Genomic DNA, 56,668 nt, shown 5'->3' on the forward strand with positions numbered 1-56,668 from the left:
CGACTTATTTTAAGGTCAAAGCGGAAAGGGTTAATCTTTACCTTCCGATAGTGGAGCGCGAATTAAGAAATGCCGGTGTGCCAACCGATTTCAAATACCTGGTCATTCAGGAAAGCAGTCTTATTGCCGACGCCGTTTCTACATCCAATGCAGTCGGTTTTTGGCAATTCAAGCAAGGAACTGCAGAAGAAGTTGCGCTTAGGGTAGATGGACAAATCGACGAAAGGAAAAACATAGTCGCATCTACTCAGGGTGCCGCAAGGTATCTTAAAAAAAACAATGCCCCTTTTGATAATTGGATGTGCGCTTTGGTCGCCTATCAAATGGGTCTTGGAGGTGCAAGGTCTTATTTTGGGACAACATACAACGGAAAGAAAACTGTAGAAGTAGACAGAAATTTTCATTGGTATTTCAAAAAATTTTTAGCCCACAAAATCGCATTCGAAGCCCCGACTGTCATGTTGGCAAGCAATAACGGTATTCTGGAAGAAGTACAGGTACAGGGACCAACATCCTTAAAAGCCTTGGCACCTCGGCTTGGTGTGACCGAGGATCACCTCAAAGAATATAACAAATGGACTGCAAAAGGAAATATCCCGGATGACAGACCTTATTCTGTGCTGTATATTAGAGAAAACACCCCAAGACCACGTCAGGCAGTTGCGCAAAGTCAACCGACGAATTTGCCTTCTATTCCCGTATCAACAGCTGAGGTTAAAAAATCCGACTTCCCGAAAATCACTGGGGATGCTCAAAAGGCCACCCAACCTAATCAAATCAAGGTAAATAATATTGATGGTATAAAAGCAGCTTCAACTACAACTTTGGATAATTTCAGTGAAAAAGTCGGGATCAAAGAAGCAAAGCTAAGACGTCTCAATGATTTGGATAAAACAGACAAAATAGAAGCAGGGCAGTACTATTATACGAAACCAAAAAAGACCAAAGCCGATGCTGAAACCCATATAGTCCTTCCCGGAGAAACCCTTTGGTCCATTTCACAAATGTACGGAATCAAACTTTCGGCATTAAAATCCAAAAACAGAATCAATGATGAAAGAGAACTGAAAGCTGGGATGATCCTAAATCTCCGTGATTTCCGGCCTAGAGGTGAAGCTATTCCAACAGTCCCGGCGACTGAATACAGAAAAATCATTGCTAACCAGGGAAATAATTCAGTTCCTTCTAATTCCAATTCACAACAGCAAAACAGGTTTGAAAATAATCCTCCTGTTTCTTCGCCTTCCAGTTCCCAACCTAACAAGAAAGTTACACACACTGTTCAAGCAGGTGAGAATCTATTTAGAATAGGACAAAAGTATGGAGTCACCGTAGAAGAAATCAAGAAATGGAATAAGCTCCCAGATAATAATATTAAAGTTGGCCAAAAGCTTATTATCGATAAGCCTTAAAGCCTTTACTTAAGTATTTTGACCCATGGTGAAAAAATTTTCGATATTCTTTTTGTTATACTGCTGTTCAATTTGGGGGTTAAAAGCCCAAGATAGACTTCAGCTAGCAGATACCCTGCTGATAGACGGAGACACAATTATCATGTTGGGCGACTCCATTATTTTCAAACAGGAGGTCAAGCCTGTTTATTGGGAAAAAGGGGGGAACTTCAACCTGAGTATTCAGCAGGTCAGCCTTTCTAACTGGAATGCGGGGGGATCGAGCAATCTTGCTTGGAATACGGCTTTGGTTTTGTTTGGGAATTATAAAAAAGACAAGATCATTTGGGATACCAAGCTGAATATCAATGTGGGCTTTAATAGGCAGGCGGGAAGAAGCTATCCTTCACGCAAAACAAATGATAATTTTATTTTCATAACCAAATACGGTCGGGAACTGACTGAATCCTGGTTTTTGTCAACCCAGCTTGATGCCAGGACACAATTGCTTGAGGGCTTTAGATATTTTAGGCCATCAGGTGCAGAGTTGGATTCAAGGTCAAAACTATCGGACTTTCTAGCACCTGCATATATCCAATCCTCCACAGGTTTGAACTATAGGAGAGAATTCAAAAACAAAGACAGGATTTCCCTGATTGCCTCACCTTTTACAGGAAGATTTACTATCGTCATGGATGACTCATTGAGTAATGCCGGGGCTTTTGGAGTGGTTCCGGGAGAGTTGGTATTGCCTGAAGCAGGGCTGTCTTTTGGTTCTACCACAGACATTCAACTTTATGAAAATATTCGCTGGAGAGCAGATTTAAACCTTTTTACCAATTTCGAAAGTTTGGGAAATTTCGTAGTCAACCTCAATTCTGTTGTCTCCATGCGAGTGAATAAATTTATTACCACAAGGATAGAAACAATTCTGATTTATGATGAAAAGGTTTTTATCCAGCAGGATTCCGGACCTCCCAAGCAAGCGATTCAGCTCCAGAATATGTTCAATTTTGGAATAGGACTGGATTTCTAAAAGTCTGTTTCCAAACCAAATCTTTGCTTCAAATCCTTCAATGCAGGCGATTTTTCAAGCAAATAGTTCAGCTTGTCTGTACTTGTATAGAGTTTCCTTTTACCATCATTTTCCTCCTCTTTGATAATCGCATCTAAATGAATGCTATAATTATTCAGCTTTCTCCTCAAGATTTGAAGAATATCAGGTTTGATTTTTTGAAAAATTCCTTCTTGAATTTCTCCATTGAGTTGAAAAATGATTGTTTCATTTTCTAACACCACAGGCTGCTTCAGAACTGTCATTTCAAGACTACGGTGTTGTGATTTGTAATCCTCAATGATTTCATTGATTTCAGATTTTAACTTGGCAAGGTCAAAAATCTCAGCGAGTTGTTCTGATGGTTTGGTTGGCTTTTCTTCTACATCTACTGTTACCATGGCCACTACTGTCGATTTTTGCTCAATAGCTACTTTGGCAGAACCAATACTCGTGGGAATGGATAGGGTTTTTTGGACAGGAGTTTTCTTCGCTGCAAAAGTATTTGTTTCTTTAAAAAGTGGTGTTGCTGAATTTTTTAAGTTTTCCTGAGGGACCTCAATCAGCCTTTTTTTTTTGAATCCTCCTGTGCCAAAGCCGCCAAAGTAAGTGCTTGAGGCAATTTTGACATTTTCATCAATGCCAATTCAACATGCAACCTTTGATTCTTGCTCGCCTTATATTGAATATCGCATTGATTACAGATGTTTAACGCAGACAACAAGAATGAAACGCTTGCCTGCTGGGATTGCATCAAGTACCTGTCTCTTGCTGATTCGGAAACCTGAATGAGATCAACCGTCGCAGGATCCTTGCATACCATAAGGTCCCTCAAATGCTCCGAAAGACCCACAATGAAATTGTTCCCGTCAAATCCTTTTTTCAAAATCTCATCGAAAATCAGGAGCACATTTGATATACTTCCTGCAAGCAATGAATCTACAACCTTAAAATAATAATCGTAATCAAGAATATGGAGGTTGCTGATGGTTTCCAGATAAGTCAATCTGTTGCCTGATGAATAAGTCACAATCAAATCAAACATTGAAAGTGCATCCCTCAATGCCCCATCCGCTTTGGTTGCAATAAGTCTCAACGCCTCATCTTCAGCATCAATTTTTTCTTGCTCCGCGATATATTTGAGATGCAAAGCAATATCGTTGATAAGGATTCTGTTGAAGTCAAAAATCTGACATCGCGATAATATCGTAGGGATTACTTTGTGTTTTTCTGTAGTGGCTAGAATGAAAATAGCATACTTGGGTGGCTCTTCAAGTGTCTTCAGAAATGCATTGAACGCTGCATTGGAGAGCATGTGCACTTCATCTATGATATAAACCTTATATAATCCTTGCTGTGGGGCGTAGCGGACTTGTTCAACCAGGTTTCGGATATCATCTACAGAGTTGTTGGAGGCAGCATCCAGTTCATGGACGTTAAATGATGCATTGTTATTAAAGGCTAGGCAGGAATCACATTGATTACAGGCTTCGAAATCTGAAGTCCTGTGTTGACAATTGATGGTTTTGGCAAGTATCCTTGCGCAGGTTGTCTTTCCTACACCTCTAGGTCCACAAAATAGAAAAGCCTGGGCCAGATGGTTGTTTTTGATCGCATTTTTTAGCGTAGTCGTAATGTGCTGCTGTCCTACTACACTATTAAAATCGGAAGGCCTGTATTTTCTGGCTGATACTACAAAATTTTCCATCGCCGCAAGATATAAAATAATTGGAATTCAGAGCTTGACTGCCGAATTGTTATTTGAGGTTTTTTTTATAAAATATTCATTTTGTAGGGGTTAATTTTAGAATTGGAAAATTGAAAAATTACAAATTCCATTTTAGGCAGCTTTCTAGTTAATATTTACTTCTTATTCCAATCACTAGGCCCAAATATCCTGAAGATCATTGTCATAGTTCTCGTTTCTTGATACCTTGTACTTAAAAAATTCCCTCCGTGGAACCATTTTTACACTATATTTGTCTCCCATTACAGAAAAATGGGGCTGACCGGTTTTGACAGTAGGTGTAAGGACTGGGCTCGCATGCAGGCCGGAGTATGTACGGCCTTGAATAATTCATACGAACATAACTGGCGAAACTTCTTACGCCATGGCTGCATAATCTAACCCTTCGGGGACAAGATAACGCTTAAAGGGTTGAGCCTCGATAGATGCTCCCCGGCCACATCCCGCAACCCCCCGTCCTTTCGGGGTTGAATCTGGGGTGTCGAAATGATCGGACTAGTATCGGCAATGCTACTAAGCCGGTGCGAAATCTAAGTAGCTAAGCAGTGGATAGGTGTGTCATCCAGCAGTATACTGACGAAAACCCAACAGATGACTAAGCATGTAGACGGTACGGTGTTTCCCTATCTGGACGCGGGTTCGAATCCCGCCAGCTCCACAAAAAATGAAGCCTTCCTCTGACCTCTTGTAAGGGTTCGAGGAAGGCTTTTTGGATTATTCTCTGAACAACAAAGAAAATGAAAGTTTAAAAAATCACCCACTAAGGCTTATATTTTTAGAATAACAAGGCGCTTTTGATGCCCTGTGCCAATTTTGTGCTAAAGGAACTATAAAGTTCCTTTTTCTGATCTTTTTGTATCGAAAGAAAAGAAGTCCTGTTGCGGATGACTTCCCAAGCATTGTCTTTTGCTTCTCTTTCACTGCCTGCCAAGGTCTGGATTTGGAACTCAATACCATTGATTTCCAATTTGATTACATACTTTACCATTTTTTCCAAATTTTAATTTAAAACCTAAAAACTTTTAATTCTTAATGACAGTCTTATGACTGTACCTTCAACTTGCGATTGATCTTGTAAAGCGTTATTGTTTATACAAATTACATTTTTATATATTTAAAAAACAAATTTTTGCTAAAAAATATTTAAATAAAAACGAAAAACCTGAAAAATAGCAGGATGTAACCTTATACCTAACCAAAAGAATGTCCCATAAAAGCCAAAAAAAAAGGTTTGAGAAAGGGAAATTCCCTGTCTCAAACCCGAATCTCAAGCTCAATCTAATCTTATACTCCGAAGTAGGTGTTTAATTCCTCCGACATGAGTGCTTTCTCATTGAGATCTTTGATTACTTTCCCTTTTTCCAACAAAACAATCCTGTCGCAGATTTCAGTCACATGGTTCAAATCATGGCTCGAAATCAAAAAAGTAATTTTTGAATTTTCCTTGGACTGAAGAATCAGTTTCTTTAGTCTGTTTTGTGAACTTGGATCCAGATTTTCAAAAGGTTCATCGAGAAGTACAGCCTCAGGATGGCCCATCATTGCCGCAGCTATTCCTACTTTCTTAAGATTGCCTTTGGAAAGGTCTCTGATATATTTCTTTTTTCCCAATATCTCGTCATTGAAAAGCTCTTTAAAGTTTTCAAGATGAAGCTTCAAATCTTCTTCGGACAGCCTGTAAATCTTCCGCAAAGTCTCAAAATATTCATCCGGAGTCAGGTAAGACAACAACATGTGTTCATCAAGATAGGCACCAACTCTGCTTTTCCAATCCTCGCTTTTGCTTACATCGTTGCCTTCAAAGGTTACTTTTCCGGCTGATGCACGGACAAGGTCAAGCATAATTCGAAAAAGTGTTGTTTTGCCTGCACCATTGTTTCCAACCAACCCAAAACATTCTGATTTGGGAATTTCCAATGCTTCAACATCAAGCACTACTGCTTCTTTGTATTGTTTTTTAAGTCCTTCTACCTTGATCATAATTCTTGTCTGAATGAAGATGATATTTCGTATCTGTTTTGTAAAACTTTATCAATTGAAATCTTGGATAAATATGGAAATGCCAAAATCCCGGCTATTCCAACTATCCCTAATGCCAATAAGCCCGCATATTGACTGACCAAAAGCGCAAAGGGAAGGTAAATGACATAAGGAGCACCAATCATCGGGATGATCATCAGGAATTGGGCAATGCCAACGCCTTCATAATTGAACATCGCACCTTTATTGAGGTCCATTGGTTTTGGTTTCCAAAGCGACAGGTAAATCACCAAATGCATGATGACTCCCATATTGAAAAGGAATGTGGCCACATGAATCAACAAAATGTCCCAACCAAAATAAACATATGGCACAGAAGCCAATAGGCAAAGGCAGGAGGTCACAGCAAACAAAAGATATTTGCCTTTAACAAGTGCCTCAACTCCTGTTCTTTTTTGGAGGAAAAAATCAAAATTGGCTGAATTCCAACTTAGGAATAGCTGCCCATACTGAAGCATAAAGATCCCTGTGATAAATGAACCTACAAATACAAACATGTGGCTAAAACCCGTCTCGGATTTGTATGCAGGATTGGTATAGAAAATCAGCCCGTAAAGCAGAAAAAATCCCGCCAACATCAGGTAAGTCCGGCTTTTTTTATGTCTGATGATCAGCTTCCACTCGAGGTTTGCCAATTCGCCGGCAAGTCCAAATCTTGAAAATATTCCTAAATCCTGATTGACAAAGCGGACATTCTCCTCTTGGGTGAGATCTTCTAAATAGGCATTGTTGTAATAATATTTGTATGCAAGCCAATAGGTGGCTAAAAAAAGCAACCCTAAAACAACCACAGGCAAGGGGCTTGTCAATGACAAATCGAAGATCGGTTTGACCAAGCTGCCGAGATTAAACCAACCATAATAAGTAGATCCAGCCCCGATAAGCAATAAAGCAAAAATAACCCCGATTCCTATAAGGCTATCCTCGAACCTCTGCTTGAACCACAACATCAGCCAATGCAGCGACCAACTTGTAAACAGGATACAAAACAGCCAAGACCAAGCTGCACCAGCCCCAAACCTCGGAGCAACTTCCTGAATTGCAAAAGGAGTAAATAACAAAGGTGTGATCAAAGTCAGCGGTGACACGAATGACCTTCCCAAGAGGAAATGGATAATGTTACTCTTCTTGATTGGGAGATGAAGAAACCGTTCCAATTCAATGACAGGTAGCTTTTGTACAAAGTACCTGTACATAAATTCGAAAAGGAAAAAGTAAACCAACGCTCCACTCAATGTCGCATATGCATCGGAACTTTCGAAACCTTTCTCTATGATCGGCTTCAGGAATAGCCCGAGCATTACTACATAGGAAAGAAGCAAAAGAGCCATAAATGCCAAAAATATAGCCACCAAGGCACTTTTGGCAAATGACGTGGACCGGATGGTTTTCAATAACTCCAAACGGATCAGTTCTAAAACCATAATGGATTGAATAAGGGTTAAAAGATAAATAAATGTAATTTTGGTTTTGAATATAGGTAAAAGTAACCAAGCCTATAAACCAACCAAAATTTAATTGACCAAATGAGGGAAAATATACAGGAAATAGGATTTTTCGATATAGTACAAGGAAGAAGGTCAGTCAGGATTTTTGACCAAGTGACACTTTTTGACCACCAAATTGTACAGAAATGCCTTGAAGCAGCCACACTTGCACCCAACAGTTCCAATATGCAGCTGTGGGAATTTTATAGAATTCCTGAAACTTCCATGCTCAAAGATCCCATTTCCCGACTCTGCATGAATCAAAAAGCGGCTACTACAGCGCGAGAACTAGTAGTCATCGTAACCCGAAGAGACAAATGGAAAAGCAGGGCTGCGGCCAACCTTTCTTACATTAGGGAAACTTATAAAAACTCCCCCGGCAAAAAACAAAAGCAGGCCGAAGCCTATTATGGGAATCTCATCCCAAAGTTATACTCAAAATACCCTTTGTGGTCGCTGACCAAACAAATCATCGCTTGGTTTATGTCATTGAAAAGACCCATGGTCAGGGAAGTAACCGAATCAGATGTACGGGTGTCTGTGCACAAAAGTGCAGCCTTGGCTGCCATGACATTCATGTACGCTATGAAGGCTGAAGGCTATGACACTTGTCCTATGGAAGGCTTCGATTCGGTGCGGGTCAAAAAACTTTTGGATTTACCTAAATCAGCTGAAATAAATATGATCATAGGCTGTGGTAAAGGATTACCTGAAGGGGTTTATGGAAAGAGATTCAGGGTGGCAAATGATGAAGTGATTTTTGAAAAGTAAGCCAATTCTTTTCAATACCCATACTTACCCTTCCACTTCTCTTTCAGGTATTTTCTCAATTCATTTTCCCGGGCATTGTTTCCAGGATCATAAAGCTTGAGGTTTTTGATTTCATCTGGTAAAAATTCCTGCGTCACAAAATTCCCTTCATAGTCGTGTGAGTACTTGTATTCTTTGCCATAATTAAGATCCTTCATCAGTTTGGTAGGCGCATTGCGGAGATGTAGCGGAACAGACAGGTCCCCTTTTTCCCTGACCAAAGCTTGGGCCTGATTGATGGCAAGGTACGCGGCATTGCTTTTTGGCGAGCTTGCCAGATAAGTGACACATTGGGAAAGGATAATCCTTGCCTCGGGGTATCCTATGATTTTGACAGCTTCAAAGCAATTAGTAGCCAAAAGAAGTGCATTTGGATTAGCATTGCCGATATCTTCTGAAGCCAAAATCACCAACCTCCTGGCAATAAACTTTACATCTTCGCCACCTTCGATCATTCTCGCCAACCAATACACAGCCGCATTTGGATCCGAACCGCGAATAGACTTGATAAAGGCCGATATTATATCATAATGCTGTTCTCCTGATTTGTCATAGAGCGCTACTTTCTGCTGAGCTATCTCGGTGACAATGTCATTGGTTATGACACAGGGATCCTGGTTGATCCCATCTATGACTATTTCGAGTAAGTTCAAAAGCTTACGGCCATCACCTCCCGAAAGCCTGAGTAGTGCTTCTGTTTCTTGCAGTTCAACTTTTTTCTTTTTGAGGTCAATATCCTTATCCAAAGCCTGCTTGACCATTGCTTCCAACTCGGATCTTCCGAGGGGATTGAGGGTAAAAACCTGACACCTTGACAAAAGGGCAGCATTGACCTCGAATGAAGGGTTTTCAGTGGTAGCTCCAATCAGTCTGATCGTTCCCTTTTCGACAGCCCCCAAAAGAGCATCCTGTTGGGACTTGTTGAACCTGTGGATTTCGTCAATAAAAAGCACAACACCAAGTTGAAATTTTGCTTTTTCGATAACCTCACGGATGTCCTTTACTCCCGAACTCACAGCGCTCAGCGTATAAAAAGGGGCTTTGATTTCATTGGCAATGATATTGGCGATGGTGGTTTTGCCCACCCCCGGGGGTCCCCACAAAATCAGAGAAGGCACATTGCCGCATTTGATCGCTTTATGCAAAAAAGAACTAGGCGAAGAAAGGTGCTCCTGACCGATCAGGTCTTCCAACCTGTGGGGGCGCATTCGTTCGGCTAATGGGATTTGATTCATTTAATTTTTCAAAAGCTGTAAACAGAAAGCAAAATGTCTAAATCTCATTGACGAGCTTTTTCATTTTCTCTAACCCTGTTTTGGCTACGGTCAGAGCATCTTGTTTCCAATAATCCTGGTTGAAAAGCTCAAGCGAAAGTACCTTATTTCCACCCATATTTTTCAGATCTCTCAGTATCTCTTTCATTGGGGCAGCCCCATCTCCGGGATAAACACGGTCTTTGTCTGCCTGATCTTCCCTTGGAATGGACGCTACAAAATCATTCATATGGAAGATTTCGATGGCCGATCCGTTAAGCATTTTCAATCCATCATACCCCGATCCTCCCCTAAAGAGATGATACACATCGGGCAGAATCCTTGTATCGGGATCATTGGCTACCGCTGCCACCATCAAAACCTGGCCCAAATGGTGAAAAAATGGAAATGCTCCCCAGAACTCCAATTGAGGCATAACTCCTGTTTTCCTACCCAAATCCAATAAAGCTTTGTACCGTCCTCCTGCCTTAAAAAGGTCCAAAGGGGCTGACACGCCGGCTGCAGGTGCTGCCACCCTTGTACATCCTAAGGAAGCCAAAAGCTCCATTTCCTGTTCCATTTGAATCATCCCGGCTTTTCTCTTTTCCTCATCATCTACCATCCAAGGTGCAAATCCAATGGCGTTTTCAAATTTCAATCCTGAGTCAGAAATATATTTTTTCAAACCAGCCGCTGAATTTCCTGCTGATATATATTCCTGAATATCCCTGATCCATAATTCTACACCATCATATCCAGATTTAGCAGCGATATCCAAATACCCAATCAATCCAGGTTTTTGACCCATGATGGTACTTGTATTCAAACAAAAACTGAATTGGCTTTCTTTTTTCTTTTTTTGATTTGCTTCCAAAATGCCAGCGGTTGCAAACAAACCTGTTGTCAATCCGAGGGTCTTAAGAGCGGTTCTTCTTGTAGTCATATAGGCAAACGATTGATTGGATTATTTCAAGAATTTTAAAATTCAGCAATTATGCTTAAAAATAATGTACCATATCTATAAAAATTTACCTTTTGTATAAATCCTAAATACTTCTGTTTTCACCGTGTTTTTTTTATATATATTGATTTCCAATTATCATTACTCCCAATAAAAACCTATGAAATCCATTTTTTTTCTTCTCGCTTTCTGCGCTTGTCTTGTCTCAAATCTCAAAGCACAGTCGTCTCAAGAATTAGAAGATGCCTACAAGGCAAATATCCCACTCCACCAGGAAATAGTAAGCGGCGGATACTATGTAGATCCGCCCCAAACCATAGAAGGATACCCTTATTTTAAATCGAAAAATTTTGAATACGGGAGCCTCACTATCAATGGACTGACTTATGAAAATGTCCCTTTGCTCTATAATACATTTACAGACGAAGTGATTACTTTTCATCCTGTCCATAAACAAAAAACATTGATCAAGACCGACAAGATAGATGGCTTTACCCTACCTGATAAATTCAAATTTATTCGGATTCGGGATAATCCTGAGTATAGTCACCACGGAAAGGGATTTTATGAATTGGTCGAGGAAGGAAATAAAGCTAATCTGTTGTGCAAATTCTTCAAAACAACCAAAGCCAAAAGAGAAATGAGTCAATACAGCAGTATTTTTTTAGAAAAGTCAGATTTTTTGATCCAACATGGAGAAAAGATTTATCACATAAAAAGTAAGGGACAAGCCATCTCTGTATTGGGGCTAAACAAAAAAGAAATTAATCGCAGTGCCAAAGAAAAAAGCATGAATTATCGGAATGACCGCCGGAGCTACTTGTCTTTTTTGGTAGCATCATATAACCAATCTGCACATGAATAAGCTTTTGGCATTGCTCGTTTTTTGTGTGATTTGTTCCATTCCAAGAACCTCGGCTCAGGAGATCAAACAAAGTGAGGAAAGGATTTCTGGGTTATTTCCAGGTTTAAGTTTTGAGCGATTTACGCAGCAAATAGAATCCCAAACTTCTTATAAGTTTTATTATTCCAAAGAAGATGTGGCTGATTTGGTCATCAATATCAGTGCAAAGGACAACACCATCGAGCAGGTTCTGTCAGGAGTATTTGAAGGAACTGAACTGAAATATCATGTGGATGAAAATCATCGGGTTTTTATCAGCAAAGGAACCGCACTGGACACTTCATTACCCAAGGATTTTTTTTCCAGGGTATCCGAACAGGAAAAGGACAGTCTTTTGAGACAGTCAGACATTGACAGGGCTTTTTCCAGAAATAAGCTTTATGTCGTAGGCAAGCCAGATAATTCAGGAAAAACAGAAGCGGTATTGCGGGGAAAGGTTACAGGATTGGAAACCGGAAACCCTGTTTTTGGTGCGGTGATTTTTGAAAAAATCAATTATACCCGCGCCATTGCCAATCAGGACGGTCAATTTGAAATCAAGCTTCCATTAGGAAGACATACTATTTTCATCCAAAATCTTGGTGGGTTTGTGGAACAAAGGCAGATTAGTCTTCAGGGGGACGGCGTTTTGGATGTAGCCATCGAGGAGAATATCATCTCCCTCTCAGAGGTTACCATTTCTTCAGAAAAAATGACCAATATCTCCCGTCCGGAGATGGGCGTTCAAAAACTGAACATGGAAACCATGAGGCAGATTCCCGCCATATTGGGAGAGGTAGACATCATCAGGAGCATTTTGACCCTTCCGGGTGTGCAGACCGTCGGGGAGGCTAGCGTTGGATTCAACGTCCGAGGAGGCGCTGCCGACCAAAACCTGATTCTGTTCAATCACGCCACGATTTACAATCCTTCACACTTATTTGGTCTGTTTTCCGCCTTCAATCCTGACTTGGTGGAATCTGTAGACCTCTACAAAGCAGGTATTCCTGTCCAATATGGTGGAAGGCTCTCCTCAGTTTTGGATGTGCATGCCAAATACGGCAATGATGAAAAAATTACCGTTCGGGGAGGAATCGGATTGCTGACAGGCAGGATTTCGGTGGAAGGCCCTGTTGGGGAAAAAACGACTTTTGCACTTGGGGCAAGGTCTACGTACTCTGATTGGCTTTTGGATATTTTGGAAGAAAACACCGATTTCAAAGATGGTAGGGCAAATTTCTATGACTTAAACCTCAATGTTTCCCATAAGCTGAATGACAAAAACATCATCAGGTTAAACACCTACGGGAGTAGTGACAGATTTGCATTTGACCGGGATACTACCTTTATGTATCAAAACCGAAGCATCAATTTGGGTTGGACCCATTACTTCAGTGACCGGTTGGAAGGCGAATTTGTAGCGGGTAGAGACCATTACCAATTTGGTATTGAAGGCAGAGACAATCCGTCCAATGGATACAATTTCGGATTTGGCATCAAACAGGATTTTTTCAAAGCCAATTTCTCCTATGAATATGACTTGAGACATACTTTTACTTTTGGACTCAATACCATCAGATACCGACTAAATCCGGGATTCATCGAACCTGCAGGTGCAGAATCCATTGTCGTTCCCGAGGAAGTAAATCCCGAACAGGCCCTTGAGACTTCCATCTATATCGGAGACAATTTCGAAGTGACAGATGAATTTTCCATCAATTTCGGGATGCGTTACGCTGTTTACAACTATCTCGGACCCAATACTATCCGGGAATATAAACCGGGTTTGCCAATATCACCACCCAACTTAGTCGGTGAAACGACTTTCAACGGAGGGCAAACCATCAAAACTTACAGCGGTCCCGAGTTCAGAATCTCTGCTAGGTATAGCCTCAACAATATTTCCTCCATCAAAGCAGGATACAATACCAACAGGCAGTTTATCCATTTGCTGACCAATAATGCAGCCATTGCACCGACTGACATTTGGAAACTGAGTGATCCAAATATCCGCCCACAGTGGGGAGATCAGGTTTCTATCGGATACTATAGAAATATCAAAGTAGATAAATTTGAGTTCTCGGTGGAAGCTTATCATAGGTCAATGAAAAACCTCATCGATTTCCGGTCAGGCGCATCCCTGATTTTGAATAATGCCATTGAGCAAAGTGTCCTCAGGACAGAAGGACGGGCATATGGTGCGGAATTTTTGTTAAGAAAAAACACCGGAAAGCTCAATGGGTGGATAAGCTATACTTACTCTCGGTCTTTGTTGAGAACTGCTCAGGATGAAATGGCCGAGAAAATCAATGGAGGAGAATGGTATCCTAACAACTTTGATCAACCTCACAATGCTGTCTTGGTGGGTAATTATGCTTTGAGCAAGCGCTTCAGCACTTCCATTAATGCCAACTACAGCACCGGAAGACCTATCACATTGCCAGTTGCCAAGTTCAATTATGGGGGTTCGGAGCGGGTTTATTTCTCAGATAGAAATGCGTACAGGATTCCGGATTACTTCAGAATTGATTTCTCCATCAACATTGAGGGGAACCATAAAGTCAGAAAACTCGCCCATTCATCCTGGTCAATCGGAGTATACAATCTTCTTGGAAGAAGGAATCCTTACTCGGTATATTTCACTCCTGTCAACGGAATTTTACAAGGGTATCAATTATCCATTTTTGCTGAACCGATTCCATTCATTACTTATAATTTCCGAATCTGATGGGAAAGAGGTTATCCTATGTTGTAGCAGTTTTGTTGCTTTTTTTGTGGGGAAGCTGCCGTGACCCCTTTGAACCTGAAGTGACCAATGCAGATATTGCAATCCTTGTAGTAGAGGGATACATAGAAACAAATGGAGAAGAATCCACCATCTATTTGAGCAGAACCAACCCGATAAGAAGTGATTCTGTTGCACTACCAGTGATCGATGCTTCTGTATTTCTGATTTCCAGTACAGGGGAATCGTGGTCTTTCAGTGAAACTGATTCCGGAACCTATTCCTATTCAGGTTTCTTTGATACTGACAATACTTACCAATTGGGGATCAATCTTCCCAATGGCAAACAGTATCTTTCCGACCCCATAAAGCCTATTGTCACTCCTGAGATAAATGAGCTGAATTTCTTGAGAGATGAAGCGGGTGTCGAAATATTCATCAGTACCAAAGGCACGGATGAAGCCCAATACTTCCTTTGGGATTATGAGGAACATTGGATTTTCAGACCTGGGGTGATTTCATTCCTCAAATTTGAAGGAGGGCAGGTTGTCAGAAGAGAACCTGATGAAAGAATTGACCTCTGTTGGAACAGTAACATTTTCCCAAAAATCATTCTACAGAATTCAGCCCGTTTTGAAGACAATACCATCATCCAACGTGAACTTGTCAGAATACCAAACGAGTCTGAAAAATTGACCCAAAGGTATAGCATCAAGGTCAGGCAAAGAGCCATAGACCAGGCTACTTATGATTTTTGGGAAATTTTGAGAAAGAACTCTGATGATATCGGGGGCATTTTCAGTCCCCTGCCCTCGCTGATTGGGGGTAACATCAAAGCTGTCAACCCAGGTGATGAGGATGCCATTGGATATGTAAGCATGGGCCAATCTGCCAGCCAAAGGATTTATATTGATTATGAAGATGTACAGCCTTGGAGAGTTTTTATACCAGAATATGAATTCTGCTTTGTACTTCCTGATACCATTCCGCCCAATGAAGCGGTGACAGCATTTAACAATATTGACAGGGTACCGGCAAGGGAGGTCTTTGACGGGATGTTCTTTCTTGGATATCGTGCATCTACCAAACAATGTACAGATTGCACGCTGCGTGGAAACAATAAAGCGCCTGATTTTTGGGAAGATTGACAGTCCTTAAATAAATAATTAAAGAGGTTTTAAGTGAACAGAAATATTAAACATGTTATCAAAAGCCTAGCTTTGGCAATCCTATTTTTATCAGGATGTAGAGATCCCTTTGACCCTGAGGTGACTGACCAAGACCTTGCTGTCCTAGTGGTAGAGGGATTTATTGAAACAGGCGGGGAAATTTCAGAAATCACATTAAGCAGGACTAATCCAATCCGTAGCGGCGAAAGCTTCAGGCCTGAGTCAGGTGCAGCGGTATTTCTTAGATCAGAATCAGGTGAAGAGTGGTCTTTTCAGGAGACCCAAACAGGAGTTTATACTTTTTCAGGATTTTTTGATCAGGAATTAAATTACCAATTGGGGATCAACCTACTTAATGGCAAAAGATATCTTTCAGACCCGATGAGCCCAATCATCACTCCTGAGATTGAAGAACTTGGGTTTTTGAATGACCAAGAAGGAGTAGAAATATTCGTCAGTACAAAAGGCAATGAGGAAGCCCAATATTTCCTTTGGGATTATCAAGAAGACTGGATTTTCAGACCCGGAGTCAGAAGTCAGTTTTTTTTCAATCCGGCAACAAAAGATGTAGAATTTAGAAAAGCTGACCAGAAAATAGACCTCTGCTGGAAGTCAAATTTATTTCCGAAAATCATCTTACAGAACGCCTCCCGATTTGCAAATAATACCATTCTTCAGAGGGAGTTGGTCAGGATACCAAAAAGGTCGGAAAAATTGACCGAACGCTTAAGTATCAATGTACGTCAAAGAGCAGTAAACCAGGAGACTTACGACTTTTGGGAGATTTTGAGAAAAAATTCTGATGATATCGGCGGGATTTTCAGTCCATTACCCTCACTTATCAGGGGTAACATCAAATCTGTTGATCCCAATGGGGACAATGTAATCGGAATAGTCAGTATGGGGACATCGACGTCCAAAAGAATCTATATCAATGCAGCAGATGTGGCACCTTGGCCATATTTTATAGAGGAATATGAATTTTGCAGACTAGACCAAGACACTGTTCTTATTTCAGATTATGAAAGGGAGTTCGCATCCGGTGCAAGAATACCTGTCATTCCGGTTGTGGTGGTGACCACTACCATCGGATTCAGGGCTGCAACAAAAGAATGTACTGACTGTACTTTGAGAGGAACCAACATCAAGCCTGATTTTTGGGAAGATTAATATTCAAAAAATGACACCAAAGAAATTGATTGCCCTTCTGTTCTTTATTTTCACAGTGATGCCCAAGATAAGTTGGGGCCAAACCAAGGTGGAAGAATCTGTATTTGCCCATATTTCCAAAAATATAGCGGTCACGGGTGAAACGATTTGGTTTTCTATGTCCGCCATGGATATTGATCAAAATTTTTACTCGAAAATCGGCTATGCTGAATTGGTGGACAGAAACGGGATAGCTGTACATCAAATAGTTTACCCCATGCAAAACGGTAAGTCTGACGGATATCTTGAAATACCCAAAGACCTGGAATCAGACCATTACATTTTGCGATTCTATACACGAATCAGCCCAAAGATGAGCCAAAACGGTGTTTTCAACCAATTTGTCACTGTCATCAATCCAAAAAAACCAACCAAGTCCAAGGCTTTGGTACAAATAGGAGGAATTTACCCATCCATAAAGCCTTCAACTTTGGGTCAAGAAGAGATGGTTTCTTTTCCAAAAAAATCAAGTACTCGGCTTGATCTTTCCAATTCAAATTTGGGGAAAGTGTCTTCGATTTCTATATCTATATCAAATCCATTCTTGCCAGAAACCCATTCAGGCTATTACCAAGGTGAGATTTACCAGGAAATCGACAAAACCTTGGAACTCATTCCTGAACCCTATGGGCATATTGTCCACGGAAAAAATTTGAACTCAGAGATTGATACTACAGAAACTTTTTTCCTATCGACCCATGGCGTTCAATCATTTTTGAGTTCCGCCAAACCCAAGGAAAACGGAGATCTTTATTTTGAAATCGGGGCATTGAAGGCCTACAAATACCTGATAGCACAATCTTCAGACATAGAAAAGCAGCTCAATTTCTCTCCTGAATTGCCTTTTTTGCCTTTGGTCTTCAAAAAGGATTTTGTATTTCCAGAACTGAAACTAGAAGAAAAAGATAGGGATTTTATTTCTGATTTGATCACTGCAGGACAGGTTAGCACCTATTATTACTCCAAAGACTCTGTGGAGTTTGCTCCTATTGTGATCGGATTTGATGCTGACAAAACCTATTTACTGGACGATTATACCCGGTTTGAAAACCTTGAAGTCACACTCCGGGAGTATGTGCCGGAAGTATTGGTGAGGAAGCAGGACAAAAAAACCTTATTTAAAGTACTAAACAGCCCTTTGGGTTCTGTTTTTCAAGAAAATCCGTTGATCATGATAGATGCCATGCCGGTTTTTGATACCGATGCACTGGCAGCTTTCAATCCTGTGAACCTCAAGAAATTGGAGGTAATGACCCGTGAATTTTCTTTCAATCAGGATAAATATTCCGGCGTGATGAGTTTCACCTCTTTCAAGAATGATTTTGGGAGTTTTCAATTGCCTTCCAATGCATTATATCTCAACTACCCTGAAATCCAAAAAATAAAAAAACCCAAGTCAATCCATTTAAATCAAAACCCGACTGAGTCAAGTTTTCCGGATTTCAGGAGCACTTTGTATTGGGAAACTTCATTGAATTTGAAGGATTCTATTCAAATCTTTAGCTCAGAAATATCAGGGGATTTTGAAATCATCGTAGCCACCCTAGAAGAGAATGGCAAGATGAACTTTTTAAAAAACAGACTCAAAATTCAAAATTAGGTTTCCTTTTTTGTCAGTTCCTTATCCAAAAATTCCTGTAACCGGGCTTTATAAAAATTCATGTCATTGCTTTGCGAAGGAGCAAGTGATTTTTTTTCAGGGAAGCTTTCCATATGCATGGTCTGGGTAGGAAAGGCGAACCTGACTCCCAAAGAATTGGCAAGGTTGATTATCTGAATCAATATTTCGTGACGACATTTTAATTCCTCCTGCCAGGTAGGAACCTGAAAAAAAATGTAAAACATAATGTCAAGACTATAGCTTGAGAGGTTATTAAAGTAGATATTGAATACATCCTTGCGAGTATCCGGATGAGCTTCTACTATTTTTCTCAATCCCAAAACAAAAGTCTCTATCAAATCAGAAGGCGTATCATAAGTGATAGTCAGGGTGCAATAAAATCTCCTGTACTGCCTTAGTCCATGGTTATCAATGGTAGCATCGGCTATTTTTCCATTGGGTATATACATCACCGAATTGCGAAAAGTCCGGATTCTGGTAGATCTAAATCCCACCTCTTCGACAGTTCCGTCAACTTCACCTGAAGTAATCCAATCCCCCACCTGAAATGGTCGGTCGATGAAGATCATGATAGAACCAAAGAAATTTTTGATGGTATCCTGTGCAGCCAAGGCAAATGCAAGACCTCCAATCGATAGCCCTGTCAAAAACGGAACTATGTCGATTTCCAGCCCATCTTTCAACACAAACAAAGTACCTACAATGATAACAAGCGTTTTGAGGGATTTCCTTAAAAGAGGAACCAACTGGTCATCAAGATTTGATTCTGTCTTTTCCGCAAGTTTTGAAAAATACATGGAAACGATATCCGCAACCTTATAAAAGACAATGGTGATCACCAATGGTTTTGCGACATTTAGGATTTTTATCAACCATGATACAAATTCAGCAGGAAGCTGAAGTACCCTGATAAACAAAACTGAAAAAACAATGATCAGGTAAATGCTCATCACCTTAGCCACAGGCAATAAATATTTTTCACCCAGGTATTCATATCCAAACCTCTGGAGAAAATAAAGCAATCCTTTATCCAAAACTACTGTGAGCAATTTATGGGATAAAAAAAGGAGGAATACCAAAATAAAGATCCCTGCCAACTGCCAAAAATGTATTCCAAAGTAGACTTGGGTTCCAAGTTTGGGGAGGAGATTAAGCAGTCTGCCTGTGCCATAAGGGTAAGTCTCATGGTAAAGTTTATCTATTTGAGAGACTGTTTGGGAGCTGAATTTCCATTCTTCTCCCTTTTTTTCAAGATAAATCTGAGGAAAATGTCTGGAATCGAAAAAATATTTGGATTGGTTGTTAGCCAGTGAATCTGTGAAATCAGGGTCATCGGGAATTTGTGAAAAATTTAGAATTATGCCATTTCCCTCAAATATTTGCTTGAGCCGGACAGCTAATTTTTCCGTGTCAATATTGTTGTTTTTACCGATTTCCAAAGCCTTGGATGCGTCTTCAGGACTGTAATTGACCTCATCCAAATGGAAGAAAAAAAATAGAATTGTGCTGTATGGTGTACTTAGATCAGGTTCTTCGCCGTTTTGGGCATATTTTGAATCCCAAAGTTCCTTTAAAGTTGTTTGGGCTTTTAATCCTGAGAAATAAAAACCCATTAAAAAAATCAATATTCCAAACTTTCCTGCTTTAATCATTTTTGTTTTTTTTTGATTTAAGAAAAGGAATTCAGGCGAGACTGACTCCGGATGCATAATTCATCTCCAACCAAACAGATCAATAGCGGAGACTAAATCTCTTAAATTCTTTTCCTGAAATTGCGTAAATCAGGTATTCATTTTGGCTAGGCAAATACGTAACATCAACTTTTTGGCTCCCTGTTATCGGAACAGGATTAATCAGACGACCTTCAAAGTCATACAAATAAACAAATTCCTGTACTTTATCGACAACCACAAATATGCTTTTGTCCTGTCCAAAAGTATAATACTGAAACTGTAAATCCTCAGACATAATGGGTTTTGAAAAGACTTCCTTGTAGTCAGCATCCAAAACCGTTATTTTATTGTACTCATGTACAACAAACAAATAACGACCTTCTTCCTGATCTTTGATAAGGTAAAACCTGCTTTCCCGGTCCGGCCTCAACAATTGGTTGCGAAAAGTAATCTCACCGAGAAGATTGACCATGACCACTTCTCCCTCTTTTGTAACAGTTACAAGTTGGGTTTCCTTTGAGGTTCCTCTTTCCAATAATATATAATCAGATCCCAATTCACCTTTGACCTGAACCGGTGAACCTGCCTCTTCTTCGCCTCTTCGATTGAAAAAATGGATATTCCCTTTCATTCCTAAAGCCAACATCCTGTCTCCAATACCTGCCACTCTATGGTGGGCAGGCTTTACAGCTAATGGCGATCCAATGGGTTTTGGATCCCATCCCTCCAAAAGTTCCCCATATTGATCATACAAAAAGAGGTTGCCTTTTTGGGTGGATGCAAAAATCCTGTAATTCCTGTTACCCTCATAATCCAGTAAATTCAGATGGGTGAAGGTTTCATTCTGATAGGTCAGCGGAAAGTCAACCAAAGGCTGTCCAGTTCTGTCAATAGCATAAATCTTATCATTTGTGGCAAAAAGCAATTGGAGTTTCCCATTTTTATAAAAATCAAACTGAAAAATCTCAGATATAATCGGACCATCCAAATCCAAGGAGAAAACTTCCTCTCCTTCATTGGTCAGTAGAAAAATCCTGTTCATTTCATCCTGTACAACAAATTCGACGCTGTTGTCATTGAAATTACGGATGCCTACAGGACCGAAAACGAGTCGGTTTTCAAATGCTACGGAAACATTTTCAATCAGAGAAATGTCCACGTCGGAAGGACCAAGGTCAGTTTGCTTGTGACTGATTTCAATATGGATCTTCGCATCATTGCCCTCTTCAAATGTCTTTAAATACATTTTATCAAAGGTTTTTAATTCCTGCTTGTACCTCTGAAAAAAGGATTTCCAACCCGGGGAGGAGGATTCTTCCATAGTATCCCAAAACTTGGGTCCGTCCAATGCAAAGCTGAACCCCGACTCTTCTTCCAATTTCCGGATGATATCCTCTTGGTTTGCAGACTTTCCCCAATTCTTTCCTTTTTTCCAATCCTCGATAAAAAGTTTCATGGCCTTGCTACTGTTTGCCATCACAATAATCTCTTCAATTATCGTGAAATAGGTATCACCAAAACCCACAAAATTTCCATTGAACAAGTGGGCTGGGAACTCCTCGGTTCCAATAACGAAAATTTCAATTCCTTGATGGATGTCAGAAAGCTGCAAGATATCTATTTGTTGATTTTCCCCTAAACCAAATTTTTTCAACAATTCAAGCTGGACATTCGGATTTTCTGTCCTGAGCAATAATATTTTATCCTGAGCCTCATTGGAGATTTTTTCCATATTGAGCAAAGCAATATGCCCTGTAAGGTATTTTGCGAATCCCTTTTTGATTAGTCTGGTTTCAATATCCCCAATGACAGTACTGTTGAAAGGGAAATCAGATTCAAATCCTGAAAAAAGCGCAAATGGATCTTCGAGTTGGTATTGGAAATATATTGCTGTCCGGCTTGGGATCAGGTTTTTGAAATATTCGATAGTAGAAGTGGGGATACTTTTAAGGCTTGGTTTTTTTTCCCCATCAAAAAACATCGTACCATCAAGTGATACTTTTTCTTCTTTAAAATCTATCTGAAAATTTGCGGACAATTTGGTTTTCCCTTGATGCAAAACAGAAAAATTGTTCTTCTCAGGAGTGATTACTTTGGCTATTCCGGATAGGCCGCTGCCCCCAATTCTCAAAACACCCAATCCTTTGGAAGTCGGTAATTCTTTGAATAGCTCTTCATATTGTTCGCTGAAAACAGAAAGTCCATCATTTTGAGAATGTCTGATGGCATCTTCTACTAAAAAAGAGGTGAAACTCAATGCCAAAAGGTTATCAATCTTGGCATAAGTCAAAGTCACGCCATTTCCATTTGTTTTAAGTTCTTTGATGGTTATTTCACTATAATTCCTTAAAGTAATTGTCCCTTGGCTTTGTATCTTTCTTTCAATTTCTTCTAACAGATAAAAACTTTCAGGATTTTGGTAGGCCAAAACATATAAAAAATCAAATTCCTCTTTTCCCGTTGGATGAAGGGAAATAGCCAACTGATTTCCTTTTAGATTTTTTTGAAGGATTCCCGATCTCCCGGCCAGGCTGTCCAAGAACAAAAGATTGTTTTCAGCATTTTTCAAGTAAGGTATTCCTGAAACTGATTTCCAAAATGGCTGACTTACTAGTTGGTTCCAGGCCAAAACAGGTTCCTGAGTTTCAAAAACAAACAATGCTTCTGCAGAAATGACTTCTAAAGCATTCAGGTTTGTTTCTTTGAGGATATTTTTCCAAACTATTACGGCCGCAACTCCAATACAAACCAGAACAGAAAAGACGAGGATTATTTTTTTCAATTGTCGATCATTTTGGGGAATGGCTAAATTTTCCCCTAGGCAGCAATAAAATAAAAAATCCCGATAATAAACCGGGATTTTTTTACAAAAATGAAAATTTAGATTATTTCGAAGAAATCTTGTCCAGGACGTTCATCACTTCTTTTACATGTCCTCTTGAAACTTCAAGCATGGATTTTTCTTCATCATTCAGATCAAGTTCTATAACTTTCTCCACGCCGTTTTTACCCAAAATTACAGGAACGCCCAAGTAGCAATCATCAATACCATATTCTCCGTCAAGCTTGATACAGACAGGGAATACCCTTCTCTGGTTTTTCAAGATTGCTTCTACCATTTGTGCAGCAGCGGATCCCGGTGCATACCAAGCCGAAGTACCCATCAATTTGACAAGCTCACCGCCACCAAATTTAGTTCTTTCGATGATGGCATCAAGTTTCTCTTTCCCAATCAATTCAGTTACAGGAATACCGGCTACTGTGGTGTATCTTGGGAGCGGCACCATGGTATCACCATGACCGCCCATTAGGATTGCCTGAATTTCTTTGGAAGAAACATTCAACTCTTCAGAAATAAATGCCCTGTATCTTGCAGTATCAAGAATACCTGCCATTCCGATCACTTTGTTTCTTGAAAAACCGGAAGTGATGTGGGCCTGATAAGTCATGACGTCAAGTGGATTGGATACCACGATGATGATCGCATTTGGAGAATGCTTCACCAGGTTTTCGGTTACTGACTTTACGATTCCTGCATTGGTTTCGATCAAGTCATCCCTTGTCATTCCAGGTTTTCTCGGCAGACCCGAAGTAATGACAATTACATCAGAATCAGCGGTTTTGCTGTAATCATTTGTGCTACCAACAGTTCTGCTGTCATACTGATTGATCGGTGCTTTTTGCCAGATATCAAGGGCTTTGCCTTCGGCAATCCCTTCTTTGATGTCTACCAATACGATCTGCTCTGCAATCTCTCTATAGGCCAATACGTCAGCACAGGTGGCACCCACGTTACCGGCACCAACTACGGTTACTTTTGTCATGATATAAGGTTTATTTTTAGTGTTAACATTGTTTTCAAAAGTGGCGCTAAGTTATTAAACAAAGGTTTCTAAATAAAGTATTCCGATTGAATACTTGATAATCGGACTTTTGTTTTCCCAATCTTTGTTTGGTTTTACGGACCTAGCTGTTAGATGTTAACTCTTGCAATTCAAATTAATGATTGCAGTCCTATTTTGAATGAAACTTTTGAATCAAAATATCGGAAATCACTTTTACTGAGGAGTCTCAAACATCTCACCAAGATTAAAAAATCCAAAGGAGTTTTTATAGGATTTGAAAAGTCTCCTGTTGTTTTCATTGTAATATTCTGCCAAGGAGGTCATCACTTTGGCTTTGATTTTTGGATTGCTGTCAAATACCTCCTGAATCGCAAAGTGAGGTATGACCATCAATTCTGCCTGATCCGTGGCGACGATGGCGGTATATATCCTTTTGGTGTTTTCCAAAAGGGCATTTTCTCCAAAAGCTTCAATCTTTCCCAATTCTTTGATGACTTCAAATGAATCTTTGATGTCAATTGTAAGGTTTATTTTCCCGGATTTGATGATGTAAAATGCCTGACTTGGATCTCCCCTGAAGAAAATAACTTCGTCCTTTAAATACTTCCGGTTATGGATAGCAGGCAGAAATCTTGCCATTTCAATGTTTTTGAGTTTTTCAAAAAAATTGACTTGAGAAAGAAACTGAAAAACTTCTAACTCACTTTCATTGAAAGTCCTGGAAAAAGGATTGATCATGGTTTACCTGTTTTTGAAATAAAGTACTTTTTTTGTTTTTGAGTCACATTTGAAAAGCTCCCCAATCCGAATCCCCACTACCCATGCTATCTCTCCACCGGACCAAAGTACCAAAACCTGCTTTTTTTGGATCAAAGGCACTTTCAAATCTACTAATAAATCACTGATTTTTTTTGGCTTGTCCATTCCGAGCGGGATAAATCTGTCTCCTGATTTCCATTTTTTGATCACAAGAGGAAACATCAATTTGTCAAAATCGAGCATCGCATTTTCCTTAGATTTATCGATATCTATTTCTCCTTGGAGTTGAAGGATATCATATTTTTTATCCTTTATCAGAATAGAGATATCATGGATTTCAATCTTTTTGGGTTCCCATTCAAAATCGTTTTTACCCAAAATCAAATAATCCCTGTCCTTATTCAGCATGGATTCTCCGGCATAGAAAGTCTTTCCCGATTCTCCTTTTTCGATGGAGGTAAATACATCCTGTACATCAGCAAATGAAAATCCAAAATCCCTCAACCAATAATATAACATGGAATGCTTTCCCGGAATTTTGCCGATTTCTTTGATGGAAAGATATTGGTAGTCTCCTTCTTTGATCACCATCTCATTTTTCCACTTTTCATACAAGAAAAAAAACGCCTTTCCCGTATCTTTCAATCGACTGAAACTTGAATCCATTCCCTTAAGACCTTCAGTAAATCCTTCTTCCAACAGCGGAAATACCTTATTTCGAAGGATATTTCTTTTGTATTCATTTTTCTGATTGCTGCTGTCCTCTCTCCATTTAAGGGAATTTTGAACCATGTAAGATATAATTTCAGCACTGGAAAACCCAAGCAAAGGACGGATAATATCTCCCCTGACTTCTGACATCCCATAAATCCCTTCTATTCCTGTCCCCCTCAATAAGTTGAGGAAAATGGTTTCCAATTGGTCATCAGCATGATGCGCTACCAAAAGCGCCTCATACCCATTTGATTTTAATACCTGATCAAACCATTCATACCGGAATTCTCTTGCAGCCATCTGCAGCGACCCTTCTCTCTCATCCAACTCTTTGATATTAGTGTTGATCAAATGAAGTTCAACTCCCCATTCTTTGGCAAGACTCCGGACAAAAGCTTCATCACCATCGCTCTCCTTTTCCCTTAGTCCAAAATTGACATGGGCTATAGCAAAGCCAATTCCCGAAGACCGAAGTAAATATCCAAGGCAAACAGAATCAATCCCCCCACTTATGGCGAGTAGGTAGATTTTGTTTTGATCCAAAAGTTTTTTTGAACGTAAGTGGTTTTTAAAAAGCTCTTCCATAAATCAAAAATACCAATTTTGGTTAATTTGCGGCCTGATTCAAAATTCTAATGTTCAAATACACCACATTTCTCCTCTTCCTGCTATTCATGGCAATCCTTCCGGGTTTACAGGCCCAAAATCTGCTGGAGATCCAAAATGCTGAATTGCTTCAAGGGGCCAATGGGTTTGAGAGATTGCTGATAGACGTTAGAATGAAGCATCAAAATTCCTTGATTTACTGTGATTCGGCTCATTTTTATAGAGCCGAAAACCGCGCCATTCTATATGGTAGTGTCCGTATTACAGATACCGTGGATCCAATCACCACTACTAGCAGGTATGCTGAATATGATGGAAATACCAAAACAGCCAAATTAAGAAACAATGTGGTTTTTAAAAACCAAACCACGACACTCTACACTGATTTTTTGGATTATAACAGGGCGACAGGGGTGGCTAATTATTTCAACAAAGGGAAAGTAGTAGACAGCACAAATGTACTTACGAGTGAAAACGGCAACTATGAGACGACTTTGGAGAAAATCACTTTTACAGACCAAGTGATATTGATTAATCCTGATTATACCTTAAAAACAGATTTTCTCATCTATAGGACTATACCAAAGACAGCAGAAACTATTGGTGTCACTAACATTGTCTCCAAAGAAGGGCACCTTTTAAATGCCCAAAAAGGAAGCTTCTACGACACTGAAAACAAGATTTTCAGGTTTTATGATGGGGATGTAGAAACAGAAACCAGTTTGGTGTATGCAGAAACCCTCTATTACGAAGAAAATAATAAATACTATGAAGGCAAAGTCAATGTAAGCCTTTACAACAAAGAAAGAGAAATTGAGATTTTTGGAGAAGAAGGCAAGTATTGGGAGGACAGAAAATACAGCATCGTATATGGAAATGCATTAGTAAAAAAATATATGGAAACTGACACGATGTTTGTGGCGGCAGACACCCTTATTTCTGAAGAGAGTGCAGATTCAGCGCAAAGGTTCCTTTATGCTTTTCACAATGTAAGGCTCATCAAATCGGAGCTTCACGGCAAATCTGACTCCTTGGTATACATCAATTCGGACTCAACGATACATCTTTTCAAAGACCCCGTGATTTGGGAAAACAAAAGTCAGATCACGGCAGATAGTATCAGTTTCTTGATTGCAAATGAAGAAATAGACAAAGTGTTTCTGAACCAAAACGCATTTACCGTTAACCGTGACACCATCGGAAATTTCAACCAAATGAAAGGGAGGAAGATGACCGGATATTTCAAAGATCAAAAAATCAGCAGGTTGCATATCCAGGGCAATGGTGAGTCCATTTATTTCGATCTTGTCGGAGATACCCTTTTACGGGGAATGAACAAAATGCTTTGTGCAAATATTATGATGTTCTTTGAAGAAGAAAATATAAAGAAGATCAATTGGCTAGTTAAACCCGAGGGCAACTTCAAACCTCCACATATGATAGAAGAAAAAGACAAACAATTGGAAGGTTTTAATTGGCGAGAAAGCGAAAAACCGACTATGGAGGCTATCAATGAATGGCGAACACCAAAAAAAAGGGATAAAAACAGATTTAATTTTTTTAACGAACCAGATGCTGTCATACCTCCTCCAACTGATGAGGAAATACAAAAACTTTTAGAGGAAAAACTAAAATCAGGAAACTAAATGAAAAATGGTGAAAACCAAAATTTAAATGGCCGAAGTCAAACGGCCTAACCTTGAAAAAATTTTATAAAAGGTTAACAATTTTTAACCGTCATAGTATGAAAACACCAAACCTATTTGTTAAATTTATACGTATCAAGTTTAACTGTAACACAGCGAATAGGCCTATTGATAGACATCTACATGAAACGGATTTTCTTACTTTTTACCTGCATCCTGTTCATGCTTCCCTTATTTTCGGAAGCACAGGTTAGGGTTCTGTCCGAAAACATCGAATTCAGTGGCACCATCGGCAGTTCTCAGAGAAAATCCCTGATCATACAAAACGAAAGTAACCAGGAAAAAGAATACAGCCTCAAGTTTCTCAGAGGCAATATCGGTTCTTCACAAAATGTAAAAATCTGTATCGGTGAAAAATGCTTTGACCCGAAAAGAGACCTTTCCAAAATAAAAATCAGCCTAAAACCGGGAGAGATCTTTACAGACCTTTACCTTGAGTTTGAATTAGGCATCACAGAAACCAAAGGAAACTTTGATCTTCATTTCTATAACAGTACCAACATCAGAGATGTATTTGTGATAGAATCCGTATATGAAGTATTCAATCCAAGTGCAGATGAAACCAACCATAAAGATATCAGTATAGGTGGTGCCTATCCAAATCCAACCAACAGGATGGCACAGATTGATTATATGATCAAAAATCCCAAAGCAGTTGTGAAAATAAGCATCAACAGTTTCATCGGAAACCCTGTTGCTGAATACCAATTAGATCCACTTCAAAAGAGCCTTGTGATCAATGTCGCAGATTTCAACCCTGGAGTTTATTTTTATACTTTATTCGTTGACAACAAAAATATCGTCACCAAAAAACTCGTTGTAAAGAAGTAAGACCTTCTCCCGTTTGTTAAATAATTGGTTTCAAATGAATATTCCTTTATATTTGCGCCTCCAAAAAGCAATGAAAAAATTCTCCCTTTACATTATCCCTTTTATTCTCCTTGTTTCAATTTCAGGATGTTCCGGATTCTATAAATTAGAAAAAAGCACAAATTGGGAGGAACTTTATGAAGGGGCCAATAAATATTACAATGAAGGGGAATTCAATAAAGCTATTATCTTATATGACAAAGTCCTTCCTGTAATCCGAGGAAGTGAAAAAGCTGAGCTTGCGGATTTCAATTATGCCTACTGCCATTTTAAATTAAAGAGATACATAGAATCTGCTGGATACTTCAATACTTTCTATCAAACATACAACCGAAGCCCGATGGCTGAAGAAGCTTTGTTTATGAATGCATATTCCCTATATCTTGATGCTCCGGATTACAACCTTGATCAGAAAAGCAGTCACGATGCGGTAAATGCCATTCAGATATTTATCAACAGATTCCCGGAATCAGATTCATACGAAAGGGCAACTGCAATGATCGAGGACCTTCAGATCAGATTTGAAGAAAAAGCATATCAGGAATCATTGCTTTACCTCAGACTTACGGAAGGTTTATACCCTGGAGATTTTTACAGGGCATGCATCATCAATTTTCAAAATTTTGCAAAAAGCTATCCAGATAGCAAACACAATGAAGAACTTGGCTATAAATTAGTAGAGGTGTCGTTGGCTTATGGAGAACGGAGTGTTTTTGACAAAAAGGAAGAGAGGCTAAAGGATGTTTCCAAATTTGCATCGCAGTTCAAAAGGAAATATCCTGAAAGCAAATATATTGGCAGTGTAGATGAATTGGTCAAAAAATCCCAAGTTGAATTACTTGCACACCAAACATTGAAAAAGGAATATGAGGATGAGTTGGCTAAGGCAAAAGCTCTCAATGAAGCTGATAAAAGTGAAGACCTCGAAAAAGACAAATAATAAAGCAGCAATTTAAATTAAAAAAATATGGCAGTTAATCCATCAATTATCACTAGAGATTTGGATAAGATTTCTGAAAAATCTGGAAACTTATATGAATCCATCCATATTGCTTCCCAAAGAGCAAAACAGATTTCTTCCAGCATGAAAGAAGAATTGAACAACAAGCTTTCTGAATTTGCCTCTACTGTGGATAATCTTGAAGAAGTATTCGAGAATAAAGAGCAAATCGAAATCTCCAAATTCTACGAAAGAATGCCAAAGCCATCTTCATTGGCTATGGAGGAGTTTTTGGAAGATAAATTGTATTTCAGACGTCCTGAGGCACCAACTGAATAATGCTTTTAAAGGGGAAAAAAATTTTATTGGGAGTCACAGGAAGCATAGCGGCTTACAAGTCTGCTGTCCTTACCAGGCTTCTTGTCAAAGAAGGAGCAGAAGTACAAATCATAATGAGTACTTCTGCTCTTGATTTTATTACCCCTTTAACCTTAGGCACCCTTTCCAAAGGGCCTGTGCATCATCGGTTTCACGATCCAAATTCCGGGGTATGGACCAATCATGTTGATTTGGGCTTATGGGCTGATCTATTTTTAGTGGCACCAATCAGTGCCAACACTTTGGGCAAGTTTGCCAATGGTATTTGTGATAATTTACTCTCTGCTACCTACCTCTCCGCGAGATGCCCTGTGATGGTCGCTCCGGCCATGGACTTGGACATGTACCAGCATCCTTCTGTAAGGGAAAACCTTAACAGAATCAAATCATTTGGCAACATCATACTTGAAGCTGAAACAGGCGAATTGGCAAGTGGACTTTCCGGACAGGGAAGACTCATGGAACCTGAACACATTCTTGATTTTGTGATCAGTCACTTCGCCAAAGGACTTGAATTCAAAGGAAAAAAAATACTGATTACTTCTGGACCTACCCAAGAAGCCATTGATCCTGTAAGATTTATCAGCAACCATTCTTCAGGTAAAATGGGTGCTGCAATCGCTGATTCATTTGCTGACCAGGGTGGAGAAGTTCATCTCATTTTGGGTGTGGGTGCTGTAAAGCCGGAAAATCCTTCCATAAAAATTTATCCTGTCAGGAGTGCGGAAGAAATGTATCAAGCTACATCCAATCTTCACAAGGAGATGGATATTTGTGTTTTTGCAGCAGCTGTGGCCGATTATGCCCCAAAGCATGTAGCTTCAGAAAAAATAAAAAAAGAAGGAGATGGAATGACCATTGAGTTGGTTAAAAACATAGACATTGCATATACACTTGGAAAAAACAAAGCTCCAAGTCAAATTCATGTCGGTTTTGCATTGGAAACAGAGAATGAAGAATTTCATGCAAAAACCAAACTCCAAAAGAAAAACTTTGACTTGATCGTGCTCAACTCAATGAGAGATGCCGGTGCTGGATTCCAATTGGATACTAACAAGGTCAGGATATTTACCGAAGATGGAAAATCCCTTGAATCTGCAGTCCTTCCAAAGGATCAAATCGCTCAGATGATTTTAAGAGAAATTAAAAATCTTCCCGTAAAAATCTGACAAAAAGAATATCGTTATCTTTAAAAGAAAACCCATTCTCCATGAAGATTCGACTTGCGGTACTACTTCTGATTTTTTTTATATCAACCCCCTCTTTTGCTCAAGAATTGAATTTTTCAATTATCATTAACAGTGAAAGAGCACGTACCCAGGAGACTGCTATTTTCGAAAACATGAAAACCAGTTTCGAACAATTCCTCAATGGCAGAACATGGACAGGTGACCAATTTCAGGCCTTTGAAAGAATCAAGGGGAATATTTTGATCACCATTTCAGACATGCCACAAGTAGGGGTCTACAATGCTACTGTTCAGATTCAAACAGTAAGGCCTGTATATGGAACAAACTATGAAAGTATGATTCTCAATTTCATAGATCGGAATTGGGGATTTGAATACCTACTCTCCCAACCTTTGGAGTTTAACAGGTTTGCATTTTTAAACAATATCAGTTCTTTGTTGGCATACTACGCTTACATAGCTTTGGGATTTGATTATGACAGTTTTTCATTACGAGGGGGTACTCCCTATTTTGAAATTGCAAACGGAATTGTCAATAATGCCCAACAATCCAACCGGGCAGGATGGGCACCAAATCCCAATGATAGGAGAAACAGGTATTGGCTGATCAATGACATATATACGTCTTCGGTTTTCGGACCAATCCGTGAGGCCATATATCTTTACCATAGAAAAGGCTTGGATTTACTCTTAACAAACCCAGAGGAAGCCTACCAAAATATGATAACGGCATTTCAATTGGTGGAAGAGGCAAATACGACTCAGCCCAACAGCATTTTTGTGATTGCTTTTTTAGATGCCAAAAGAGATGAAATCATGCGGGTTCTTCAGAATGCACCAAAAGAAACACGAACTGAAGCGGTAGAAATCCTCCTCAAAATTGACCCTAACAACTCAAAAAGGTACAATGACCTTCTTAAAGGTTGATACTTATATTTCCTAATTTCTTTCAAAAAAATTCAAACCCATAAATGCTCCGCTCCCTTAGCATTGCCAATTATGCCCTGATCCAAGGCCTGGAAATGAAGCCAAGCCCAAATCTCAGTATGATTACCGGTGAAACAGGGGCTGGTAAATCAATTATGCTGGGAGCTGTTGGACTATTGCTTGGGAATCGGGCAGATACCAAAGCACTCTTGAACCCTGACAAAAAGTGTGTGGTAGAAGGGAATTTTGCTATTGGAGATTACGGATTGGAAGATTTTTTTAGAAATGAAGACCTTGATTTTGATCCAGAATGCATCATCAGAAGGGAAATCAGCCCGAACGGTAAATCTCGGGCATTTATCAATGATACTCCTGTAAAGCTTGAAACCTTGAAAGACCTTGGTAAGGCACTGATGGATATCCACTCACAGCATGACAACCTACAACTTGGAGAAGGTGAATACCAATTGGATTTGGTGGATGCATTTTCGGGAAGCCATCAAGAAAAAGCTTCTTATTTATCAACTTTCAGGTCATTCCAGTCTGCAAAAAAGGCATTTGAAAAGCTAAGTCAAGAAGCTTTGGAAATGAAGAAAGAGGCTGATTTCAATAGATTTCAGCTGGAGGAATTGTCTGAATTGAAACTTCAGGAAGGTGAACAAAATGAGCTGGAAAGTGAGCAGGAAATCTTAGAAAATGCCGAAGACATCAAGTCCAAAATCCAGGAAGTCCTTTCCCAAATGGAAGACGAGCAATTTGGCGCCTTGAAGCTTTTGGCTCTGGCCAATCAAGGTGTGCAACAGCTTTCAAAATATGCACATAGATTTGAGACATTTGGTGAACGATTTCAAAGCGCTTTGATTGAATTGAAAGATATCTCAGCAAGTCTCGAAGAAGAGGATGAGCAGATTGAAGTTGATTTTGCAAAGCTTGAGGCTGTCAGGATGAGGTTAAGCAAAATTTACCACCTGCAGAAAAAACATGGTTTGGATACAGTGGAAGCACTGATCGCTTTGGAAAACGAATTGGCCGACAAAGTCTTTTTGGTGGAGAATCTGGATGAAGAACTGGAGAAACTGAAAAAATCCAAAGAAGCCGCAGAGAAAGAATTGACCGAAAAAGGCAAAGCCCTTTCCGAAAAAAGGAAATCAGCATTTCATCCATTTGCCTCCCAACTTGCAAAACTTTTGCATCAATTGGGTATGGAAAATGCGCAGGTTGAGTTTTCACATCAGCAAGTTTCTCCAACCAAAACTGGAATGGATCAGATTGATATCCTTTTTTCAGCCAATAAAGGAGTCAAACCACAGGCATTGAAACAGGTGGCCTCAGGTGGTGAATTTTCCAGATTGATTTTTGCCATCAAGTATATCATGGCTGATAAAATGGCACTGCCGACTTTGATTTTTGATGAAATAGATACAGGTGTTTCTGGTGAAATCGCCCTTCAAATGGTCCGGATGATGCAGGACATCGCCAATCAGCACCAAGTCATCTGCATCAGCCATTTGCCACAGGTGGCTGCCAAAGGCGACCAACATTACTTTGTATTTAAAGATAATAGTTCGGACAAGACAATCAGTAAAATCAAACTTTTGCAAGGTGAAGAAAGAATCCTTGAAATCGCCAAAATGATAGCCGGTTCCAATCCATCTCCAACTGCGTTTGAAAGCGCGAGGGAGTTACTTGGGAGGTAATTGATAAAGGGTTGTAATTGTTCTAATGGTTGTAATTGTTGGTTGGTTAATTGGTTATTGGTTATATGGTTAACTGATATTAGGTTAGATATATTTCTTGAATCTTGATAATTTCTAATTGTTATTAGGATGTTAGGTTTTCGAGTTAGCTGTAATTTTAAGGCGACAATAAAAAAAACTTTCATTGGCTTCTAATAGAAAAAATAATACCAGAAAAAAATCAGAAGGGTTTGACCTTAAATATTTAGTAATTGCGTTGGGAGTAATTGGGTTGCTATTAACATTTTATATTGGCTACAGAGCTTCAGTAAGCGACAGGAAATTATTCTCAGTAAGTCTATTAGCACTATTTGCAGGACTATTATTTGAGAGTTTCAGAGTTTCGAACAATTGGAAAACAGTTATATTAATATTTGTTGGTTCATATTTTTTTAGTTTGCTCAATTTTCTTCCCGGGAAAAGAGAACACACTTACATTTTCGAAAACCATATTGAAAGTTGGCCTTACTATTTCATTTTTTTCTATGCGTTAGCATTTGCAATTTCTCATAAAGAAAGAGTAACCGTAAAGCTAACAGAAGGAATTACACTTCTTTTATCACTTTCATTGGTATATTGGACTATTGACTATGGATTTACAAACTACCGTAATTGGTTTGCCTATTCCATATTGACAATTGCTTTTTTGTTAGTAGCATTTTCAATTTTAAATGCTTTCACAAACCTACATTTATCGAAAACAACGCGATTAACATTAAGTGTTTGGAGTACGGTAATTATGTTTGCGTTTGCTGTAGATAATATTTTTAGAGTATTTAACAATCCAGACATTGAAAGCTCATACCTATCTGACGGACTTTATATTGGACTTCAATTTTTCTTATTAGGTGTTTCAGCAGTTTATATAATGCAAAACTACATGCTTCTTGCAGCATTTATCCCAAGTAAACATGGGAATTATAGACGCGACCTAAAAGAGAACAACAAAGACCATATTGACAGATATTCAGACGAGCAAGTTTACTTTGGGCATTCTTTACTCTGTATAATATATGTAGGGATTGTTTATGGTCTTAATTACAAATATCAAATCCTCCCAAGACATACAATGATATGGTTAGTATTTCTTACTTTCCCACTGATTTTAAGACTAACGGACTTTATTATAAATGGAAGAAAAAACTACAGCTAACAATTAATATTATACCAACATGGGCTTTGCGTTAGGCAGAATGATCTGCAAACTTGAAGCTTTTTACTTTTGTTCAAGTAATTGTGCTGGTTGAAAGCAAAGTGCTCAAAAAACCCCTCGACCGATTAGCTCAAAATCATTGTAATTCGGCCAATTTTAGGTTCACTCATTCCATTTTCCTCTTACCATTCCCTTCTAATCCCATGCCTTTATCTCGCATCTTGGAACTCGGTTTTGAATTCTCAGCTCTCGACTCTTGATTCTCGCGTCTTGATACTTGAAACTTGGTTCTTGGTACTTAATTCTTGGTGCCCTATACTTTTTACAATTACTACTAACGCTACCCTTATCTCCAAATCTTATTTTTTTCCTTATTTTTACACAATATTTGACCAAATCAAAAGAACATATCATGCCAGAGAATTTATTGAAAGGAAAACTCGGAATCATCACAGGAGCTTTAGATGAAAACTCCATTGCTTGGAAAGCTGCCATCAAGGCACACGAACAGGGTGGAAGGTTTGTATTGACCAACGCACCTATCGCCATGAGAATGGGAGCTATCAAGGAATTGGCAGAGCAATGCAATACCATCGTCATTCCGGCTGATGCAACTTCTTTGGAAGATATCGAAAAACTATATACCGAAGCCCGTGAGTATTTGGGTGGTAACTTCGACTTTTTGCTTCACTCCATCGGCATGTCCCCAAATATCCGTAAAGGACGCTCCTATGGGGACCTCAATTACGAATGGGCTGCAAAATCCTATGATGTCTCTTCAGTATCTTTTCACAAAATGATGCAGGTAGCAGAGAAAATGGACGCCATGAACGAATGGGGTTCTATTCTTGGACTTTCTTACATAGCAGCACAAAGAGTTTATCCTTTTTATACCGATATGGCTGATGCAAAAGCACTTTTGGAAAGCATCGCGAGAGGTTATGGATATAGATATGGCAAGCTGAAAAAAGTAAGGGTAAATACCATTTCCCAATCCCCTACCAAAACTACGGCGGGGACAGGTATCGGCGGATTTGATACCTTCTATAACTTTGCAGATTCCATGTCACCACTTGGAAATGCCTCTGCTGAAGCTTGTGCAGATTATATCATTACCATGTTTTCAGATTTGACCAGAATGGTCACCATGCAGAACCTGTTTCATGACGGCGGTTATTCCAATACAGGGATTTCTGAAGATATCATGAACAAGTTTATGGACCTATAAAAACGAAAACTTGTTCCCCTTTTAATTGGTAACAAAATAGATATCAAGATACCGATTAGGGTAAGAATAAGGGCTGAAATTTATCAGCCCTTATTTTTTTGAATTCAACCCTTTCTAAAACCAATCCATTTGCAGGAACAGCAACTGATATAGGACTTGTATGGTCTGAATCCAAAGCATTTTTCAAATCTTCCAATGTTATTTTTCCCAATCCCAAGTCCATCAAAGCCGCCATCATTATCCTAACCTGATACCTGAGAAATCCTTTCCCCTTGACGGAAAAAGTGAAAGCTTTTTCCGGAATAAAGCCTTTTCCAGCATCAGAATGGGTACAAATGTCAGACTCTAAAATTTCCCTGCTATAATCATCTGTCACTTTATCGATGGAGCAGTATCGCCGGAAATCATGTATCCCAACAAAAAGTTTTGCGCCCTTTTTCATCAAATCAAGATCAGGTTTTTCTTTAAAAAATGTCAGGTTTCCTGCCGCAAATGGGTGAAATTTTTCCCCAATTGCAAAATGATATCGGTATTCTTTCCAAATGACATCCTGAATAATATTAAAGGTCAAGGGAACAGACTCAAACCCCAAGAGCCTGATATCTGACGGGAGAAATGAATTTAATGTACTGAGAAGATCTGAAGAGATTTCATGTTTCAAAAACAATTCAAAAGCACCACGATTACAGGAAACATCTGCATCAGTCCGGCTTGCCCCGAGGATGGTAAAATCCTCATGACCTAATACGAAGCGAAATGCCTTTTCCAACGTCCCCTGTATCGTTTTGACTCCGGGTTGCTTTTGCCAACCGTGATACCTAAGTCCTAAATACTGCAGGTAAAAAAGATAGGTAAATGGTCTATTTTGCATAAAGCAACATTTTTTAAACTTTGAATTGGTAATTATTAAAAATTTCTTTTAGATATTTTTTTTAAATAAATAAAAATTAATATTCATTTTTTGCCCATTTTGAGGCAATTTTTTCGCCCTCAAAAAACAGAATTATTTCTTAAAAAAGATAGCCTTATCAAAAGACTCTAGGAAAAATATTATTATTAATTGTAATGTCATTATTATTATAAAAAGTATGATAAAAATCATATATCTGTTATTGAAATTCAATTTTGAGGTATTTTTAAATTTCTATAAATTAGAATAACAATAAAAAAACCCAAAATCATTATGAAAAAATTATCTTTTTACAGCCATCTAAACAAGGTTTGGATGCTAGCCCTAGTCGCCTTTATGGTGGCTTGTTCACAGTTTGAGGACCCTGTGCCTGACGATGTTAGTAAGGTAAGCAGTGAAGAACTTTCTGCTTTTAAATTGAATCCTTATGGAAATGGATTGGAGAATGCGAGGATTCCTTCAACAGGAACTGCTTCTACGCCAGAATCCCAAGTTGGAATTACTCCTTATATAATTGGCGATGGAAACGTAGATTGTGGTCAAGTCGCAACCGCATACGGAATCGGTTCTTTTGAAAATTCGTTTGGCCAAATAGATACTCCATTCACAAACAATACTGCCACATTTGGTGCAATAACAGCCAATACAGATGGCACTTTTGTTTCTTGGAGCATTGAAGTTCCCGACGGATACTGCGTGAAATACCTTGCTGCTGTTGTAAAGGGTGGTGCAAATGCCAACGTATATTTCTATGAAGGAGATATTAGAAGTGATTCTGGATTGGCTTCTCCAACCAATTCCAGTGGTGGCCCTGCTGATTTAAGTAACCTTCGTTTTTGCTACACTTTGGAGAAAAAACCTGATGCACCAATAGTGAAAGGTGGTGAGTCATGTGATGAAGAAGGCCTGGTACTGAGAGCATCATTGGATGGTTCTATTCCTGAGGGATATACACTACAATGGTATGAAAAAAATGAAAGTGAAGAATTTGTACCAGTTGAAGATCCAAAATTGGATGAAGTGGGTTCAAAAACTTATTATGCAGCTTTTGTAAACGGTTGTTCAAGTAATATGTCTGAAGGCGCCGTGTTGACTATCCATCCTTTGCCTGCTGCACCGATATCAGGCGGAGATCAAGAAGGGGACTGTGATGATATACTTACTGCTACTGTTATAGATGTTCCCGAAGGAATCACCATCGTTTGGTACGATAAAGATGGAAATATAGTTGATGATCCTTCCTTAACTTATGATGAATCAATAGGTGGTGTTCAAACAGTGACTTATTATGCTGAAGCTGTGGATGATGAGACAAAATGTGCCAGTGAAAGGACAGCGGTTATGCTTACGCTCAATGAATGTGAGGAACCTTGCTATGATTTCGTTTGGAAAGGTGAGACTGCCTGGGCAGCAAATGGAAATACTTCTGGAACTTTAAGGTATATCAATCGAGGTAACTGGGCTACTTATACTGCTTATTCAGGAAGCGCCAAATCAGTAACCTTGTTTGCTGGGCAGACCAAGAATGCCGGTACCGTGGCTTTCTCCGCCGCTAGTGGAGGAATGGTTACAATCACGATTACTTTGAATGAAGGATGGAGACTTAAGGCAGGAAATGAAGCTGTCAAAATCCAGGGTTATCCTTCTGCTCCATCAGGAAATCCTTCTCCGGGACTATTTACGACATATAAAGGGAATTCACTCTCAATCATGGTACCTCAAAGTGCCTTCTACGGTGTCCATTTGGATGTTGAATGGCAAACAGAAGAACTAATAGAGGTGGAATGCCCTGAAGAAAAGTAGTTATTCTAGGCAAAAGTCACCAATTAAGACAAAGCCGTTGGGAGTTCCCAACGGCTTTGTCTTTCTATTTTTTCAGGACGTCGATTGATCAAATATTGGCTGCCAGCCAATCCCCTACTTCAGAGGTCTTATACGCTTTTCCGCCTTCGGCGATATCCTCTGTTACGATTCCTTCAGCCAAGGACCTGTTTACAATATCAGAGATGGCCTTTGCTTCTTCCCTAAGATCAAATGCATACTCAAACATCATCGCTGCCGAAAGTATCGTGCCCAATGGATTTGCGATGTCTTTACCTGCAGCTTGCGGATAAGAACCGTGTATAGGTTCGAAAAGCTTGTTGTCGGTACCCAAGGAGGCAGAAGGCATCAAACCCATAGAACCTGAAATCACTGAGGCTTCGTCTGTCAGGATATCTCCAAATAGGTTTTCAGTGATCAACACATCATATGCTTTTGGCCATTGGATCAAACGCATGGCGACAGCATCTACAAATTCATATTCCACTTTGACGTCAGGATATTCCGGAGCCAATTCCTGCACTGTTTCCCTCCAAAGTCTGGAAGTAGCCAAGACATTGGCTTTGTCCACACATGTCAATAATTTCCTTCTCTTTTGGGCTGCTTCAAATCCCATTCTTGCCAACCTCGTGATTTCTTCCTTGGAATAAACATTGGTGTCAAATGCTTTGGTGCCCTGCTCGTTTCTTCCTCTTGGTTCACCAAAATATATCCCTCCGGTCAACTCCCTAAAGAAAACCAAATCCACTCCTTCGATCCTATCCAATTTCAAAGGAGATTTATGTACCAAAGAAGGGAAAGTAAAGGTCGGCCGGACATTGGCAAACAATCCCAATTTCTTTCTCATTGCCAATAATCCCTGTTCAGGTCTAACTTTGGCTTTGGGATCATTGTCATATTTGGGATCTCCTATAGCTCCGAAAAGTACAGCATCCGCTCTCAAACATACTTCATGCGTCTCATCCGGATAAGGATTACCTGTAAGGTCAATCGCAGCAGCCCCTACGGGCGCTTCCTCAAAATGGATGGTGTGACCAAATTTCTTAGCTACAGCTTTTACAACTTTGACTGCCTGTGCAATTACCTCCGGGCCTATGCCGTCACCCGGCAATAGCGCTATATTCATTTCCATAGAAATTCTTTTTATCAAGTTCAGGGTTTTCGTCCGGGTGAGTTCCGATTCCCGGCTCTGTTTTTTTTATTTTTTCAATGATGTTCAGCATTTTTTCAGTAGCCTTCAATGCAGCCACTGTCTGATCGCTGTCCAATCCTTTGGTCTTGAATATCCTTCCAAAATCCCAGGTGATGACTGTTTCCACAAAAGCATCAGTCTTTCCTCCTGGAGGAATGGTCACACTATAATTGGTCAAAACCGGCAATTCTTTATTCAAGGATTTGTAAATCTTTTTCAATGCCTTCATGAAAGCATCGTATTGACCATCCCCTGAAGACCCTTCTTCATAGCTTTCGCCATTGATGTTGATCTTCAATTGCACAGTGGGTCTCAAGCCCTTAGAATGGCTGAGGTTATAGCCTTCAATGAATATATCATGGGAGATGGAATTGTTCTGCAACACATCAGAAATGATATAAGGCAAATCTTCTGTAGTCACACGTTCTTTCTTGTCCCCCAATTCAATGATCCTTTGGGTAACTTTTGTCAGTTCGTCAGGTTCAAGCGAGATTCCCAATTCCTGCAGGTTTTTGACAATATTGGCTTTTCCTGATGTCTTGCCCAAAGCATATTTTCTTTGACGGCCAAATCGCTCGGGAAGCAAATCATTGAAATAAAGATTTTTCTTATTGTCCCCATCGGCATGGATTCCGGCAGTTTGGGTAAATACATTTTCACCTACTACCGGTTTGTTGGCAGGGATGTGCTGACCGGAAAATTGCTCTACCAACTTGCTGACGCGATAGATTTTGTTTTCTTTGACGTTCAGCTTAAAGTCTGTAAAGTCCTTCAAAACCGCAATTACTGATTCTAATGGCGCATTTCCGGCCCTTTCTCCCAATCCATTAACCGTGGTGTGGATACCACCAACGCCGTTATAAATTGCCTCGAGCACATTGGCTACTGACAAATCATAGTCATTGTGTGCGTGAAAATCAAAATGGGTGTCGGGATATTCACTCGTAATCAGCTTGAGAAAATGGGACACTTCTCTGGGATTGAGCAGTCCCAAAGTATCGGGAAGCATAATTCTCCTTACCTGAAGCTGTACCAATACACCAATCAAATCCATGGTGTAATTCATGGAATTTCTCATGCCATTGGACCAATCTTCCAAGTAAACATTGACCGAAATACCATTTTCACGGGCATAGAGCACGCTTCTTTCAATATCCTTGAAATGTTGCTCCGGGGTTTTCCGAAGCTGATGGGTCAGGTGATTGAGAGAGCCTTTGGTCAAAAGGTTAAGAACCTTCCCTCCGGCTTCCTTTATCCAATTGATAGAATCGGGGGTGTCGACAAAACCCAACACTTCTACCCTATCCAGATATCCTTTTTCGGCAGCCCATTGAGTAATCCTTTTCACCCCTTCCATTTCCCCTTCAGAAACCCGGGCAGAAGCCACTTCGATCCTATCCACCTTCATTTCATCCAATAGCAGTTTGGCTATCTGAAGTTTTTCTGAAGGTAGAAAGGAAACTCCCGAGGTCTGTTCTCCATCCCTCAGAGTGGTATCCATGATTTCTATTTTCCTGTGATGACCCATTTTTTGGAGTTTGGCACAAAGTTTACAAATGCGTGCTGCTGGTTTTAATGTTTAAGAAGGATGATTAGAATCCGCTTACCTGTTTTCGGCGAAAGCAGCAATTTCATCCTTGATATTCAAGAGATAATCAATATCGTCAAAACCGTTTTTCATGTTTTCCTTTTTGTAGGAATTGATGTCAAAAGATTCAGATTCTCCTGTACTTAGCAGTGTGATTTTTTGTTTGTCGATATCTATTTCAACTTCTGTCTTTGGATCAGCTTCAACAGCTTTAAACAAAACCTCTGCAAATTCGGGACTGATGGTCACCGGCAAAACACCGATATTCAGACAGTTATTTTTGAAAATATCAGCAAAGAAACTTGAAACAACTGCCCTGAATCCATAATCATAGATTGCCCAAACCGCATGTTCACGGCTGGAACCTGAACCGAAATTTTTTCCTGAAAGGAGAATTTTTCCTGAGTACGTTGGATCGTTGAGCACAAAATCCTTTTTGGGATTTCCTTCTACATCATATCTCCAATCCCTGAACAGGTTGTCTCCGAAACCTTCCCTTTCGGTAGCTTTTAGAAAGCGGGCCGGAATGATTTGGTCCGTGTCGACGTTTTCGGCAGGTAAAGGAACAACTGTGCTGGTAAGTATATTGAATTTATCGTAAGCCATTTTTTCTTTCTTTTTGATTAAAATACTTCCCTTGGATCTGCGATTACGCCTGTTACGGCTACAGCTGCGACCGTAAGTGGACTGGCCAAAAGTGTTCTTGCACCTGGACCTTGTCTTCCTTCAAAATTCCTGTTGGAAGTAGACACGGCATATTTACCTGAAGGAATTTTGTCGTCATTCATGGCAAGACAGGCTGAACAGCCCGGTTGTCTCAATTCGAAACCGGCATCTTCCAATATTTTTACCAAACCTTCTTCATGCGCCATTTTCTCTACTTCTCTTGATCCTGGAACAATCCAAGCGGTGATATTATCCGCCTTGTGTTTTCCTTTGACAAAAGCAGCTACCGAGCGGATGTCTTCGATCCTGCCATTCGTACAGCTTCCTACGAATACATAATCCACCTTTTTCCCTTTGATTGGTTCACCTGGGGCAAAACCCATATATTCCAAAGATTTGAGATAGGAGATTTTATTGCTTCCTTCCATTCCTTCGGTTGTCGGGATGTTGCCTTTGATTTTGATACCCATACCAGGATTGGTACCGTAGGTTATCATCGGCTCGATATCAGTGCCATCAAAAGTATATTCTTTGTCAAAAACAGCACCTTCGTCTGTTTTCAGCGTTTTCCAATAAGCTACAGCTTTGTCCCACGCTTCACCTTTTGGTGCATACTGTTTTCCCTTGAGGTAGGCAAATGTGGTTTCGTCAGGAGCTATCAAACCTCCACGGGCACCCATTTCGATACTCATGTTGCAGATGGTCATCCTTGCTTCCATGCTCAAGCTTCGGATAGCCGAACCTGCATATTCCACAAAGTACCCTGTTGCCCCTGCAGCCGAAATCTTGGCAATGATATAGAGAATGATGTCCTTGGAAGTCACTCCGGCCCCTAATTCACCATCTACAGTTATCCGCATTTTTTTAGCCTTGGTCTGCATGATGCATTGTGTCGCCAAAACCATTTCCACTTCAGAGGTTCCGATTCCAAATGCAATCGCCCCAAAAGCACCATGGGTTGAGGTATGGCTGTCGCCACAGACTATGGTCATGCCCGGTTGGGTGATGCCCAACTCCGGACCAATCACATGGACAATACCATGGTGATCTGATCCCAAATCATACAGTTCTATGCCATACTTTTTACAGTTTTCCCTCAGTTTTTCAACCTGCATACGGGAAAGCTTGTCCTTGATGGTTTTGTCCTGATCGACAGTAGGTACATTGTGGTCTGGCGTGCCGACTGTCCTGTCGGGATGAAGAACACCAATGCCTCTTTTTTCCAGATTCAGAAATGCTACCGGGCTTGTCACTTCATGGATAAAATGCTTATCAATGAAGAAGACATCAGGACCATTGGGTACGGAACGCACCACATGTGAATCCCAGATTTTATCGAATAATGTATTTTTTTCCATCTTAACTTACGCTACAATCACTTTGTCTTTGACAGGTATTTTGTTCAGGGCATCCACAAATGCCTGTGCTGAAGCCAATACGATATCTGTATTGGATGCAAAACCATAATAAGGTCTGTCACCCTGAATAATCCTCATGTGTACTTTGGCAACATCATCACTTCCATGGGTTATCGCTTGGATGAGGAATTCCTCCAGCTCAATCTGTGGTTTGACAATGGATTCAATTGCCTTCAAAACCGCATCTACAGGACCGTTGCCGGTTGAGTCTGCCTCAAAATTTTTCTCCCCAACCTTCAGTTCCACATGGGCTTTGATTTCACCGTTTGACTGGTAGCTTACTTTCCCAAGTTCAATAAAGGAGGAACCGTCCATAAACTTCCCAACAAGGGAAAGCAGATCCTTTGTTCCGATATCTCTTTTAGAATCAGCCAAAATCAAAAATTCCTCATATACCTCACGCAGCGGTTCACCTTCAAGTTCTACGCCCAAAGCATCCAAATGGTACTTGAGTGCAGCCCTACCGCTTCTCGCAGTCAGGACGATAGTAGATTCATGAACGCCAACTTCTTTTGGGTCGATGATCTCGTAATTTTCTCTGTGCTTGAGGACGCCATCTTGGTGGATGCCAGAGGAATGGGCAAATGCATTTCTTCCTACTATCGCTTTGTTGGGCTGCACCGGCATGTTCATCAACTTTGAGATCAACCTGCTTGTCCCATAGATCAATTCGGTCTTGATATTAGTATGGACCGGAATGGCATGGTGGCATTTGATCGCCATGACCACTTCTTCCAAAGAGGTGTTTCCTGCACGCTCCCCAATGCCGTTGATCGTAAGTTCTGCTTGTCTTGCGCCGTTTTGTACCCCTGCTATGGTATTAGCAGTGGCCATCCCCAAATCATTGTGGCAATGTGTTGCAATAATCGCTTTGTCGATATTCGATACGTTTTCCTTCAGGTAGCGGATGATCGCGCCGTATTGCTCAGGAAGACAATAACCGGTAGTATCCGGGATATTAACTACCGTTGCGCCGGCTTTGATCACTGCTTCGATGATTTTTGCTAGGAATGGCAACTCAGCCCTTCCTGCATCCTCAGCGTAGAATTCAACATCCTCGACGAAGCTTTTTGCATATTTCACCGCCCTTATACCTCTTTCGATGATGTTTTCAGGAGTGGATCTCAGCTTGAATTGAATATGGTAAGGGGACACTCCGATGCCTGTATGGATTCTTCCTTTTTTGGCATACTTCAAAGCATCGGCAGCGACTTCTATGTCTTTCTCCACTGCCCTTGAAAGGGCGCAGATGATAGGATTAGATACAGCTTTGGAAATTTCTACTACCGAATTGAAATCGCCTGGACTGGAAATTGGAAATCCTGCCTCGATGATATCAACTCCAAGTTCTTCTAAAGCTTTCGCCACCACTATCTTTTCCTGGGAGTTTAACTGACATCCCGGTACCTGCTCTCCATCCCGGAGGGTAGTATCAAATATCCATAGCTTTTCACTCATAATTATCTCAGTTATTTTCTGGTCTCAATTTTCTGACAGTAGCGCCTGCTTGCCACATTTCAGAATCTCTCAATTCTTTCAATTCAACTTCCAATTTTTCTCTGTAATCAGGCTTGCTGTTAGAGTCAATTGATTTTTGGGCTTCTTTTCCTGATTTTACACTGTTATACAATTCCTCAAAAACAGGCTTGGTGGCATCTCTGAAAGGTTTCCACCAATCCAAAGCACCTCTTTGGGCAGTTGTGGAGCAATTGGCATACATCCAATCCATTCCGTTTTCGGCTACCAATGGCATCAAGCTTTGAGTCAATTCTTCCACTGTTTCGTTGAATGCTTCAGATGGCGTATGTCCATTTGCTCTCAACACTTCGTATTGAGCAGCAAAAATCCCCTGAATCGCACCCATCAAAGTACCTCTTTCTCCGGTAAGATCGGAAGTCACTTCTCTGTAGAAATCTGTTTCGAACAAGTATCCTGAACCAACTCCGATTCCAAGAGCAATTACCCTATCTTTTGCTCTGCCTGTTCCATCTTGGAAGATAGCATAAGAAGAATTCAAGCCTCTGCCTTCGACAAACATCCTTCTTAAAGAGGTACCTGATCCTTTTGGAGCAACCAAGATTACATCTACATCAGCAGGGGGAATAATGCCTGTTTTTTCCTTGTAAGTGATCCCAAAACCATGGGAAAAATAAAGGGCTTTTCCAGGAGTAAGGTATTTTTTAACGGTCGGCCAAAGTGTAATCTGACCAGCATCAGAAAGAAGGAACTGAATGATTGTGCCTTTTTCGCAAGCTTCTTCCAATTCAAACAAAGTCTCACCCGGTACCCAGCCATCAGCAACAGCTTTGTCCCAAGTTTTGGAGTTTTTCCTTTGTCCGACGATGACATTGAAACCGTTGTCTCTCAGGTTGAGCGCCTGGCCGGGGCCTTGCACGCCATATCCCAATACCGCAATGGTTTCATCCTTCAATACTTCTCTTGCTTTCTCCAAAGGAAATTCCTCTCTGGTGACTACGTTTTCTTCTACTGATCCGAATTTCAGTTTCATAGTGTGATAAATTAGGTTTGATTATTTAAATATTCTGTGATGGAAAATTTGGGTTTGGCTATAGCTACCCTTCCCGAACGGGAAAATTCCAAGAGGTTAAATGGTTTCAAAATTTCAAGCAAAGCCTGTGTGTCTTCTTTGTGACCTGTAAACTCCAGTACAACAAATTCTTTTTCAGCAGCAATGATATGTGCGTTGAATTGTCTGATGACTCTTTCTAGCCCAGGATCCAAACTCTCGATCGGAATTTTGTACAATGCGATTTCCTGATATACCACTTCATCATCCATGAAATAATACACCTTGATCACATCCACTACTTTTTCAATTTGCTTGGAAAGCTGTATAATTTGCTCATCTGTCACGGTGACCTCAATGGTAATTTTATGAATACCATCAAGGCGGCTCTCTGATGCAGTCAAAGCATCAATGTTTATTCCCCTTCTTGTGAAAATAATCGTGATGCGGTTTAGAATCCCGATAAAATTTTCTGTATATACTAATATGGTGTAGCGGTTCATAAATTCAATTTCAGTCCTAACTTAATCTTACCTCTTCTACCGAACAACCAGTAGCAATCATCGGGAAAACATTGTCTTCTTTCTCCACCACAACCTCAAGAAAGAATGGTCCTTCATGTAAAATCATCTGAGCTACTGCATCTTTCAATTCTTCTCTTTCGGTCACTTTTACAGCTTTGAGCTTGTATGCTTCCGCAATTTTTACAAAGTCAGGATTTTCAAGCTCCGTAAAAGAATATCTTTTATCAAAGAAGAGTTGCTGCCACTGTCTCACCATTCCGAGATAATTGTTGTTAAGTAGGACAACTTTAACGGGGGCCTTGGTCTGCATGATGGTTCCAAATTCCTGTATGGTCATCTGTATCCCGCCATCTCCGACCACACAGATAACCTGTCTTTTGTAATCATGTAATTGTGCCCCCAAGGCTGCAGGAAGTGCAAAGCCCATAGTTCCCAAGCCTCCTGAGGTAACTTGTGTTCTGGATTCTTTGTAATTATAATATCTCCAGGAGATCATTTGGTGCTGACCAACGTCTGTCACGAGAATGGCGTTTTCATCCTTGAACTGATTGATCAATTGAATGACTTCTCCCATATGCAAGCCACCATGGGTAGATTCCAAATCGTAAGACATGACGGCAGCTTTCTCCTCTTTATCCAATTCCCTGAATTTCTGGATCCATTCACTGTGGGTATTGGAATTTACAGCATCGGTCAATAAAGGTAAACTGGTCTTACAATCCCCCAAAACCGGAACTGCACATTTCACATTTTTATCAATCTCCGATGGATCCAATTCCAAATGGACTACTTGTGCTTGCTTTGCATATCGCTTCAAGTCACCGGTAACCCTGTCATCAAACCTCATTCCGATGGCTATCAACACATCGCATTGATTGGTCAAAAGATTCGGTGCATAGTTACCATGCATGCCTAATTTCCCGACATAACAAGGATGATCTTGAGAAATAGCTCCAGAACCAAGCAAGGTGGAAGCAGCGGGGATTCCGGATTTATCCAAAAACTCTTTCAGCTCCTTTTCGGCGTTGGCAAGGATTACTCCCTGTCCATACAGTACGTATGGTCTTTTTGCGTCATTGATCAGCTGAGCTGCCGCAGCAATGGCTGTCGGATTGATTGTAACATATGGCCTATATGATCTGATTCCCAAACAAGGTTCATAATTGAATTCACCAAACTCTACCTGTGCATTTTTGGTGATGTCCACCAATACTGGTCCCGGCCTCCCACTTTTGGCAATATGAAAAGCCTTGGCAATGGCAGGTGCAATATCCTCCACCCTTCTGACCTGAATGTTCCATTTGGTACCCGGCATGGATAGACCGATCACGTCAGTCTCCTGAAAAGCATCTGAACCCAATAGATGGGCAGCTACCTGTCCTGTAATGCAGACTAGAGGGGTGCTGTCGATTTGAGCATCAGCCAGACCGGTTATCAAGTTGGTGGCGCCGGGACCTGAAGTTGCAAGTACGACTCCTACTTTTCCTGAAACCCGTGCATAACCCTGAGCGGCATGGATCGCTCCCTGCTCGTGACGTGTCAGCACATGCTTGATCTGATCGCTATAATCATACAAAGCATCATAAACCGGCATAATTGCTCCACCGGGATAACCGAAGATGAATTCTGCATTTTCGGCGATCAAGGATCTCACTACGATGTCTGCTCCTCTAATCATAGAATTTGATGATTTTAAATTACTTATCAGTCACACATCCTTCCGAAGCGGAGGACACGAGTTTATTATATTTTTTTAGTGTACCCTGAAGGTCACTCAAATCCTTATTTTTCCAATTCTTCTTCCTTTCCGCCATTTCAGCATCACTGACCGCACAGCTCAAAGTCAATGAATCCGCATCAATGGTAATGATATCGCCATTTTGAAGAAGACCAATAGGTCCTCCTGAATAGGCTTCGGGCGTCACATGTCCAACCACAAATCCGTGCGTTCCACCTGAGAATCTTCCGTCAGTGATCAATGCCACATCTGAACCCAAACCTGCTCCGATAATCATGGATGTAGGCTTGAGCATTTCAGGCATTCCCGGTCCACCTTTGGGACCTATATAGCGGATAACAATAACTTCACCTTTGTTTACCAATTTATTTTTGATCCCTTCATTTGCTTCCAATTCAGAATCAAAAACACGGGCAGGTCCTGTGAATGATTTTCCTTCTTTTCCTGTGATTTTGGCAACAGCCCCTTCAGGAGCAAGATTTCCTTTCAAAATGCAGAGGTGTCCGGTTTCTTTCAAGGGAGTTTCCAATGGATGAATGACATTCACCATAGAAGGAATAACAGGGTCAATATCTGCAAGATTTTCAGCGACAGTTTTGCCTGTCACAGTCATGCAGTCGCCATGAAGCATGCCATTATTCAATAAATATTTCATAAAAGCAGGTAATCCACCCTGCTCGAATAAATCTTCCATTAGGAATTTACCTGAAGGTTTGAAATCGCCCAAAAGCGGGGTTTCATGATTTACTCTTTCAAAGTCGGCCAAGGTAAAGTCCACTCCGGCAGTTTTGGCAATGGCCAAGATATGCAATACCGCATTGGTACTTCCTCCCAGCGCAACTGCTACCCTGACAGCATTTTCAAGACTTTTCTTGGTGACAATATCTTTTGGCTTGATATCTCTCTCTAAAAGAATGGTCAAATATTTGGATATATTCTTGCACTCTGCGACTTTTTCATCTGCTGTAGCAGGTGTCGATGAGCTGTATGGCAATGACATGCCCATGGCTTCAATGGCCGAGGACATAGTATTGGCAGTATACATCCCTCCGCAGGCACCTGCACCCGGACAGGCATTTTCAATGACACCCTGATAATCCTGATCGCTGAGTTCACCTTTTACCCTTTTGCCATAGGCTTCAAAGGCAGATACGATGTTCAATTTTTCTCCTTTGTAATTTCCGGAACGAATAGTTCCACCATAAACCATAATGGAAGGTCTGTTGATCCTCAGCATCCCCATGATGGCTCCCGGCATGTTTTTATCACAGCCGGCCACTGCGACACAGGCATCAAAAGAATGGCCAAGGATAAATGATTCGATGGAATCGGCAATGATCTCTCTCGACACCAATGAATACCGCATCCCGGAAGTTCCCATAGAAATCCCATCAGAAATCCCGATGGTATTAAAAACCAAACCGGTCAGACCATGAGCTCTTGTAGCTTCCTTGATCAGACCGGCAAAGTCATTGAGGTGCATATTGCAGGGGTTACTTTCATAGCCACAACTAGCTATCCCTACAAAAGGCTGATTCATCTGTTTATCAGACATTCCCGTGGCATATAGCATGGCTTTTCCTGCGGGATGTTCTTCATTCTGACTGATTTCCCAACTGTGTTTTTTCAAACTCATGGTTACTTCAGGTTGGTTTAATAGGTTTATAAAAAAAGTGCCCCATCATCTGAGGCACTTAACATTGTATGGTTGTAGGTCAAATATGTCAGTGCCTCAGTTTTTATTACAAATGAGAATAATAAAGCTTAGAGGAGTGACTATTTGAAACATGTGGTGTGGTTCTTTTTTCTTGGCTAATGTGCTACAATATTAAACCTCTATTTCCAGAGATACAATATTTAATTTCATTTTTTATGGTAAACATATATTTATAATGAATGAAAAAGTTTTAAATATAGTATTTTATTCTGCAAATTATTCATTTATAAAACTTTTACCTATCCTGAACTCATATTTATTCACAAATCAAAAGAATGTATCGATTTCACATATCCCTAACCAAAAGCTATTTTTCTTGGTTTTTTTTCAAAAGAAAAATAATCATATATCAAATTCAACAATGGATATGGATAATTGCTATTCAACTATCAATAGGATAAAAAATGTAACCTGTTTGATTTTGATGATTTACAGATGGAATTCGTAAATATTCGGTTCAAAAATTTTTCAAAGAACAATCCATATCTTCCATTTCAATTTTTAATTCTAATTTCAAAGCTGAATCATTGATACTGAATTCTTCAAAACATCCTGATTTTACCATGATTTCATTTCCAAATGCCAAAATCAACTTAGGTCTACATATTACCGCCAAAAGAAAGGACGGATACCACGACATCGAAACGTGCATGGTCCCGGTTCCTCTTTATGATGCCTTGGAAATTATATTGGCCAACAAGACAGTGTTTGACACTTCCGGGATTGCTATTCCCGGTGAGGAAAAAGACAACCTGATATTGAAAGCACTAAAAATCCTTAGAAAGGATTTTAACGACCTGCCACCTGTACACATTCATCTGCACAAAAACATACCTATGGGCGCGGGTCTTGGCGGCGGTTCAGCCGATGCAGCTTTTGCGCTGACGCTGATGAACAACCTCTTTGACCTCCATCTGGAAAACTGGTTTTTGGAAGACTATGCAGCACAACTTGGAAGTGACTGCGCTTTTTTTATCGACAATACTCCAAAAATCGCAATAGGCCGAGGCGAAATCATGGAGCCTGTCGAAGTAGACCTGAAAAGTAACCATCTTTTGCTAGTCAAGCCTCCTATCCATATCGGCACCAAAGAGGCCTATGCAGGCGTAAATCCCAAGAAACCTGAGAAAGACCTTGCTCACATCCTAAAGGATAAAACTGTTTGGAAAACCGAGCTGCAAAATGATTTTGAGAAAAGTATCTTTCCGAAATATCCTGAATTGGCAGCTATCAAAAAATCCTTGTACGATATGGGCGCATACTACGCCGCGATGTCCGGTTCCGGTTCTACATTGTTTGGATTATTTGATCAAAAACCTGAACCAAAAGAATGGGACAAGGAATATTTTGTTTTTGAAGGGGAAATGTAAATTGAGAAAAAATTTAAAGACTTTGGATTGTCTTCAAATCCAACTTGTACCCCGTTTTGGGCTAGGTTCCCAACATTCTCTTTGGCATTCTTCTTTTTAGAATGTAATTGTAAATCGGATAGATCAGCACTGAAATCAAGATAATCAAAGTCCCATAGTAGAAACCCGAAGTCATTTTTTCCTTTTCTCCCAAAATCAAAACTGCCAGGATAATCCCATAAACAGGTTCAAGATTTACAGTCAGGTTAACCGCAAAGGCTGTAATCCTCCGCATCAATTCCACCGAAACAGAAAAGGCATATACTGTACAAATGCCGCTTAAGATCAACAGCCACAACCAATCCATCGGTGCAGGGATCAGCTGTAGTCCATTTTCAGCAAAGAAAAAAGCATAGACCGGAAGCATCATGAATGCAAAAACACAGGCTCCAAACATTTCATAAAAAGTCAGTACATAAGGATCATGCCTTTTGGTAAGTCTTCCATTGATGACTGAAAATAAGGCTCCCATCAATGCTGACCCTATAGCCATAGACAATCCCAACCAATACCCCCACTCAAACCTGAAAATCACATAGATCCCCGATATCACAAGCAGACCCAAAAAAACCTCAAATCCTTTGATCTTTTTTTTGTTGATGATAGGCTCGAGAAATGCCGTCCAAAGGGAAGTTGTCGCCATGCCGGCCAAGCAAACTGAAGCCGTAGAAACCCTTGCCGCCCAGAAAAACAGAATCCAATGGATAGAAATGAGGAAGCCTGTACCAATAATTTTGACCAATTCGGATTTGGAAACCTTGATGGAGGTTTTCTTCCAAAGGAAAATCAGGCCAAGCATGGCAGATGCAATAAGTGTCCTGTAAAACACCAACTCTACCGATGCGATACTTATCAAAACTCCAAGAATGGCAGTAATGCTCCAAATAGCCACAATAAAATGAAGCATGAGGTAATCCTTAATGCCTGAATTTCCTATCATATTATCTTGGCACAGTTTTATACAAAACCAATCCTGTAGCCGCAAAAACTATATTTGGAATCCAGACTGCTAAAATCGGATAGGCCGTCCCCGCTTCTGCAAAAGTCCTTGAAAGCAAAAAGAGGATGATGTAAACAAATGCCAACATGAATCCCAAAGCGATCTGAAAACCTGATCCGCCCCTAGTCTTTTTGGCTGAAACAATCACCCCGATAAACGTCAAAATCACTGCCGCAAATGGCGACATAAACCGGACGTATTTTTCAATTTTGTAAAAGTTGACATTGTCAGCTCCCCTTTCTTCCAGTACCTTAATTTGCCTGTTTAATGCCGGAAGTTTTAGTGTCTCATGGTGATTGATCGGCAAGTCGAAGTCATTGGGAGTGATAGAAAGCAAAGTATCCAAAGATTCGCCTACAGTATAATACTCTCCACCTTCGTGAAGCACCCTCATCCTCCAGTTTTTGGCTGACCAAGAATTGATCGCGGTATCCCATACAATCCTGTCAGCTGACAGCTTGGCAACCAACTTTCCCTCCCGGATTTCTTCCAAAGTAAAATTATAACCCGTATTGCCTGAGGTATAATATCTTGAGATATAAGCATAAACATCAGGAGCCACTTTGATATGGATATTCTGTTGGGTAAAAAATTTGTCATCCTCCAACCACCTCGATTTGAATTCAGTAACACCCGCAGTTGCTCCCGGAAGAATCCATCCATTCATCAGAAAACTTACAATTCCGATCATAGAAGCAGAAAAAAGAAAAGGGAAAAGCATCCTCACGAAACTTGTTCCACTGCTCAAAATGGCAACAATCTCAGTTCTTCCTGCCATTTTGGAAGTAATGAAAATAACAGAAATAAATACTGTAATCGGGGTCAAAAGATTATTCAAGTAAAGTCCATAGTTGCCCAGATAAACAAGGATATCTTTTGCAGGGACTTTATTACGGATAAAAGCATCGTTTTTCTCGGTGAAGTCCAACACCAATACAATCATGATCAGCATCAAAACCACAAAGAAATAGGTTTTGAGAAAATCTTTGATGATGAGCTTGTCGAGAATTTTCATGTTTAAAGTCTTCTACTCACTTTTTCGACCATTTCTGTTTTCCATATTGCAAATTCACCGGACTTGATTTTTTCCCTTGCCTGACCTACAAGCCATAAATAAAAGGCAAGGTTATGGATACTTGCAATCTGTGCAGCCAAAATCTCCTTTCCGATCACAAGGTGTCTCAGATATGATTTGGAATAAAAAGTACTAACGTAGGAATTGATATTTGGGTCAATGGGACTGAAATCTTCCTTCCATCTTTCATTTTTGATATTGATGATCCCTTCAGATGTGAAAAGCATGCCGTTTCTTGCGTTTCTTGTCGGCATAACACAGTCAAACATGTCGATGCCCAAGGCTATCCCTTCAAGGATATTGGCAGGTGTACCAACCCCCATGAGGTATCTAGGCTTGTCTTTTGGCAAAATATCCGTGACCATGTCTGTCATCTCATACATCATTTCCACAGGTTCTCCCACCGATAGACCTCCGATGGCATTCCCTTCCCGTTCGCAGGAAGCAACAAATTCCGCAGACTGTTTTCTCAAATCTTTGAAGACACTTCCCTGTATTATCGGGAAAAGTGTCTGATTATACCCGTACACACCCTCAGTACGATCAAATCTATCGATACATCTTTTTAGCCACCTATGTGTCAGGTCCATAGATTTGCGGGCATAAGAATAATCACAAGGATATGGTGGACATTCGTCAAAAGCCATGATGATATCCGCTCCGATGATCCGCTGAATATCCATCACTCCTTCGGGGGTGAAGGTATGTTTGGATCCGTCAATATGTGATTTGAATATGGCCCCTTCCTCAGTCAGCTTTCTGTTTGCCGCCAATGAAAACACCTGATATCCTCCCGAATCAGTCAAAATCGGCTTATTCCAACCGTTGAATTTGTGGAGTCCTCCTGCTTTTCGAAGTACATCTAAGCCAGGCCTGAGGTAAAGATGATAGGTATTTCCCAGGATAATCTGGGCTTTAATGTCATACATTAATTCCCGCTGATGAACAGCCTTGACCGAACCAGCCGTACCCACAGGCATAAAAATAGGGGTTTCTATATCCCCATGGTCAGTTTTGAGTAATCCTGCCCTTGCTTTGCTATTTGGGTCTGTGGCTTCTAATCTGAATTTCATTCTGTTTGAATTTACCCCCAAAGCTTTATGCCGTCTAGGGATAGGTTCCCATTTTTGAATCACAAAAATATAAGCTTATTCTTAAATGAATGCTCAAATTGATTTTATATTTGCCCCACAATAACAAGAGGATGTTTATACAAATTTTGTGGATCGTTTTTTTTGTAAGCCTTGCCATACAATTATTCTATCTGCTGATACTATTCGGTCGATTCGCATTTTTTTATAAAAAGAAAACCGAAAAACCTTCCATTGAAAAAGAACCTGTGACTGTGGTTATCGCCGCGCATAATGAGCGGTCAAACCTTAAAAAAATCATCCCGCTGCTTTTCCAACAGGATTATCCCAACTTTGACGTGATGGTCATCAATGACCGGTCCTATGATGGGACCAAAAAAGTCCTTGAACAATTGATGGCCATTTATCCGAAACTGCGTACCGTAACAGTCAACTATACCCCAAACCATGTCACCTCAAAAAAATATGCGCTGACCCTAGGTATCAAAGTGGCAAAAAATGACGTCCTGCTTTTGACGGATGCAGACTGCAGACCCAAAACTGACAAATGGATAGAATTAATGACGGCTCCTGTGCGTTTAAAGGGAAAAGATTTTGCGTTGGGTTTTTCACAATATGAATCCCAAACCGGCTTACTCAACAAATGGATCCAAATTGAAACCTTGTGGACAGCCATCCAATATTTTTCATTTGCACTTTGGAAATCCCCTTTTATGGGTGTTGGGAGAAACCTCTGTTACAGAAGAAGTTTCTTTATGGCCAAAAAAGCATTCAAAGGACTTTGGGATATCGAATGCGGAGACGACGACCTGTTTGTAAACTTACATGCCAACAGTTCAAATGTAGCCGTGGTGGTAGATCCTGACAGCATTATCTATTCTGTACCCAAATCCACTTGGGAAGAATATTTTATTCAGAAGAAAAGACATTTTCATGCAGGCAAATACTACACTACCGGAAACAAACAAAAAGTAGGTTGGTATGCTTTCTCCCATTTTCTGTTTTGGATAACAGGCTTGGTATTGCTTATATTTTCAGTTATTCAGCAAAATTGGGAACAAATTTTGGTTATAATGGGTATAATAATTATCCGGTCTATGTTAATCACCTCGTTATTCCGTCTTTCCAGAAAAAAACTTGAAGGCAACATCAAGGTTTTGTTCGCGCCGGTTTTCGATGTCATGTATATAGGGTATTTTTGGATTCTGGGTTCATTGGGGTACCTATCAAAAAAAGTTAAATGGAAATAAACGAAAGAGGATTTTCAAGCAAGGCATTAGAGGATTTCGAACTCATAGACAAAGCCGTCCTTGAGTTGGACCAACAGGCTTATGCCATGCTGATGAAGCGGTATAAAAAAGCCGTTTATTTCATGATTCTCAAAATGATCAGGGATACGGATGATGCCGAGGACCTGACGATGGAAGCATTTGCCAAGGCTTTCAAAAACCTCCATAAGTTCAAAAAGGATTATACTTTCAGTACCTGGCTATTTAGAATAGCCACAAACAATACCATCGATTTTATCAGGAAGAAGAAACTCAAAACTATGAGTCTCAATACAAGTATGACTGATGATGGGGGCAACTCTGTGACTATTGATGTGGAAGATGATGACAACAATCCCCAAGATGAATTTATCAGATCCCAAAGAATCGAGATGGTGAGGATTTTTGTGGACAAACTTCCCGCCAAATACCGTAAATTGGTAGAGTTGCGCTACTTTGATGAATTGTCCTATGAAGAAATCGCCCAAGAACTTGATAAACCATTGGGAACTGTAAAAGCGCAACTGCATCGCTCAAGGGAACTGTTGTATGAGATCGCCTCAGGAAAAGAGGATCATATTTAGACTATTCTCCTTTTAGAAATTTCGATCTAATGGTCAAAAATAGTTGGTAAAACACCTTCTAACAGT

General features: G+C 40.2%; 46 protein-coding genes and 1 other RNA gene (1 of these 47 running past the window's edge). 22 read left to right on the top strand and 25 right to left on the bottom strand.

Annotated elements, in window-relative coordinates; translation table 11 throughout:
• Window positions 1-1,412, top strand: partial view of a LysM peptidoglycan-binding domain-containing protein gene (locus tag NU887_RS19095; protein WP_258424990.1) — the 3' portion only. Its footprint begins 190 nt before the window's first position; the window shows 1,412 of its 1,602 coding nt (coding positions 191-1,602); the start codon falls outside the window, past its left edge; its stop codon occupies window positions 1,410-1,412.
• Window positions 1,413-1,437: 25 nt separating this feature from the next.
• Window positions 1,438-2,427: a DUF3078 domain-containing protein gene (locus tag NU887_RS19100; protein ID WP_258424991.1), complete on the top strand. Its 990-nt coding sequence runs from the start codon at window positions 1,438-1,440 to the stop codon at window positions 2,425-2,427.
• Here the strand turns inward: NU887_RS19100 and NU887_RS19105 are convergent.
• Together NU887_RS19105 and NU887_RS19110 are read right to left on the bottom strand one after the other, a co-directional pair.
• Window positions 2,424-2,846, bottom strand: a complete 423-nt coding sequence (locus tag NU887_RS19105; protein ID WP_258424992.1) for a hypothetical protein — start codon at window positions 2,844-2,846, stop codon at window positions 2,424-2,426. The two genes, NU887_RS19100 and NU887_RS19105, sit on opposite strands and share 4 nt — an antisense overlap.
• Before the next feature lie 161 nt (window positions 2,847-3,007).
• Complete coding sequence (locus NU887_RS19110) at window positions 3,008-4,153, bottom strand: DNA polymerase III subunit gamma/tau (RefSeq protein ID WP_258424993.1); 1,146 nt, start codon at window positions 4,151-4,153, stop codon at window positions 3,008-3,010.
• Window positions 4,154-4,446: 293 nt separating this feature from the next.
• Here NU887_RS19110 and ssrA point away from each other — a divergent pair.
• Window positions 4,447-4,853: a transfer-messenger RNA gene (gene ssrA, locus NU887_RS19115) on the top strand.
• Between the two features lie 114 nt (window positions 4,854-4,967).
• Here the strand turns inward: ssrA and NU887_RS19120 are convergent.
• The 3 genes from NU887_RS19120 to NU887_RS19130 all read right to left on the bottom strand — a co-directional run bounded on the left by NU887_RS19120 (window position 4,968) and on the right by NU887_RS19130 (window position 7,656).
• Window positions 4,968-5,180, bottom strand: coding sequence for a hypothetical protein (locus NU887_RS19120; RefSeq protein ID WP_113925085.1), 213 nt, complete (start codon window positions 5,178-5,180; stop codon window positions 4,968-4,970).
• 296 nt (window positions 5,181-5,476) lie between these two features.
• On the bottom strand, window positions 5,477-6,172 hold the full coding sequence (locus NU887_RS19125) for an ABC transporter ATP-binding protein (protein WP_258424994.1): 696 nt from the start codon (window positions 6,170-6,172) through the stop codon (window positions 5,477-5,479).
• On the bottom strand, window positions 6,169-7,656 hold the full coding sequence (locus NU887_RS19130) for a DUF5687 family protein (RefSeq protein WP_258424995.1): 1,488 nt from the start codon (window positions 7,654-7,656) through the stop codon (window positions 6,169-6,171). The genes NU887_RS19125 and NU887_RS19130 overlap by 4 nt, the downstream gene beginning before the upstream one ends.
• Before the next feature lie 102 nt (window positions 7,657-7,758).
• On the opposite strand from NU887_RS19130, the gene NU887_RS19135 reads away from it, so the two are divergent.
• The gene (locus NU887_RS19135; protein WP_258424996.1) at window positions 7,759-8,490 is read left to right on the top strand and encodes a nitroreductase family protein; all 732 of its coding nucleotides are present in this window, start codon (window positions 7,759-7,761) and stop codon (window positions 8,488-8,490) included.
• An 11-nt stretch (window positions 8,491-8,501) separates the two neighbouring features.
• Here the strand turns inward: NU887_RS19135 and NU887_RS19140 are convergent, their stop codons facing one another.
• Both NU887_RS19140 and NU887_RS19145 read right to left on the bottom strand, forming a co-directional pair.
• Entirely contained in the window at window positions 8,502-9,764 is a 1,263-nt protein-coding gene (locus tag NU887_RS19140; RefSeq protein WP_258424997.1) for a replication-associated recombination protein A, read from the bottom strand.
• A 37-nt stretch (window positions 9,765-9,801) separates the two neighbouring features.
• Window positions 9,802-10,725, bottom strand: coding sequence for a sugar phosphate isomerase/epimerase family protein (locus NU887_RS19145; protein WP_258424998.1), 924 nt, complete (start codon window positions 10,723-10,725; stop codon window positions 9,802-9,804).
• Window positions 10,726-10,903: 178 nt separating this feature from the next.
• Here NU887_RS19145 and NU887_RS19150 point away from each other — a divergent pair, with 178 nt between their 5' ends.
• From NU887_RS19150 to NU887_RS19170, 5 genes are read left to right on the top strand one after another with little or no spacing between them, the layout of a single operon-like run.
• Window positions 10,904-11,608, top strand: a complete 705-nt coding sequence (locus NU887_RS19150; RefSeq protein ID WP_258424999.1) for a hypothetical protein — start codon at window positions 10,904-10,906, stop codon at window positions 11,606-11,608.
• On the top strand, window positions 11,601-14,354 hold the full coding sequence (locus NU887_RS19155) for a TonB-dependent receptor (RefSeq protein WP_258425000.1): 2,754 nt from the start codon (window positions 11,601-11,603) through the stop codon (window positions 14,352-14,354). The genes NU887_RS19150 and NU887_RS19155 overlap by 8 nt, the downstream gene beginning before the upstream one ends.
• Window positions 14,354-15,499 carry a DUF4249 domain-containing protein gene (locus NU887_RS19160; RefSeq protein WP_258425001.1) on the top strand — a complete coding sequence of 382 codons (1,146 nt, stop codon included), beginning with the start codon at window positions 14,354-14,356 and terminating at the stop codon, window positions 15,497-15,499. Before NU887_RS19155 ends, NU887_RS19160 begins: the two co-directional genes overlap by 1 nt.
• Window positions 15,500-15,532: 33 nt before the next feature.
• Complete coding sequence (locus NU887_RS19165; protein ID WP_258425002.1) at window positions 15,533-16,690, top strand: DUF4249 domain-containing protein; 1,158 nt, start codon at window positions 15,533-15,535, stop codon at window positions 16,688-16,690.
• A gap of 10 nt (window positions 16,691-16,700) precedes the next feature.
• Entirely contained in the window at window positions 16,701-18,329 is a 1,629-nt protein-coding gene (locus NU887_RS19170; RefSeq protein ID WP_258425003.1) for a hypothetical protein, read from the top strand.
• Here the strand turns inward: NU887_RS19170 and NU887_RS19175 are convergent.
• The 5 genes from NU887_RS19175 to tilS form a co-directional block, all read right to left on the bottom strand.
• The gene (locus NU887_RS19175; protein ID WP_258425004.1) at window positions 18,326-20,002 is read right to left on the bottom strand and encodes a mechanosensitive ion channel family protein; all 1,677 of its coding nucleotides are present in this window, start codon (window positions 20,000-20,002) and stop codon (window positions 18,326-18,328) included. The genes NU887_RS19170 and NU887_RS19175 overlap by 4 nt on opposite strands.
• Before the next feature lie 79 nt (window positions 20,003-20,081).
• A complete protein-coding gene (locus tag NU887_RS19180; protein ID WP_258425005.1) occupies window positions 20,082-22,805 on the bottom strand; it encodes a hypothetical protein in 2,724 nt (907 codons plus the stop codon).
• A gap of 103 nt (window positions 22,806-22,908) precedes the next feature.
• Window positions 22,909-23,847: a malate dehydrogenase gene (mdh, locus tag NU887_RS19185; protein WP_258425006.1), complete on the bottom strand. Its 939-nt coding sequence runs from the start codon at window positions 23,845-23,847 to the stop codon at window positions 22,909-22,911.
• A 234-nt stretch (window positions 23,848-24,081) separates the two neighbouring features.
• A complete protein-coding gene (locus NU887_RS19190; protein WP_258425007.1) occupies window positions 24,082-24,606 on the bottom strand; it encodes a Crp/Fnr family transcriptional regulator in 525 nt (174 codons plus the stop codon).
• Window positions 24,607-24,609: 3 nt separating this feature from the next.
• Window positions 24,610-25,926, bottom strand: coding sequence for a tRNA lysidine(34) synthetase TilS (gene tilS / locus NU887_RS19195; RefSeq protein WP_258425008.1), 1,317 nt, complete (start codon window positions 25,924-25,926; stop codon window positions 24,610-24,612).
• A 50-nt stretch (window positions 25,927-25,976) separates the two neighbouring features.
• Between tilS and NU887_RS19200 the strand changes: the two genes are divergently transcribed.
• The 9 genes from NU887_RS19200 to NU887_RS19240 all read left to right on the top strand — a co-directional run bounded on the left by NU887_RS19200 (window position 25,977) and on the right by NU887_RS19240 (window position 36,074).
• Window positions 25,977-27,593 (top strand): OstA-like protein, encoded by a 1,617-nt coding sequence (locus tag NU887_RS19200; RefSeq protein WP_258425009.1) that lies wholly within the window; start codon window positions 25,977-25,979, stop codon window positions 27,591-27,593.
• 183 nt (window positions 27,594-27,776) lie between these two features.
• A complete protein-coding gene (locus tag NU887_RS19205; protein WP_258425010.1) occupies window positions 27,777-28,484 on the top strand; it encodes a T9SS type A sorting domain-containing protein in 708 nt (235 codons plus the stop codon).
• Window positions 28,485-28,554: 70 nt separating this feature from the next.
• Window positions 28,555-29,463, top strand: coding sequence for an outer membrane protein assembly factor BamD (locus tag NU887_RS19210; protein ID WP_258425011.1), 909 nt, complete (start codon window positions 28,555-28,557; stop codon window positions 29,461-29,463).
• 27 nt (window positions 29,464-29,490) lie between these two features.
• A complete protein-coding gene (locus tag NU887_RS19215) occupies window positions 29,491-29,802 on the top strand; it encodes a DNA-directed RNA polymerase subunit omega (protein WP_258425012.1) in 312 nt (103 codons plus the stop codon).
• On the top strand, window positions 29,802-31,010 hold the full coding sequence (gene coaBC, locus NU887_RS19220) for a bifunctional phosphopantothenoylcysteine decarboxylase/phosphopantothenate--cysteine ligase CoaBC (protein WP_258425013.1): 1,209 nt from the start codon (window positions 29,802-29,804) through the stop codon (window positions 31,008-31,010). Before NU887_RS19215 ends, coaBC begins: the two co-directional genes overlap by 1 nt.
• A 41-nt stretch (window positions 31,011-31,051) precedes the next feature.
• The gene (gene porD, locus NU887_RS19225) at window positions 31,052-31,957 is read left to right on the top strand and encodes a type IX secretion system protein PorD (protein WP_258425014.1); all 906 of its coding nucleotides are present in this window, start codon (window positions 31,052-31,054) and stop codon (window positions 31,955-31,957) included.
• A 44-nt stretch (window positions 31,958-32,001) separates the two neighbouring features.
• The gene (gene recN, locus NU887_RS19230; protein ID WP_258425015.1) at window positions 32,002-33,654 is read left to right on the top strand and encodes a DNA repair protein RecN; all 1,653 of its coding nucleotides are present in this window, start codon (window positions 32,002-32,004) and stop codon (window positions 33,652-33,654) included.
• Between the two features lie 184 nt (window positions 33,655-33,838).
• Entirely contained in the window at window positions 33,839-34,846 is a 1,008-nt protein-coding gene (locus tag NU887_RS19235) for a hypothetical protein (protein WP_258425016.1), read from the top strand.
• 412 nt (window positions 34,847-35,258) lie between these two features.
• Window positions 35,259-36,074, top strand: a complete 816-nt coding sequence (locus NU887_RS19240; RefSeq protein ID WP_258425017.1) for an enoyl-ACP reductase FabI — start codon at window positions 35,259-35,261, stop codon at window positions 36,072-36,074.
• 55 nt (window positions 36,075-36,129) lie between these two features.
• Here NU887_RS19240 and NU887_RS19245 read toward each other — a convergent pair whose 3' ends face one another.
• The gene (locus NU887_RS19245) at window positions 36,130-36,945 is read right to left on the bottom strand and encodes a tRNA pseudouridine synthase A (RefSeq protein ID WP_258425018.1); all 816 of its coding nucleotides are present in this window, start codon (window positions 36,943-36,945) and stop codon (window positions 36,130-36,132) included.
• A gap of 312 nt (window positions 36,946-37,257) precedes the next feature.
• Here NU887_RS19245 and NU887_RS19250 point away from each other — a divergent pair, with 312 nt between their 5' ends.
• Window positions 37,258-38,787: a hypothetical protein gene (locus NU887_RS19250; protein ID WP_258425019.1), complete on the top strand. Its 1,530-nt coding sequence runs from the start codon at window positions 37,258-37,260 to the stop codon at window positions 38,785-38,787.
• A gap of 88 nt (window positions 38,788-38,875) precedes the next feature.
• Here NU887_RS19250 and leuB read toward each other — a convergent pair whose 3' ends face one another.
• The 9 genes from leuB to ilvD all read right to left on the bottom strand — a co-directional run bounded on the left by leuB (window position 38,876) and on the right by ilvD (window position 50,094).
• Window positions 38,876-39,937, bottom strand: a complete 1,062-nt coding sequence (leuB, locus tag NU887_RS19255; RefSeq protein ID WP_258425020.1) for a 3-isopropylmalate dehydrogenase — start codon at window positions 39,935-39,937, stop codon at window positions 38,876-38,878.
• A complete protein-coding gene (locus NU887_RS19260) occupies window positions 39,906-41,525 on the bottom strand; it encodes an alpha-isopropylmalate synthase regulatory domain-containing protein (protein ID WP_258425021.1) in 1,620 nt (539 codons plus the stop codon). The genes leuB and NU887_RS19260 overlap by 32 nt, the downstream gene beginning before the upstream one ends.
• A 75-nt stretch (window positions 41,526-41,600) precedes the next feature.
• Window positions 41,601-42,191 carry a 3-isopropylmalate dehydratase small subunit gene (leuD, locus tag NU887_RS19265; RefSeq protein WP_258425022.1) on the bottom strand — a complete coding sequence of 197 codons (591 nt, stop codon included), beginning with the start codon at window positions 42,189-42,191 and terminating at the stop codon, window positions 41,601-41,603.
• 17 nt (window positions 42,192-42,208) lie between these two features.
• Window positions 42,209-43,609 carry a 3-isopropylmalate dehydratase large subunit gene (leuC, locus tag NU887_RS19270; RefSeq protein WP_258425023.1) on the bottom strand — a complete coding sequence of 467 codons (1,401 nt, stop codon included), beginning with the start codon at window positions 43,607-43,609 and terminating at the stop codon, window positions 42,209-42,211.
• 6 nt (window positions 43,610-43,615) lie between these two features.
• The gene (locus NU887_RS19275) at window positions 43,616-45,127 is read right to left on the bottom strand and encodes a 2-isopropylmalate synthase (protein ID WP_258425024.1); all 1,512 of its coding nucleotides are present in this window, start codon (window positions 45,125-45,127) and stop codon (window positions 43,616-43,618) included.
• 7 nt (window positions 45,128-45,134) lie between these two features.
• On the bottom strand, window positions 45,135-46,178 hold the full coding sequence (ilvC, locus tag NU887_RS19280) for a ketol-acid reductoisomerase (protein ID WP_258425025.1): 1,044 nt from the start codon (window positions 46,176-46,178) through the stop codon (window positions 45,135-45,137).
• Between the two features lie 11 nt (window positions 46,179-46,189).
• Complete coding sequence (gene ilvN / locus NU887_RS19285) at window positions 46,190-46,699, bottom strand: acetolactate synthase small subunit (protein WP_258425026.1); 510 nt, start codon at window positions 46,697-46,699, stop codon at window positions 46,190-46,192.
• A gap of 16 nt (window positions 46,700-46,715) precedes the next feature.
• Window positions 46,716-48,398, bottom strand: a complete 1,683-nt coding sequence (gene ilvB, locus NU887_RS19290; protein WP_258425027.1) for a biosynthetic-type acetolactate synthase large subunit — start codon at window positions 48,396-48,398, stop codon at window positions 46,716-46,718.
• A 19-nt stretch (window positions 48,399-48,417) separates the two neighbouring features.
• Window positions 48,418-50,094 carry a dihydroxy-acid dehydratase gene (ilvD, locus tag NU887_RS19295; protein WP_258425028.1) on the bottom strand — a complete coding sequence of 559 codons (1,677 nt, stop codon included), beginning with the start codon at window positions 50,092-50,094 and terminating at the stop codon, window positions 48,418-48,420.
• 644 nt (window positions 50,095-50,738) lie between these two features.
• Between ilvD and ispE the strand changes: the two genes are divergently transcribed.
• Entirely contained in the window at window positions 50,739-51,545 is an 807-nt protein-coding gene (gene ispE / locus NU887_RS19300; protein WP_258425029.1) for a 4-(cytidine 5'-diphospho)-2-C-methyl-D-erythritol kinase, read from the top strand.
• 61 nt (window positions 51,546-51,606) lie between these two features.
• Here the strand turns inward: ispE and NU887_RS19305 are convergent, their stop codons facing one another.
• Genes NU887_RS19305 through tgt form a run of 3 tightly spaced genes read right to left on the bottom strand, consistent with a single transcriptional unit; the run spans window position 51,607 to window position 54,732 of the window.
• A complete protein-coding gene (locus NU887_RS19305; RefSeq protein ID WP_258425030.1) occupies window positions 51,607-52,524 on the bottom strand; it encodes a DMT family transporter in 918 nt (305 codons plus the stop codon).
• A 1-nt stretch (window position 52,525) separates the two neighbouring features.
• Entirely contained in the window at window positions 52,526-53,599 is a 1,074-nt protein-coding gene (locus NU887_RS19310; RefSeq protein ID WP_258425031.1) for an LptF/LptG family permease, read from the bottom strand.
• 2 nt (window positions 53,600-53,601) lie between these two features.
• Window positions 53,602-54,732: a tRNA guanosine(34) transglycosylase Tgt gene (tgt, locus tag NU887_RS19315; RefSeq protein WP_258425032.1), complete on the bottom strand. Its 1,131-nt coding sequence runs from the start codon at window positions 54,730-54,732 to the stop codon at window positions 53,602-53,604.
• 131 nt (window positions 54,733-54,863) lie between these two features.
• Between tgt and NU887_RS19320 the strand changes: the two genes are divergently transcribed.
• Entirely contained in the window at window positions 54,864-56,000 is a 1,137-nt protein-coding gene (locus tag NU887_RS19320) for a glycosyltransferase (RefSeq protein ID WP_258425033.1), read from the top strand.
• Window positions 55,991-56,602, top strand: coding sequence for an RNA polymerase sigma factor (locus NU887_RS19325; RefSeq protein WP_258425034.1), 612 nt, complete (start codon window positions 55,991-55,993; stop codon window positions 56,600-56,602). The genes NU887_RS19320 and NU887_RS19325 overlap by 10 nt, the downstream gene beginning before the upstream one ends.
• Window positions 56,603-56,668: the final 66 nt, after the last annotated feature.

The sequence above is a fragment of the Aquiflexum gelatinilyticum genome (assembly GCF_024741135.1).
GTDB lineage: Bacteria > Bacteroidota > Bacteroidia > Cytophagales > Cyclobacteriaceae > Cognataquiflexum > Cognataquiflexum gelatinilyticum.

Coding starts and splice junctions, on each gene's coding strand:
- NU887_RS19275 (WP_258425024.1), bottom strand. CDS start 45,127: ATGAGTGAAAAGCTATGGATATTTGATACTACCCTCCGGGATGGAGAG.
- NU887_RS19245 (WP_258425018.1), bottom strand. CDS start 36,945: ATGCAAAATAGACCATTTACCTATCTTTTTTACCTGCAGTATTTAGGA.
- NU887_RS19140 (WP_258424997.1), bottom strand. CDS start 9,764: ATGAATCAAATCCCATTAGCCGAACGAATGCGCCCCCACAGGTTGGAA.
- NU887_RS19135 (WP_258424996.1), top strand. CDS start 7,759: ATGAGGGAAAATATACAGGAAATAGGATTTTTCGATATAGTACAAGGA.
- NU887_RS19150 (WP_258424999.1), top strand. CDS start 10,904: ATGAAATCCATTTTTTTTCTTCTCGCTTTCTGCGCTTGTCTTGTCTCA.
- NU887_RS19160 (WP_258425001.1), top strand. CDS start 14,354: ATGGGAAAGAGGTTATCCTATGTTGTAGCAGTTTTGTTGCTTTTTTTG.
- NU887_RS19240 (WP_258425017.1), top strand. CDS start 35,259: ATGCCAGAGAATTTATTGAAAGGAAAACTCGGAATCATCACAGGAGCT.
- ispE (WP_258425029.1), top strand. CDS start 50,739: ATGATTTCATTTCCAAATGCCAAAATCAACTTAGGTCTACATATTACC.
- NU887_RS19325 (WP_258425034.1), top strand. CDS start 55,991: ATGGAAATAAACGAAAGAGGATTTTCAAGCAAGGCATTAGAGGATTTC.
- leuD (WP_258425022.1), bottom strand. CDS start 42,191: ATGGCTTACGATAAATTCAATATACTTACCAGCACAGTTGTTCCTTTA.
- recN (WP_258425015.1), top strand. CDS start 32,002: ATGCTCCGCTCCCTTAGCATTGCCAATTATGCCCTGATCCAAGGCCTG.
- ilvD (WP_258425028.1), bottom strand. CDS start 50,094: ATGAGTTTGAAAAAACACAGTTGGGAAATCAGTCAGAATGAAGAACAT.
- porD (WP_258425014.1), top strand. CDS start 31,052: ATGAAGATTCGACTTGCGGTACTACTTCTGATTTTTTTTATATCAACC.
- NU887_RS19155 (WP_258425000.1), top strand. CDS start 11,601: ATGAATAAGCTTTTGGCATTGCTCGTTTTTTGTGTGATTTGTTCCATT.
- NU887_RS19170 (WP_258425003.1), top strand. CDS start 16,701: ATGACACCAAAGAAATTGATTGCCCTTCTGTTCTTTATTTTCACAGTG.
- NU887_RS19260 (WP_258425021.1), bottom strand. CDS start 41,525: ATGGGTCATCACAGGAAAATAGAAATCATGGATACCACTCTGAGGGAT.
- NU887_RS19320 (WP_258425033.1), top strand. CDS start 54,864: ATGTTTATACAAATTTTGTGGATCGTTTTTTTTGTAAGCCTTGCCATA.
- NU887_RS19125 (WP_258424994.1), bottom strand. CDS start 6,172: ATGATCAAGGTAGAAGGACTTAAAAAACAATACAAAGAAGCAGTAGTG.
- tgt (WP_258425032.1), bottom strand. CDS start 54,732: ATGAAATTCAGATTAGAAGCCACAGACCCAAATAGCAAAGCAAGGGCA.
- tilS (WP_258425008.1), bottom strand. CDS start 25,926: ATGGAAGAGCTTTTTAAAAACCACTTACGTTCAAAAAAACTTTTGGAT.
- NU887_RS19130 (WP_258424995.1), bottom strand. CDS start 7,656: ATGGTTTTAGAACTGATCCGTTTGGAGTTATTGAAAACCATCCGGTCC.
- NU887_RS19190 (WP_258425007.1), bottom strand. CDS start 24,606: ATGATCAATCCTTTTTCCAGGACTTTCAATGAAAGTGAGTTAGAAGTT.
- NU887_RS19205 (WP_258425010.1), top strand. CDS start 27,777: ATGAAACGGATTTTCTTACTTTTTACCTGCATCCTGTTCATGCTTCCC.
- NU887_RS19305 (WP_258425030.1), bottom strand. CDS start 52,524: ATGATAGGAAATTCAGGCATTAAGGATTACCTCATGCTTCATTTTATT.
- NU887_RS19310 (WP_258425031.1), bottom strand. CDS start 53,599: ATGAAAATTCTCGACAAGCTCATCATCAAAGATTTTCTCAAAACCTAT.
- ilvN (WP_258425026.1), bottom strand. CDS start 46,699: ATGAACCGCTACACCATATTAGTATATACAGAAAATTTTATCGGGATT.
- NU887_RS19145 (WP_258424998.1), bottom strand. CDS start 10,725: ATGACTACAAGAAGAACCGCTCTTAAGACCCTCGGATTGACAACAGGT.
- NU887_RS19200 (WP_258425009.1), top strand. CDS start 25,977: ATGTTCAAATACACCACATTTCTCCTCTTCCTGCTATTCATGGCAATC.
- leuB (WP_258425020.1), bottom strand. CDS start 39,937: ATGGAAATGAATATAGCGCTATTGCCGGGTGACGGCATAGGCCCGGAG.
- mdh (WP_258425006.1), bottom strand. CDS start 23,847: ATGACAAAAGTAACCGTAGTTGGTGCCGGTAACGTGGGTGCCACCTGT.
- leuC (WP_258425023.1), bottom strand. CDS start 43,609: ATGGAAAAAAATACATTATTCGATAAAATCTGGGATTCACATGTGGTG.
- NU887_RS19250 (WP_258425019.1), top strand. CDS start 37,258: ATGAAAAAATTATCTTTTTACAGCCATCTAAACAAGGTTTGGATGCTA.
- NU887_RS19105 (WP_258424992.1), bottom strand. CDS start 2,846: ATGGTAACAGTAGATGTAGAAGAAAAGCCAACCAAACCATCAGAACAA.
- ilvC (WP_258425025.1), bottom strand. CDS start 46,178: ATGAAACTGAAATTCGGATCAGTAGAAGAAAACGTAGTCACCAGAGAG.
- coaBC (WP_258425013.1), top strand. CDS start 29,802: ATGCTTTTAAAGGGGAAAAAAATTTTATTGGGAGTCACAGGAAGCATA.
- NU887_RS19175 (WP_258425004.1), bottom strand. CDS start 20,002: ATGATTAAAGCAGGAAAGTTTGGAATATTGATTTTTTTAATGGGTTTT.
- NU887_RS19110 (WP_258424993.1), bottom strand. CDS start 4,153: ATGGAAAATTTTGTAGTATCAGCCAGAAAATACAGGCCTTCCGATTTT.
- NU887_RS19210 (WP_258425011.1), top strand. CDS start 28,555: ATGAAAAAATTCTCCCTTTACATTATCCCTTTTATTCTCCTTGTTTCA.
- NU887_RS19100 (WP_258424991.1), top strand. CDS start 1,438: ATGGTGAAAAAATTTTCGATATTCTTTTTGTTATACTGCTGTTCAATT.
- ilvB (WP_258425027.1), bottom strand. CDS start 48,398: ATGATTAGAGGAGCAGACATCGTAGTGAGATCCTTGATCGCCGAAAAT.
- NU887_RS19215 (WP_258425012.1), top strand. CDS start 29,491: ATGGCAGTTAATCCATCAATTATCACTAGAGATTTGGATAAGATTTCT.
- NU887_RS19120 (WP_113925085.1), bottom strand. CDS start 5,180: ATGGTAAAGTATGTAATCAAATTGGAAATCAATGGTATTGAGTTCCAA.